The following is a 55693-nucleotide window of genomic DNA, read 5'->3' as shown; positions in this document are numbered from 1 at the left end:
GCCCGCCACGCGCCTGGCCACCGGCACGGTCGATGCGCCGCAGCTGTCCCCCTGGTTCGTGACGCTGGGGCGCGCCGCGCTTGCGGGCATGCTGTCCGTCCTGTTTCTCGCGCTCACCAGGCCGCCCTTGCCCACCCGGGTTCAGTGGAAGCCGCTCGGGATGGCCGTGCTGGGGAACCTGCTGGGATATCCCTTGCTGCTGGCCTATGCCCTGCGCACCGTGACGGCTGGCCATGCGGCAGTGATCACGGCCCTGCTGCCCCTGGTCACCTCGGTGTGTGCCGCCTTGGTGCTGCGCCAGCGCGCGCGCCCGGGGTTCTGGGTTTGTGCCTTGCTGGGCAGTGCGCTGGTGGTGGCGTTCTCGGCGCTGCGGGCGCACAGTGCTGGCGGCCATGGGTTGGGCTTCGAGGTCGCGGATCTGCTCCTGGTCGGGGGCGTCATTGCCGCCTCCGTGGGGTATGTCTACGGGGCGCAGGTGACTCCTGCACTGGGTGCCGAGCGTGTGATCTGCTGGGTGTGCGTGATGGCCCTGCCGGTGACGTTGCCCGCCACTTTCCTGTTGTGGCCCGCGCAATCCGTGTCGGCGACTGCGTGGGCGGGATTCGTCTATGTGGGAGTGTTTTCCATGTGGGCCGGGTTCTTTGCCTGGTACCGCGGCTTGGCGCTGGGGGGTGCGCTGCGCGTGGGCCAGGTACAGCTCTTGCAGCCGTTCTTTGCCATTGCGGCATCCATACCGCTGCTCGGTGAACCGGTGGATGCCACCACGCTCGGGTTTGCGCTGGCGGTGGTGGCGACCGTGGTGGTGGGGCGAAGGTTTGCGTGACACGGTCGCTGCCAGATGCGTCCCGGGCCGCCGGTGCAAGCCGGTCATGTCGTCAGTGTCGCGCCCTGCGGGGTGCGTGCAGATCACGTACCATCCGCCCATGAATTCCTTCTCGAACGCATTCCGGGCCGAAGTCGTGCGCATGGCGCGCAAGGAGCTCAAGCCTGAGTTGCAGAGCATGCGCAAGGCGATCACGAACCACCGCTCGGAGATCGCTGCCCTGAAACGCGAAGTCAAGTCGCTCGCTTCGCAGCTCAAGGCTGCGAAGCGTCAGCCCCCCGTGGCGGAAGAAACCCCGCCTGTTGCCAAGAAGGCCATCGCACAGGGGTCGAAGGCGGAGTTCCACCCCGAGGTCGTCCGGCAGATGCGCGCCGCATTGGGCATCACCCAGGCGCAGATGGCGCAGTTGCTCGGTGCCTCGCAGTTGTCCGTGAGCCGGTGGGAGTCGGGCAAGGCGCGTCCTCGGGCTGCGCAGCTGGCGCGCATTGACGACCTCCGGAGCATGGGGCCGAAAAATGCCCGGCGAAAACTGGGGCACGCCTGAAGTCAGTCGAGAACCTGCCTCAGCGCACGGTCTCCGTCTCCACCACCATGTCCAGCACGTAGGCGTAGGCCGATGCATCGGCCGGCACGTTCTGGCGCTTGAACCGGTTCACGCGCAGCACCGTGCGGGTGCCGCTCTCGTGGGCAAAGCCCTGGATCTCGTCGTAAAACAGGCTCCATGGGCCTTCCGACTGCTTCACGCCGTCAGCGGAATAGCGGATCTCACGCACGCGCAGGCATTGAGCGCCCTTCATCACGCCGTGGCTGCAGGCCGCCCGCTGGGGCGCGACCTCCAGGAACAGTCGTTCGCCTGCGCTGCCGTACAGTGTCTGCGGCGTGGGCGTGCCCGCCAGTTCCCAGCGGCTGCCGTCGCCAAAGTGCAGGACCATGCGCGGCTGTGATGCCCCGCCGGGCAGCAGATCCAGGCGCTGGGCACCCGGCAGCTGGGCCAGCACCTGCTGCTCCAGGGCCATCAGCGCGCTGTCGGGGCAGGCGCGCAGCGTGCTGGTGGGCCGCGCCAGCTGGATGCGATGGCCGTCGAGCTGGTATGCGGCTCCCACGGCATTGCAGAGGTTGCGCACCAGAAGCTGCCCCTTGTCGAACTGCAGCCGGACGGGCGCGCGGCCGTCCAGGCGCCAGTGGGCGGCCGCCCGCCCCTGGCTGTCCACCGCGGACGTCACATCCCACACATGGGACTGCACTGCGCCCGGCAGGCTGGCAGGCGGAAAAGGCTCTGGCATGGGTGCTTTTGGAGGTGGTGCAACCGTGGCACACGCCGACAGCAGCAGGGCTGCAGCGAAGGTGGTCGCAGCCCGAAGGGGTAGCCAGGGGTGATCAAGTTTCGTTGTCATTGCAAAGGGTTGATTTCTGATGGGTGGAGTGCCCGCACACAAGCTGCGGGGCCGTGAACAGGGGCCATGCCAAGGGGGCGGCAAAGTGCTTTCGATGCCCGCGCTTCCAATTGGTTCACGCCGGGGGGTGTCACGGCTTGCATGGCTTTGACCTTGTGGGCATCGGGAACACCTTTCGCGCCGCCCTGGCGCTGCTGCCAGCCGCCCGTCGCTTGACGGTCGGCCACGCCGACTCCTGGGCCCCACAACTTGCGCCAGGTGGCCAAGCCGGTGGGTGCCGCGTTATGCTTACCCATCAATCGCCGAGGTCTGAGATGCGAAGCCTGAGCTCCTGGTCGTCGGAAAATCTGCCTGAATCCATGCGGTTGCGGGGCTGGCGCGATGCGCTGCATGCCGAAGTGCTGGAGATGGACGCCTTGCCGCTGCAGCGAGACGGTTTCTTCGGCAGCATTGAGCGCTGCACGCTTCACTGCATCCTGCCGCACCAAGCACGGGGTGCGCCGCAGAAGGTCCTGCGCTCCGCCGCAGAGATAGCCCGCGGCCCGCGCAATGCCTACTACCTGCTATCGCAGCCCCAGCTTCCATGGCGCGCCGTACACGTGGGCCGCACGAGCATTTTGCAGCCCGGGGATTCCATCCTCATCGACTCTCGCGAACCCTACGAGTTCGACTTTGGCGCTGGCCTGGACGACCTGTCGGTCGAACTGCCCATTGATTGGGTTGAGCGGTGGCTGCCCGAGCCTTCGCGGCTCATTGGACGCCCGCTGCGGGGCGACGCTGGCTGGGGACTGGCGCTGCGTGGCATCAAGGAAGCGTTGGTCCCTCGCGGCCTTGTGGATCGACCCTGCTCCCAGGACGAGTTGATCGAAGACCAGTTGGGAGGACTGCTGTCACTGCTGGACGATGTCGATGGTGCGCAGCGCCCCGCCATGCAGGTGGCCTACGAACGGTCCCTCCAGGTCATGCGCGCCCGTTTCATGCAGCCTGGGCTGACAGCGGCAGAGGTTGCAGCCGATGCCGGCTTGTCGCTGCGCACGCTGCACCGGGCGATGGCCGCGCAAGGCCAGGGATACCTGTCCACGCTCATGACCCTGCGCGTGGAGGCGGCAGCGGGCTTGCTCGCTCAGCCGCGGTTTCGCCGGCTGGGGGTGGGCGAGATTGGCCGGCGCTGCGGCTTCACCGATGCGTCGCATTTCGCTCGCCAGTTCCATCGGCAACGCCAGATGACGCCACAGGCTTTCCGGGCGCATGCATTGCGCTGACAAGGCAAGCCGTCGCTGGCACATGGCGGCCAGAGACCTGGCGTGATACGGCCAGCCGCAGCGCACTTCGTTTCCTAGACTTTCCTCGCTGACGCCCGCAATGCTGCGGCGTTGAAGCGAGTGACCAAAAATTCCCAGGAGACAACATGAACATGAAAAATGCGCTCGACGAAATTCTTGCCGACGGCGTGAAACGAGGTCACGCACCGGGCGTACTGGCTCTCGTAGCCGATCGGGACGGCATCCTGTACGAAGGAAGCGCCGGTGAGCGCCAGTTGGGAGGCGGTGCGGCCATGGGCCCCGACACGGTGTTGTGGATTGCTTCAATGACCAAAGCGATTACTTCGGTAGCCGCCATTCAGTGCGTCGAGCGCGGCCTGCTGGACCTCGATGCGCCAGCTTCCCGTGTGGTACCTGCCATTGGCGCGCTGGGGGTGTTGACCGGTTTTGACGCGCAAGGGCAACCGATCACCCGCCCGCCGAAGCGCCCGATCACGCTGCGGCATCTGCTTTCGCACAATTCCGGCTGCAGCTACGAGATCTGGAACCCCGACATGCAAAAAGTGCAGGCGGCGCTCGGCATCCCCGGAACCATCGACTGCCGCTTGAAGGCGCTGGAACTGCCTCTGGTGGCCGACCCGGGCGAGCGTTGGGAGTACGGCATAGGCATCGACTGGGCCGGCCGCATGGTCGAGGCCGTGACCGGCCTCACGCTGGGTGAGTTCATGCACCAGAACCTCTGGGGGCCGCTGGGCATGACCAGCACGGGCTTCCATATCACGCCCGACATGCGCCAGCGCCTTGCCGGCGTACACCTGCGCGGCGAAGACGGCGCCTTTGCCCCCTTCCCTTTCGAGATCACTCAGGAGCCCGAGTTCCACATGGGAGGTGGCGCGCTCTACAGCACCGCAGGCGACTATGCCCGCTTCATGCGCATGGTGCTCAACCTCGGCCAACTAGACGGCGAGCGTGTACTGAAGCCGGAGACGGTGGTCAGCCACCTGATGCTCAACCAGATCGGCAACGCGCGGGTGAGCCTGCTCAAGGCTGCCATCGCGCTGACCGCCGACGCGGAGTTCTTCCCGGGCCTGCGAAAAACCTGGAGCTTGGCATTCCAGATCAATGAAGAGGAAGCCCCTACGGGCCGCCCCGCAGGCAGCCTCTCGTGGGCCGGCCTGGCCAACAGTTTCTTCTGGATCGATCCGCACACCGGCATCGCCGGACTGCTGGCGACCCAGACCTTCCCTTTCGCGGATGCAAGGGTCATGGATCTGTTGTACGCCTACGAGAAAGGCGTCTACGACGCCCTGCGCCGGACAAGGAAGGGATAACGGACAAGGTCGTACCGCCAGCGCCACTCAACGGTGGCGCTGGCCAAGTAGGCAAACAGCAAACAGGAAATGCATGCCGCCGTTGGGAAGGAGCAAGGAGCAGGCGGTATGCACCAGGCCGAAACTGAAAAATCCACCCCTGCCGACGAGCCGCCGAGGCCAAGTCTTCGGCTGTGTTTTTTTTGGGTCAGCCCTCAATGGCAGCCACCGGGAAAAGCAGCCCGTGGACTGCCGGGCTTTCACGACCGCACCCCACCTGCAGCAGGCCGATCTCACCTTTGCAGGTGTCTTGAGAGCGCTCAGGACTGGCGGTTGACTGCAACGATGCGGTACACGCAACGCGTCGCGCCCGCCAACAGATGTTGCTCACGACTGACTCGGGCATCCGCACCAGCGACTTCCTGGAATAGCTGCAGTTCCGAACGGCAAAAACCCTGGCAGGTGCGCGCGGCGATGCAGATCGGGCAGTGGTCCTCGATCAACAGCCAGCTGCTCCGGTCACGTTCGACACGCGCCATGTAGCCTTCTTCGGTACGAACGGTGGCGAGCTGTTCAAGCCGCTCCTTCAGGGTCCGGCCTTTGCAGACCTGCAAATACGTGGCCCGCGCCTCGGCTTCGCGCTGCGCGATCAGACGGTCCATCCCTTCTTCGCCAAACAACGCGCGCACCGACCCGATCATCTGTACGGCCAGCTGCGCATGCGTGTCCGGGAACCGGCCATTGCCGGCCTCGGTCAGCACCCAGTTCTGGCGCGGGCGCCCCACGCCAGGCAGCGCTTCCTGCCGCCCCTCGATCCATCCTGACGCCACCAGTTTCTGGACTTGCTGCCGGGCCGCCTCCGGCGTCAGGTCCATCGCCGTCGCAAGCATGGCAGTGGATGCGGCGCCCTTGGACTTGATGAAAAAAAGGATGCGATCCGCCGTCGGCAGGTCTGCCTTATTTTCAAAGTTTTTACTTGTATAAAGCATGGCACCCACTTAATATGCAAGGAATGACTTGGATTTTAAGCCATCCCGTTTTCCCCTCTCCGTGAATCCATGAGTTCTCCTGTGTCCCCTTCCCTTTCTCCTGCTGTTTCAACGGCCACCTGGAGTGACTTGTTCACCGGCACGAATGGCTGGCTCGCCCTGGCCCTCACCGGTGGCGTGGCGCTGCATGCGGTCAACGTGCACATCGTGACCACTGTATTGCCGTCGGTGGTCCGGGACATCGGAGGGCTGGACTGGTACGCCTGGAGCACCACTCTCTTTGTGGTGGCCTCCATCCTGGGGGCCGTGCTGTCGGTTCGGCTGCTCGGTGTGGCGGGGCCCCGCGACGCCTGCATGGCGGCGTTGGCGGTGTTCGCGCTCGGCTCGGCCATCTGCGCCGGTGCGCCGTCCATGCCGTGGATGCTGGCCGGGCGCAGCGTGCAGGGCCTGGGAGGCGGCACACTGGCCGCGTTGAGCTATGCGCTGATACGGATCGTTTTCGCGCCTGCGCTGTGGCCGCGCGCGGTGGCCCTGGTGTCCGGCATGTGGGGCGTGGCCACCCTGTGCGGGCCGGCCGTGGGCGGCCTGTTCGCGCAGGCGGGACATTGGCGATGGGCGTTCTGGACCCTGTTACCCGTGGCGCTGCTACAGGCGCTGCTGGCCGCCCTGAAGCTGCGTCCTGCACGCACCCAGGCCGCGGCCGTCCCTGCGCAGGCGGGCATCCCTTTGGCCCAGGTCGTGTTGCTGATGGCATCGGTGATGGTAGTCGCCGTGGGCGGCCTCTCGTCGGCACTGATGGTGCAGGGGGCGGGTGTCGCAGCGGGGCTGGCGTTGGGCGCCGCGGCGATTGCATGGGATCGCCGGGCATCCGTGCGCTTGCTGCCTTCGGGCGCCACGCGGCTGCGCTCACCTTTGGGAGCGGTCTATGCGAGCATCGCCTTGCTGCTGATCGGCACCACCACCGAGATCTTCGTGCCCTACTTTCTGCAGGTGCTGCAGGGCCTGACGCCACTGGCCGCGGGCTACCTCACCGCCGCCATGGCAGCCGGCTGGAGTGTGAGCTCGCTGGTGTCTTCGGGATGTACCGGAGCCCGCGCCGAGCGCCTGCTGCGCGCGGGACCGATGCTGTGCGCGGCTGCCCTGCTGGCCCTGGCGGTGCTGGTGCCTGCCGGCGCCGGTCTGCCGGCGAGCGCAGGAATGGCGCTTTGCGGTGTGGCGTTGGCAGGCGTCGGCGCCGGCGTGGGCATGGGCTGGCCGCACCTGGTCACCCGCCTGCTGACACTCGCTCCGCCCGGTGAAACCGACACGGCGTCGGCCGCCATCACGACGGTACAGCTCTATGGCATGGCGATCGGGGCGGCGATGGCAGGGCTTGTAGCCAATGCAGCGGGGCTCACCCGCCCAGGAGGCGCGGCGGGCGCACAGTCTGCCGCGCTGTGGCTGTTCGCTACCTTCGCGCTGCCGCCCGCAGTGGCCATACTGCTGGCGCGCCGGATCACCCGTCGGCAAGGAATTTCGTGATGGGGGCCGGTATGTCACAGGAGCTGTTCCTGGCGGTCCATGCCTTGGGCCTGGCGATCTGGCTGTCCATCAGCGTCATCAACAACTGCCACGCGCTTGGCGGCTCTACAGCTGCCATCGGCGCAACGATGTCGATGGCGCCGCTGAAGCAGCAGCCCGCGATCGACACGCCACTCCTTTCACGGGCCATCGATTCGCCCGCCGTTCACCGACTCGCGCTGCTGTGGGTGCTGGCGCTGCAGACCGTGGCGGCAGCCGCGTGCTGGGCGGGCTGCTGGCAACTGCTCGCCGTGGGCGACCTGGTCACCGCCCGGCCCTGGCTGAACCTGGCATTGAGCACCTTCGCAGCGTTCTTGTTGTCCATGCATCTCGGGGGGCTGTGGTTCGGCTATTGGATCCGGCAACAGAGCCTGCAACTGACCCACATCGCCCTGCTGGTCTGGGTGGCTGCTGCCTTTGTTGTCTTCAATATGGCGTGGGCATAGGCGGGGCAGTACCACGTGCTCCGCCCATCGGTGCCGGAGAACTGGGAAAGGCTCCCCAACAGAGTACACGTCAGGAGCGGAGGCTGACTGGCGGCCTGAAGGACGTTGAAGCGGTCGGGTGCCGCCGCTGCCTGCAGCAACATTGGTGATGAATTCGCTCAACTGCCCGGCCGTTGTCTGCGCAGTCAACCAGTAAATCAACTCCATTTGCGATAGAAGAGACGGGCGCCCCTCCCTGTAAATGAGTAGCAGATTCGATGTCGACTCTCGTGCAGCAGAGATCGCTGATTTGTAGCCACCAGGCCGCATGTCGGCAGTGACCTGGATGCCCTGCAGAAAGGGCGCATTGGATTAGGAGGCATTCATTTGCTACACCGAAGTTTTCTGCGTTTGATCTCTTTTGCTGAAGATATGGCACGCCAATGGCCGCAATCAAAACAACAATTGATCCGACCGCCTGCATCCAACCCGACCACTCCGCCTTGGTCATGCATGTAGCCCATGAGTCGATCCATAGAAAGCAGTACTCCTGCGGCGGCTTGGCGACTACAGCCGCATCCCGGAGTGCCTTCATCAGTTGACTCGCATCCATCGCATCCCTCCAACTTTTGGAGGCGATGGTACCCGCCTCCCGAGCTCGCACTCAGCGCGTTTTTCAAATTCAGCCCCTATGAAATACGACGATTTTCTGCACTTCAAGGTGACGCTGCCCGCCGAAGAGGGGTTCTCATATGAACCCCACGAGGTAAGCCCGCTACTCAAGCCACACCAGGTGGTCATGGTCTGCTGGTCGTTCCTCGGCGGCCGGCACGCTGTTCGCCGCCTTCGGCCTGGGCGAGAGCGCGATGCAGCTGGAGATCGCGCGCTTCACCCGCACCACGGCTGCGGTATGGGCCTGATCATCATCGTTCTGGGCGTGCGGCAGCAGTTCATTCGCGACGCGGCCATGCTGGGCATGACGGTCACGTTCGTGCGCCGCATTGCACGGATTCTGAGGGCATCTACCTCACCAACTACAAGAGCGTGCTGGACGGCAAGCTAGACCTGCGCGCCTTCGGCGTGTCAGTCTGTTCGACACGCTGGAACTCGAAGCGGCGTGACCGCTTGCTGTCAGGGTTTAAACAGGGATGTGGCCAGCGCAACGATCAATGAAAGCACTGCGATGAACAACGCCCAGAAAGCCACAACAGTCTGGCGCTCGGCGGCGATGGCCTGCCGCTCTGCGATGCCTTCAGGAGTGAGCCTCCTGGCGACGCGGACCTCAAGCTCGGCTTTCTTCAGCACGCGCTTGGCCAAGTATCTGTGTCGCCAGTCAGGGAAGTCGCCCCGCGCAATTGCCTTGCTCAAGTGCTGCGCGAACTCAGCGGGATCGCTGTAGAACCCGTTCATAAAAGCCACATCGTTCTGATCCATCGCCCCTCCAAAGTTCAGCGGCACCACCGCCGCCGAGGCGACCGTAGTTCCCTCTCAAGCCCGCGTCAAGCGGGCTTTTCTATTTTTTAGACATCCGATGCTCTCCCCTCAATTCATCCTGGCGTTGTCCGCCAGGTTGGTCATCGACCTGTTCGCCAGCGGCGGCGGCGCGTCCACAGGCATCGAGCAGGCCCTCGGCCGCCATGTTGATGTCGCGATCAACCACGATGCCGACGCCATCGACATGCACGAGGTCAACCATCCGCAGACCCGGCACTACCGGGAAGACATTCGCAGGGTAGATCCCCTGGCTGTCACACGCGGCGAGCTGGTGGGTCTGCTGCATGCATCCCCAGACTGCACGCACCACAGCCAGGCGCTGGGCGGCCAGCCGCGCTCGCAGGAGATCCGCTCTCTGGCATGGATGGTGCACCGCTGGGCGGGCAAGACCCGCCCCGATGTCATCACGCTGGAAAACGTCGAGCAGATGCTGCAGTGGTCCCCGCTGATTGCCAAGCGCTGCCCCGCCACAGGCCGGGTCATCACGCTGGACAAGACGAAGGACGCGGCCGGCAAGACCACGTACAGGGTGGCCGCCCCCGGCGAGGTGGTGCACCGCAACAACCAGTTCCTGGTACCCGACCCCAGGCGCAAGGGCAAGAACTGGGAGCACTTTGTGGCCGGCCTGCGCGCCATGGGCTACAAGGTCGAGTGGCGGGTGATCTGCAACGCCAAGGTGGGCTGCCGCAGCACGCGCACCCGGCTCTACATGATCGCGCGATGCGATGGCCTGCCTATCGTGGCCCGAGCAGACCCACGCCAAGAAGCCCACGGGCAAGCTCAAGGCCTACCGACAGGCCGCCGAGTGCATCGACTGGAGCATCCCCGGCACCAGCATCTTCGGCCGCAAGAAAGCTGGCCGAGGCCACCATGCGGCGCATCGCCTGCGGCATGAAGAAATTCGTGCTGGAGAGCCCAGACCCGTTCATCGTCGAGGGCGCGGCCCGCACGTTGATCCAGATGGGATATGGCGAACGCAAGGGCCAGGCCCCGCGCGTTCTCGATACCCTGGGGCCGCTGGGCACCATCACCGCGGGCGGCCAGAAATTCGCCACCGCCTCCGTCTATCTGGTGCAGGCCGGCCACGGCGAGGGCCAGGGCGACAGCAAGCGCCGCAGCTACGGCGTGAACGATGTCACCGGGCCCGTGGGCACCGTCACCGCGAGCGGAGGCGGCCAGAGCTTGGCTACAGCCTTCATGGTGCAGGCCAACGGCGGCCACAACACCGTGCACGCCCGCGACCTGCGCGACGGGGTGTCCACAGTCACCACCAGCGGCAGCCAGCAGCAGCTCGCCGTGGCCCACCTCACAACGCTGCGCAAGCACAGCGTCGGCCGCGATGCGCGAGATCCGGTGCCCGTGGTCTCCGCCGGCGGCGAGCACCACGCCCTGGTGCAGTACGAGCTGAGCAAGGAAGACGAGGCAGGCGCCCTGCTGCGCCGCGTTCCTCATGCGCTACCACGCCAGCGGCGGCCAGTGGGCCGACCTGCGCGACCCCATGACCACCATCACGACGCACGACCGTCTGGCGCTGGTGACCGTGTGGTACCGGGGCGAGCCCTGGGTGATCGTGGACATCACGCTGCGCATGCTGGTGCCGCGCGAGCTCTACAACGCCCAGGACTTCCCGCCCGACTACGTGATCGACCGCACATCCAGCGGCAAGAAGCTCACGAAGACAGCCCAGGTGCGGATGGCCGGGAACAGCGTCAGCCCGCTGCCCATGCGGCTGATCGTGAGCCTGAACTACCAGGAAGCAGCCGAGGAAGTAATGAGCAAGGCTGCTTGACAAAGACAGACATCAATCAGGCTTTTTTCCGCAGATTCACGATCCACGCCGTGAAGACGAGCAACGCAGACATGAGCAACAAACCACTTTCAGTGGTTGTCGGGATCGAAGCTGGAGTGCTTATTGCCTGTTCCTCGACCTTCAATGCGTATTCATCAGTATCAAGGGCCCAAGTCGCACCTGAGTTACTCGTTATGTACGCTGTGGTTGGACCCGGGCCCACGGCCCAGCGGTAAATATCTCCCGCTGCTTGCGACTTCGCAACAACCCAAATGGCATTGCCCGCAGTGAAGGATTTGCTACCTTGAAACCGAACATTGGCCATAGTGCTGGTGACCGGATCAATGGCAGTGAATCCGCTGCAGTCTGCAAAGTTGGGGATTGTCCCGCCGGGGCCATCAGAGCAGACCTGTACACCAAAGGTGCTCCCTGATCCTGACTGCAGCGAGATCAGGAGAGTTACTAAATTAACAGTGACATTGGTGGCGGGGTTAGCGATACGGTAGGCCGTCTGTTGCGTGGCGGTGATACCGCTGTACCACCCCGGGCTAGCGGAAGCGAGTGTGTCATGAAGCACCACTGGAGCAGCTTGGACAGAAATTGACGTGCTTGAGAGAAGGAGTGCTCCGATGCACCTCCATTTTTTGATGAGCATTTCAGGTCACATTTGATTGCAAAGCCCGCAATCCTATTCGGGTCTTCCCCCGATGCAACAAAAAAATGCACAGCCTGTGCATTCCTCAAAACCCGCCCCGCTCATGCGGGGTTTTTCATTTCTGGAGTCGTCGATGCAATACATCCTCACCCAAGCCGAATACGACGCGCTGCGCGCCGAGCAAATGGTCAACCTGACTGCTAGCAAAGACGAGCTGCAGAAATTGTGCACCACCGCAGCCAAACACATTCCAGTGAGCCTCCCTTGGGCCCCTCGTAGAGCGCCAGTACCTTGGGGTTGCATCCTCGACCCGGCAACCCAGCCCGTTTACTGCGATGAATGCCCGGCCCAAGCCATCTGTCCGCACGACGGCAAGGAATGGAGCCAGTGAGCCCACCCGACTGGCACGCCGCAGACCGCGCCTACCAGCTCCACCACGCAACCTGCCCCACCTGCCGCGCCGCTGGCACTGCCCCTGGATCAAGGGAGCGGTGCCCGGCGGGTCAAGGGCTGTGGGCCACGTATCAACAGGCGGGAGATCCGCCGCACTTCACCTGGCTGCGGAAGCGGCAGGGAGGAAAGAAACCATGAGCACACACCTGAAGGCCTATGTTGTGCACGAGGACGACGAGGGGAATTGCGCAGTTGTTTTCGCTACCAACGGGGCAACAGCGCGCCGCGATGGTGCCAACGAACTGAACCTGACATTTGAAGAAGTCGAATCCTGCTGCCGAGAACCGGCACTCGATCAGTATGCCCCTGGGCCAGTACCAATGCACGCCACCCTGGCGATCGGCTGGTGGCATGAGTGTGGGAACTGCCATTGCCGTTTCGATCAGGACGAGCGCCACGAATGCGACGACGAGCGCGAGGATGCATTTGAACCAGTACAAAGCGAGACCCGCTCCACCTACTGTAGCCCCGCATGCATGATGGCCGACTGGGCTAAGAGCCGGGCAAGGCAAAACATAGAGCATGCGGCCATTGAGGCGGCTCTGACCCGCTGGCCAGCGGCCACCAGCGCCGTCGGCGGTGAGTGCAACAAAGCATGGCCAAGCCGTGAGCGCGAGATTTATGCACAGTTCACCGTGCCGGGCCTGCGGTTCCCAGTGCGCTGGACGCTTGGCGAGAAAGTGGTGCATGTGTCGCCGTGCGATGCCGAGGCGTTCCAACGCCTCGGAGGCATCACCCCATGAAGATCATCCACATCTCCTATGGCGGCCCCGACCGCAAGATCCGCGACGCCAGCGGCAAGGAATGGAAGTTCGAGATGCACCCACGTTTCGGACCCGCGGCGCTTGACCACCAGGGAGAGCACGCTGACAGCCAGCCGGCGCCTCGCTCACCCTTCTGGTCTGCAGTCACCCTTTGGACCCAGCAGGGCGGCGTCATCGGTCCCGATGGTTTCTGCATCTGGAAGCCCGAACCGGCATTCGAGCTGGCGCACCTCGGCGGACGGAACTATGCAATCGCCGGGTCAGCCCTGGCTGAAAAGTATCGGAGATTCACACCATGACCAGCACCAAAAAGCAGGCAAACAACGACACACGTTTTGTTACAGAACCCGCGCTGGATGGCAGCACAGTCGCGCCCCAACCCGAATGGATTCTGGCCTCCAAGTACCAGGACCTGACGGGCGTCACCCGTGAAACGGTGAAGCAGCGCAAGAAGAGCGGGGTCTGGAAAGAGGGGCAACAGGTTGCTGTTGTCGCCAGGCGCCTTTACGTCAACATCAAAGCAGCCGACCAGTGGATAAACGACCAACTCCCCCAACCCCGCCGGGCGTAAAAATTCGGCCATTCGTGGCCGGTGACCGCCTGCAGATCGCATTCACGCTTGATGGAGTGCAGTGCCGCGAGCTGCTCCCACCCTGCCCCATCAACAAGTCGAGCATCCAGCGCGCAGCGTCATTGCGCGAAGAGATCAGGCGCAAGATCGACGAAGGGGCATTCGTCTATGCCGACTACTTCCCCGACAGTCCACGCGCCGCGGCCCCCAAGAGGGACAGCACACTCATGGAGCGACTGCTGAGAAAGCAGCTCGAAACCTACGAGCGCCAGGTCGCCAACAGCCAGCTCTCCCCCTCCACCTACGGTGGCTACAAAAAGGCCCTCACCGGGGAACGCATGCGCCGCTGGCATGGCCTGCAGGTACGAGATGTCACGCCGAGCATGCTGCGCGAGTGGGTAGCAGAAATGGACTGCACCAGCAAGGCTATCCGGAACACCCTCACCCCCCTGCGCAGCGTTTTCGAGGACGCGCTGAACGATGAGCTGATCGACTTCAACCCGTTCGACCGCGTGGCCCTGACGAAGCTCATCCGCCAGACAGCCAAGGCCAGCGACTACGTGGTCAGCCCGTTCACATCCACGGAGCGGGCAGCATTGCTGGAGGCGTGCCGCCCGGACGAACGACCAATGCTGCAGTTCTGGTTTGGAACAGGCCTGCGCCCCGGAGAGCTGCAAGCGCTGGAATGGCGGCACATCCACTGGGACCGGTGCATTGCCCGCATCGAGCAGAACCAGGTGGCCGGCGTCATCAAGGCGCCCAAGACCACCGCGGGCATCCGCGATGTGGACCTGGACGCCAGCGCGATTGCCGCCCTGAAAGCCCAGCGCCCGCTCTCCGAAGCCAAAGGCCAGCGCATCTGGTTGAATCCCAGGGACGGGAAACCCTGGTCCACCGACGCCCAGGTGCGAAAGACATTCTGGCTGCCGGTGTGCACCCGATCCGGCGTGGAGTACCGCAACCCCTACCAGCTCCGACACACCTACGCCTCCACGCTTTTGACGGCCGGGCAAAACCCCTGGTATGTTGCCGCCCAGCTCGGGCACGAAGACGTGGAGATGGTTTTTCGAACCTACGGGCGATTCATTCTGGAGGACTACCAGAAGCCCAAGCCTGAATTGCGCATTGTGGGAAGTTCCAGATCGGTGTGAATTCGGTGTGATTTCGGTGTGAATTTCAGCACCCCGCCAGACACTTCCGGGCAAAGAAAAACCGCCACAGACTGGGGTTTCCAGTGTGTGGCGGTGTCTTGTATGGGCTGGCGTCTACTGAATGAAAGCTTTAAACCCGCATGAAATCTGGATTTCGCTTTTTTATTTTTTGAATTGTTCCCCCGTTTGTTCCCCCACTGTGTTCACCATAAGCTGCCGCGTGAAAACTGTGGATGGAGACGGGCCCATGACCGATCAATTTGGGCAACCCAAGATGCCATCACCACATCGTCAGCGAGCTCTACATTGCTCCATCGGCTACAGACCATCCACACGCCGCGCTATCCAGTTCCGTACTGCCTTGGCTGACCATGAGGTCGCACGCTGACCGATCTTGATAGAACCCGGAAACTGCCCTCGCGCCATTTGGTCGTAGAGGGCCGAGCGGCACATCCCCGTCAAGCGCAGCACCTCTGGCAACCGCAACAGGCGGTCTTCGTCGCCTCCATCTTCCAAAGGCGGCCTTCGCATCGACTCACCACTATCCAGCAGCGACAACGCCTGCCTCATAAACTGGGCAGCACGGTCGGTTATTTCTCTATCGACAGCCTCCCGTTGGTTCCCGCGATTCTTGCGATTCTGTGCGGCTGGTCTCATATGGCTCCCTTTCCGATCCTGCGACACCTGTCGCCGATTCCGTAGAGTGCCAGGGACATCCGACCCATTCCATCCATACAAGCGCAGCCCAGCGCACCAGGGCAAATACTCCTATGGCTGTTCATCCGGCGGGATTTCTCCGTGATCCCGAAGCGGGGCAACTCCAGCCTCCCACACCCATTCGGATACACAACCTATTGAGACACGACATCCAAGCGCGCTCGGCCCCCTCTTCTACCTCACGGCGGCATCCCACCGAGTGTTCGGGCCGCCTGCTCAAGCCCGCCCAGGATGGCGTCAAGAACACGCGGTGAGAAGTCCTGTGGCAATTCGGCTTGCACCTCGGCGATGGCCGCTGGAGTCCGGGCAAGGATTTCTTCGATGATCGGCTCGGCGGTCGAGGCATAGCCGACCTTCTGCACGGTGCTATTGAAGTGCCTTCGCTGGACACCTTGCATCTCGTAGTGCCGGTTCTTGCCGAGCAAGGCCATCGCCAACTTGATTTCATGTGGCGACCACTGGTTCGGAGCGTTGCCCAACACCGGATAAACCGACATTACGTCGTACAGCGGGGTCGACTGGAAACGCCCGCGTGGCAGAAGCTGGATACTGAAATTCTTGGCATGGCCATCGGGTGCTCGCAGCAACCAGAACAACACCTGAGCCGCCATCAGCGTTTTCATGTCGGCTTCGGCATTCACCGATTGCCGCAGTGTGCCAAACAACGCCTTGAGTCCAGGGCCGCCGTCGTTCTCATATTTGCGCAATGGCGAGCAGCCCTCGACCTGGCAAAAATCTTCCTGCGGCAGACGCATGAACCACTGCCCATTGGGTGCGATGCGCCTATCGAATCGCTCCACTACCAGCACGCGCTGTCCGCCAAAGGTCGCTATGCGGGCATCGGCCACCGGCAAGCCATAGGCCTTCAGCAGCCGCAAACACAGCCATTCGTTGTCGACGGACGTGCTGAAGTCCGCCTGTCGCCCTCCCATCAGGCCGAGCGGGAGCTTGAAGATGTGGCTCGTCGGCGTGGCACCACGCGGCACGAGCCATTGCCCGCCCCACCACAGGAAGGCCGTCTTCTCCTGCGCACCGGCCAGCGAGATGCGGAAATCGGCATCCGGGTCTCGGCCCGCAGCGAAGGCCTGCGGCGAAACGGTTTCGATCAGGTGCCGCTCGATAGCCTCCTCGGACAGGGGATCGCCCTCGACTCTATCGAAACCGGTGGGCACCTCGTCTTCATCCAGGATCTGGACGGCGCCTACGCAATCGCGCCCGATAGCCTTCAACAAATCGAACGGTTCGGTCGAGCCCGTCCGGAATCGCTCGGCCACGCGGCGACGGATCGGGTCACTGTCCGGAAGCAGGTTGTCGAAGTAGTTCGAGACCTTTTCGCCCTTGGCCGGCAGATTCTGCAGATTGAACGGCAGGGACAGGGACAGCGGCCGGCCGATATCAGCACCCATCCAGTCCGGGTCGTACTGCAGTTCCACCTCGCCGCGAGCGGGAATCGTCCACCGGCCCACGCGGACACCGTTGGTCCAGATAGACAAGCTGCGGCTATGCGATCGACGTCCCATCTCACCAATCCGTGGTCGGCGCCGTCGACACCGCAGCGCTACCCCGGGTCCCAACGGCCAGTTCAAGGCCCAGCGCGGCACACCATGCAAGAAGTTGCTCCACACTCAGTTCGTGGGCGTTGAGTTCCAGATGAGAAACCCGTGACTGGCTCAGGCCGATGCGGCTGGCCAGCGCCGACTGGGTCAACCCCTGCGCCTTGCGCGCGGCCTGCAGCATCGACCCCAGTTGGCCGGCAGTGACCAGCGGATGTGATGTCGTCGCCATGGCTGATACCTGAAATTCAGATAAACGGAAAATATCTCAAAAACAGATATTAGTCAAATATCTGACATTCAACTATTTCTTGGCATTGCACAATGCGCTTGGATGATGCAACCTGACGGATGCTCTCACTCGATTGGGCCCAAGCCATGCCTGGTCCATGGACATGATCAGCAAACTAACCCATAGGTCGCACTCTTTCAAATCAGGCGGAGCCACCCGCACGCTCCTCAGGGTGCCAGAGGAGTTCGTCAATCCCAACCACTGAAGCGCAACACAGCGAAGACATCGACGCTGACATCAACGAGAAATCTACACAGAGGAGGCACAAACCGGTGTATGCGATTCGCCCAACCGAGCAGCGGACCCACCAATCTAAAATACTGTTGTTTTTTCCAGTATTATCGAAAAAGTCGAACTGGTGGGACTCACCAGTTCACGATACTTGGCGCTAAAATCTAGCTTATGAAGACCACATCAAAACTTAGCGGAGGGATTCCGGCCCACTTTTCCGGGCATGAAACATTCCCCCTCCGTCAAATGTGGCTCAAAAAGGCCTTTGACGAATCAATCGAAAGAGGTCTCATCCGCAAATCTACGTTCTCTGATGAGAACGCGATCGCCTCCTTCGGGGTCGGCAAGAATATGGTCGCGTCCATCCGACATTGGGCCTTGGCATGCGGTGTAATGCGTGAGCTCCTCTGCCTGATCCGAATCCACACCCGGCGCCCGCATCTCCATCGGCTGCTGCGACTTTAAAATGGCCGGTCCGAGATCCCCCGGCAGAGGTGGCCCCAGCACCGGCGGCGCCGGCTTGCCCAGCCCCGCATAGTCCTTGGGCAATCGCTCCAGATCCTCGGTGCGCGCAATGCGGTCCACATTGAATAGTTCGGTCCCCGCCCCCCGGTCCCTCCGACTCGGACTCAAGGACCACAACGTAGCCCCGAGCACCGCCGCACTGAGCCCACCCACCAGCACCACCAGCGTTCGGCGATTGAGCCGCGTCACCGGCCGCGGCGAAGCCCGCAACGCCATGGCCTCGGGATCGGCCTTGGGCGCTGCCGTGTTCGACGCCTCCGGCATATTGCTCGTACCCATGTCAGTTCCTCCGCACCGAGCTCACGCCATCTGTGCGCTCGATCCGCACCACCTGGGCCTTGTCCCCGCCCAGCCGCAGCTCGGCCGCGCCGAAGAGCCGGTCCACCACGTAGTACGGCGCGCGGAACCGGTAGTTCACCAATTGCCCATCACCCTGCGGCCCGATCACGAACAGCGGCGGCAACTCACCCTGCGCAATACCACCGGGGAACTGGATATAGACCTTCTCCCCGTCGTCAAACGCCCGCAGCGGCTTCCAGGGTGGCGAATCCCCACTCACCGCATACCGGAACCGGATCTGCTCCAGCGTCATACCCGTTTCCACTGGGGCGCCCGCCTGCGCTTCCCGCGCCTGCTTCTGCAGTGCCAACATCCGGTCTTTGGGATAGTCCCAGGACACCGACGCCATCCAGGCCTGCGGCGTCGAAGACAGCTCCAGCAGGTAGGTCCGGCGGTTGGTGGTGATGACCAGGTTGGTCTTGAGGCCCACCCGCGTGGGCTTGACGAGAACATTGACCCGCAGATCTGCTCCTGATCCACTGGCCGTGTCTCCCACGATCCAGCGCACCGTGTCCCCGGCCGAGACCGTCACCAGTTCCTCGCCGGGCTGCAGCGCGATGACCGTGACACGCCCCGGGCTCGCATAGACCTGGTACAGCGCCCCCTCGGCATAGGGCCAGACCTGGATCGCATTGACATAGCCCTCGCGCGACGGCGCGATGCGCGCCTCCTCGTTGGCCTTGGACACCCTGGCCTTCTCGTCAGCAGGCTCGGCAGCCAGCTTCCCTTCGGCCTCGCGCCCCACGGGCTTCAACTGCCCCGGCAATGCCAGCGGCTGCGGCACGGCGACCGCCTCGACAGGCCTTGGCACTTCCGGCAGCAGCTGCGCCGCCCTTTCCTGTCTGGGCTCATCGAGCGAAATCTCTGGCGGCTTACTGGGCGACGCGCAGCCTGTCGCCAGGATGGCCAGCAGAACTGCCGGCAGTACGCAAACACGGCTTTGTGCATTCATGGCTTCTTCACTCCTTCGGAGGTTTCGAGTTCACGGGTCCACGACAGTCCGTTGACGTAGATGCCCAAGGGGTTCTTGCGCAGCCGCTCTTCGGTGCGGGGGGTCTGCAGCACGATGGAAAGCACAGCCGTCCAGCGGTCCAGTCCTGCCGCCTCGCCATTCACATAGCGCCGCTCAGTCCAGCGCACTTGGAACGAGGTGTCGCTGGCCCGCACCACGCTGTTGACCTGCACCGCTACCGACTGCTGCCCGATGCGCGAGAACGGATCGTTGGTGCGCGCGTAGTCGTTCAAGACCGCCGCTCCCTTGTCCGTGGTGTAGTCATAGGCTTCGAGCCAGCTTTGCCGCACCACGATCGGATCGATGGACAGCGAACGCACTCCCGAAATGAAACGCGCCAGGTGAAACGCAATCTGCGCGTCCGCGGGCTGGTACGGCGTGGCGGCTTCGCCCACGGCCCGCACCTGCCCGGCCTGGTCCACTTCGATCACATAGGGCGTCACGATGGACTGCGCCGAGCGCCAGACCAGTCCTCCCGCCATCAGCAGGGCCAAAGACAAGGACCCGAAGGCCATCAGCCGCCAGTTCTTGGCCTGCACGCGCGCACTGCCGATGCGCTCGTCCCAGACCTGCCCTGCGGCCTGGTAGGGGGTGATGGGCTCGGGCGTCTCCGAATACCGCACCCGGGGTCGTTTGAATCGCATGGAGGTTCTCCTCAAGAGTTCGAGTCATCGCGCAAGCTCGGCCCAGAGCCGCTGCCCCCGTGGTCGCCCGAGCGCAGCGCGTGCGCGGCCGTCGTGGCGGCGTTCGTGGCCTGCTGCCTGCGCCGCATGCGCTGAGCCCAGGCGGGTTCGGTGGTGGGAGGGGATGTACTGGCCTCGAATGCGGTGTCAGCAGCCGCAGTGGAAGTGGGTGCCGCAGCCTCGCGGACAAAGCCCGCGACACGGTCCTTGACCGCCTTTGCACCGGTGGCAACGCGCTGGCCCGCAGCAGTTGCTCCGGTCTTGGCAACGTTCCTCACCCCAGCGCCGGCTGCCCGTGCGCCGCTGCCGCCCGAAGCCGCAGCGCCCACCTGGTAGGCTGACTTCGCACCACTGGCCAACGCACTGACAGAACGTGCAGCCGAGGCCCCGCCACCAATTGCCGCCTTGGCCACACCGGGTGCCAAGCGGGCCCCTGCGGCCACGGCCGAGCCAGCACCGGCAACGGCCGCGCCACCAGCGACAGCCAGACCGGTGGCCCCAATGGCCGTGCCCACTGCCGCCCCAGCTCCGAGCTGTGGCGCCCCCGAGACCAGCCCGGTCGCAATTCCCGGCCCAAAGATCCCCAGGCCCAGCATGGCCAGCGCCGCCAGCATGATGACCAGCGCATGGTCGATGGAGGGCTCCGCCCCCGCCGGTGCCCTGAACTCCGCAAACAGCCCCGAGCCAATCCCTACGATGACAGCCAGCACCAACACCTTGATGCCCGACGAGATCACGTTGCCCAGCACCTTCTCCGCCAGGAAGGCCGTTTTGTTCCACAGCGCAAAGGGCACCAGTACAAACCCCGCGAGCGTGGTCAGCTTGAACTCGATCAGCGTCACGAAGAGCTGCACCGCCAGTACGAAGAAGCTCACGATCAGCACCAGCCAGGCCAGGAACAGCACGGTGATCACATCGAGGTTCGCAAACACCTCCGGAAACCCCATCAACTCGCTAATCTGCGCCATGATCGGCCGCCCCGCATCGATGCCCACCTTGGCCAGTTGCCCCGGCCGCAGAAACTGCGTCTGGGTCATACCGGAACCCGACGCGGTCAGCCCCAGCCCCGCAAACGACTGGAACACGATCCCGGCCAGCCGGTTGAAGTTGCCGATGATGAAAGCAAAAGCTCCCACATAGAGCACCTTCTTGATCAGCCGCGCAATCACATCGTCGCCCTGCCCCGAGGCATGGCCCATGGCCCAGAACAACCCGGCGAGCGTCACGTCGATCACGATCAGCGTGGCGCTCAAGAACCGCACCTCGCCACCGAGAAGCCCAAACCCCGAATCGATGTACCGCGAGAACACATCGAGGAAGCGGTCGATGACCGCCACGTCGTTCATGGCGCTCAATCCTTGGCCGCATCGCTGGAGGCCGCGCTCGCGGGCGACGATGCGGGTGGGGGCGCAGCCGGTATGTGCGCTGTCCCGCCACTCATGAAGCGCTGGCGTGTGGCCTCGGCCACCGCGTTGCACTGCGCATCACCCACCTTGGCGTGGTCCGCCTTGCACTGGGCGCGCAGTTCCCGGAGCCGCTCGGGGTTGACCACCAGCGACTCGACGGTCTCGATGGCAGGAGTTTTTTCGCAGCCAGCCACCAGCAGCGCGACGGACATGATCAGGAGGTACTTGGACTTCATGGTCATCTCCTCACTGGCCATAGAAGCTGACAGGCGCCACCGTGTACGGTGTCCCCTCCCCCTGAAACCGCCGACGTACCTCGCGCGCCCGCTCCTGCACCGCCACCTGGCGTGCCTGCTCCAATGCGACTGCCCGGTCCTGGGTGATCTGCAGCTGTTGCGCCTGCATGGACTGGCGCGACTGCAGGGCCAGCAGTTGGTTCGTCGCCTGCATTGCCTGCAGGGCGCCCGCGGCAGACTGGCTGCGGTTCACCAGATCCGTGAGCGTGCGCTCGTCGCTCGCGAAGTTCTGCACCGCCTGGGACTGCACCTGGGTCGCAGTGCGCAGCGCCTCCAGCGAGTTCTGCCAGCGCTGACGCGCATCCAGCGCCATCTGGTTGCCCGAGATCAAGGCGGTGTAGGCCTGCGGGTACAGCCGCCGGAACTCGCCTTCCATCTGCTGCACGTTGAACGCCAGCCCCTGGGCCTGGCGGATCAGCTGGTTGGTCGACTCAAGCGCCGCCCGCAACTCGCCCAGCGCGCTCGAATCCAGCTTGGCCAGGTTCAGCGCATCGTTCTGCAGTTGCCGGATCTGGTTGTTGATCTGCTCCAGCGTGCGCGCCGCCGTCAGGATGTTCTGGGAGAAGTTCGAGGGATCGAACACGATGCGGCCCCCAAACATCTGGGCCTGCGCGGGCACGGTCGCGCCGAGGGCCAGCGCCGCAACGGCAGCCAGTGCCACGCGCCGCAGTTGAAACTTCATCTTGCAGTTCATGAAAACCTCCTTCAGTGGGTTGAGATCGCAGGAAGCGGTGGAAACGAAGGGATGAGGTCCGCAGCCCAGTCCAGGCCGCGATGGCGCAGCCAGGCGGCTGCAAAGTCCTGGGCTGCAGCCGAGGCCACCGCATCGATGTCGCGCTGGTGCTCCTGCGAGGACGCCCCCGCAAACGCCAGTGCCACGGGCCCCAGCCCCAGGTCAAACACCCGGTTGCCCAGCCGGGACTGGTAGTAGTAGTCCCGCTTGGGCGTGGCCTGCGCGACGATGTCGATCTGCCGGCCGTTGAGGCCGAAGCCTTCGTAGATAACCCGGATCTGCGGCTCGGTCGCCTGCGGGTTGGGCAGAAAGATGCGGCTCGCGCAGCTCTCCACGATGGCGGGCGCAATGCTGGAACCTTGGATGTCGGCCAGCGACTGCGTCGCAAAGATCACCGACACGTTCTTCTTGCGCAGCGTCTTGAGCCACTGCCGGATGCGGGTGGCGAACACCGGGTCGTCTAGGAACAGCCAGGCCTCGTCGAGGATCAACAAGGTCGGCGCCCCATCAAAGCGCTCCTCGAAACGCGCGAACAGATAGGACAGCACGGCCAAGGTCGCGGCCTTGCTGTGCATGAGTTCTTCCATCTCGAAGCACTGGACCGATGAGGAACCGAGCCGGTCCACATCCGCATCGAGCAGCTTGCCGTGAGCACCGCCCAACACATAGGGCTGCAGCGCCTGGCGCAGGGCATTCGACTGCAGCAGCACGGACAGGCCCGTTAGGGTCCGCTGCTCCACGGGAGCGCTGGCCAGGCTGTTGAGGGCGGACCAGACCGCATCCTTCTCAGCGGGGCCGACGGATATTCCTTCGTGGACTAACCGACCCTCGACCCACTCCGACGCCCAGGCGCGATAACCTTCCTGTTCGATGCGCGCCAGCGGCTGAAAAGCGATCTCGCCATCCAGCCCCAGGTCATAGTGTTCGCCGCCCAGCCCGAGCACGGTAGCCCGCATCGAGCGTCCCATGTCGAAGGCGAGGATGCGCGAGTTCGGGTAGCGCCGGAACTGCAGCGCCAGGGTGGCCAGCAGCACCGACTTGCCCATGCCCGTGGGGCCGACCACCAGGGTGTGGCCCACGTCTCCGATGTGCGTGACCAGCCGGAACGGCGTGGCACCGTCCGTGCGCGTGACGATCAGGGGCGGCCCGCCCAGGTGCTTGTTGCGCTCCTGGCCGGCCCAGACCGCCGATACCGGCATCATGTGCGCCAGGTTCAGGGTGGAGACGATGGGCTGGCGCACATTGGCATAGGCATTCCCCGGGATTGAGGACAGCCAGGCCTCGACCGCGTTCAGGGTCTCGGGAATGGTGACGAAGCCACGGCCCTGGATGGTCCGCTCCACCGCGCGCAGCTTCTCGTCGGCGGCGGTCGCATCGGCATCCAGCACGGTCACCGTCGCGGTGACATAGCCAAACGCCACCTGGTCGCTGCCAAGGGCCTGTAGCGCCGCGTCAGCGTCGGCCGCCTTGTTGGACGCATCCGAGTCCACCAGCGGGCTCTCCTGCTGGAAGATGGTCTCGCGCAGCAGCGCCACGATGTTCTTGCGCTTGGCGAACCACTGGCGACGCAGGCGGGTCAGCTCCTTCTCTGCTTCGGACTTGTCCAGGCACAGGAAGCGCGTGCTCCAGCGGTAGGCAAAGCCCAGCCGATTCAGGTCGTCCAGCACACCCGGCCAGGTCGACGTCGGAAACCCCCGCACCGACAGCGTGCGCAGATGCATCCCTCCCAGCATCGGCGCCAGTCCACCCACCAGCGGCTCATCCGCCAGCAGCGCATCCAAGTGCATCGGTACCTCCGGCACCGCCACCGGATGCCGGCGCGTGGACACGCAATCGTGCAGATAGGTCAGAGTCTGCGCATCGTCCAGCCAGCCGATCTCCGGCATCACGCCATCCAGCAGGTCCAGGAAGCGCACCGACTCGGACACAAAGGCCTCCAGGCGCTCGCGCCAGTCCACGCCTTCGGTCTTGCCGTTCTCATAGAGCAGCTTGGCGGCGCGCGCCCTGCCCTCTTCGGGAGGCAGGTATACCAGCGTGAGGTGGTAGCGGCTCTCGAAGTGGCTCGCGTGCTCTTCAAAAGCAGAACGCCGCTCTTCGTCGACCAGCCAGGACAACGGTTCAGGAAACACAGACCGCGGGTAGTCACCCGCCTCCCGGCGTTCGGCCTCCACGAACAGCGCCCAGCCCGAGCCCAGACGCCGCAGCGCATTGTTCAGGCGCGCCGAGGTGGCGATCAGCTCGCCCTGCGTCGCACTGTCCAGGTCCGGCCCTCTAAACCGCGCCGTGCGCTGGAACGCACCGTCCTTGTTGAGCACGACACCGGGTGCGACCAGCCCGGCCCAGGGCAGCCAGTCGGACAGTAGCGCGGGGCGCCGGCGGTATTCGGCAAGGTTCAGCATGGTGTGTTCTCCATGGTTGCGCTCACACGTCCACTACACATCCAACAGCACGCGGTGCTTGATGTGCCGCGCGAACACCTGCATGAACTGCGCATCCATGCGCGCCCCCCAGACCGCCAGCGAATGCCCGGCGATCCAGAGCACCAGGCCCGGGATCCACAGCTGCAGGCCCAGGCCTAACGCGGCGGCCAGCGTGCCGTTGGTGATGGCCACCGTGCGCGGCGCACCGCCCATCAGGATGGGTTCGGTGAGAGACCGGTGCAGCGGCACTTCGAAACCGGGCACAGCCCCAGTGACAAGAGCGCCGCTCATGCGAGCACCGCCCCGCCAGCGAACGAGAAGAACGACAGGAAGAAGCTTGATGCAGCGAACGCTATCGACAGCCCAAACACGATCTGCACCAGCTTACGAAAGCCACCCGAGGTATCGCCAAACGCTAACGTGAGCCCCGTGGCAATGATGATGATCACCGCCACGATGCGCGCCACTGGTCCCTGGATGGATTCGAGGATGGACTGCAACGGCGCTTCCCATGGCATGTTGGAGCCCGCGGCGTGCGCGGGAACGGCAATGGCCAGCAGCAGGGCTGCCACGGCGGCAGCCTGCAAAAGAGGTTCTACGGAAACGCGGGAATGCGTCATGGCTGTTCTCCAGGGGTTGAGGAAGGTGATGAAGGGGGAGAGAAGACCCAAGGCAGCGGTCCCAGCGTGGTGTCGAGTTGGTAGCCCTGGCTGTCATATCCAACGACTCGTGCGATCTCACGCACGCGTCGTGCACGCCCCCGCCCGGCGATGAAAACGATCACGTTGACCGCCTCGGCAATCAGCGCCCGCGGCACCGTGACGGAGACCTCCTGCACCAGTTGCTCCAGGCGCGTGAGCGCGCCCAAGGCGGAGCCCGCATGCACGGTGGCGATGCCGCCTGGGTGGCCCGTGCCCCAGGCCTTGAGCAGGTCCAGCGCCTCGGCGCCGCGCACCTCGCCGACCACGATGCGGTCAGGCCGCAGGCGCAGGGTGGCGCGCACCAGGTCGGCCATGGTGGTCACACCGGGCCCAGAGCGCATGCCCACGTGGTCATCCGAGCGGCACTGCAGCTCCACGGTGTCTTCCAGGATCAGTACACGGTCCCGGGTCTGGGCGATCTCGTCGAGCAGCGCGTTCGCCAGCGTGGTCTTGCCGGTGCTGGTGCCGCCCGCCACCACGATGTTCAGGCGCTCGCGCACGGCCGTGCGCAGGAAGGCAGCCTGGGCATCGGACATCACGCCATCCGCCACATAGTCCGCCAGGGTCAGGATGCGCAGTGCCCGCTTGCGGATCGCGAACGACGGCGCGCGCACCACGGGCGGCAGCACACCCAGGAAGCGTTCTCCGGTCTCGGGCAGCTCGGCCGACAGGATGGGGAGCCCTGCATGCACCTCGGCGCGCACATGCGCAGCCACCAGGCGGATGATGCGTTCGGCCACCGGTGCCGGCAAAGAGGCTCCCGTGGGCTCTCGCCCCGAGCCCAATCGGTCCACCCAGAGCGATCCATCCGGGTTGAGCATGACTTCGACGACCTCCGGGTCTTCGAGCGCGGCGGCGATCTCCGGTCCCAATGCCGTGCGCAACATGCGGATCCGCCGCTCCAGCGACACGGCGGCATTGCCGGCACCCTCGCGGCCCGGATCCTGGTCAGGCCTGCGCGCCATCGGCACTCCCGAGTTCAGGTTCTGGAACAAGGTTCTGGCTGGTGCCTGTCGGCTCGATCTCCTCGTGCACCTCCCGCACCAGGCTGCGGCCGCGCTGCAGGTGGCGGGCCAACTGCTCGATGAACTGGGCATAGCGCGCCCGGCCCTGAGCACGTGCAGCATCCTGGTGTCCGTCGGGCACGGGGATCGACACCGTGAGGTAGTGACGCACGTAAAGCGCCACGGTCTCGATCAGGATGGACTGGTCACGCTCCAGGCGGTCAAACTGCCGGGAGAGTCGGTCCAGCCGCTTGGCCATCGCCGCTTCGCGCTGGTCGCCGCCATCGGGCGAGAGGAACGAAGAAAGTGCCGCAGCCACGATCGCTGACTTAGATACACCTTTGTGCACGGCCAGTTGGTCCAGCCGCTTGGCGTGCGCCGGCTCGATGAAGATGTTCAGGCGCGCGCGGCTCATAGCGCAATCCCGTCATCCGGATCCAGCGCCGCCAGCCGTGCGGTGCGCATGAGCTGACGGTTCACGTCCTGGGGACGAAGAGGCATATCGTCTTCGTCGTCCAGCAGCATCAGGTCACCGGTGCCCGGCTCGTCCTCATCTACCGTGCTTATCTCCAGCTCAGGTTTGAGCTGGTGCCCGCCTTCGTCGGATAGCCCCCCTCTCCGTCGACTATCTCCGCTTTGGCCGCCACGGGCGGCGCCAAGCCGCTCCAGTCGTCTGCCCGCACTGCCGGCCGGTCCGCATAGGCGCCTGCGACCAATACCGGCGCCTTCAAGACCCTGCCCGTGAAATTACGGTCCAGGTAGTAGCGCAACTTCCTGGCCTTGATGGGAGGATGGCCTGAGACCATCACCACCTCGTCCTCGGGCGGTAGCTGCATGACCTCGCCAGGCGTGAGCAGCGGCCGTGCCGTCTCCTGCCGCGACACCATCAGGTGGCCCAGCCAAGGAGCGAGCCTGTGACCGGCATAGTTGCGCTGGGCGCGCAGTTCGGTCGCGGTACCCAGCGCCTCAGATATCCGCTTGGCCGTGCGCTCATCGTTGGTCGCGAACGCGATGCGCACATGGCAGTTGTCGAGGATCGAGTGGTTGGGTCCGTAGGCCTTGTCGATCTGGTTCAGGGATTGGGCGATCAGGAAGGCTCGCAGGCCGTAACCGGCCATGAAGGCCAGGGCCGATTCGAAGAAGTCGAGGCGCCCAAGGGCTGGAAACTCGTCGAGCATCAACAGCAGCTTGTGCCGGCGCTCGATTCCGTCCGAGCCATCCAGCGACTCGGTGAGGCGGCGGCCGACCTGGTTGAGGATCAGGCGGATCAGCGGTTTGGTGCGGCTGATGTCGGAGGGAGGCACCACGAGGTACAGCGAGACCGGGTGCTCGGCGGAGATCAGGTCGGCGATGCGCCAGTCGCAGCGCGAGGTGACTTCGGCCACCGTGGGGTCGCGGTACAGGCCCAGGAAGCTCATGGCGGTGGACAGCACGCCCGAGCGCTCGTTCTCGCTCTTGTTCAGGACTTCGCGGGCCGCGGAGGCCACCACAGGATGAACACTCTCCGCCAGATGACGTGTGGTCATCATGCGGTGCAGCGTCACTTCAAAAGGGCAAGCTGGATCAGACAGAAAGTTGGCGACGCCGCGCAGGGTCTTGTCTTCGCCTGCGTACAGCACATGCAGGATGGCGCCGACCAGCAATGCGTGGCTGGTCTTCTCCCAGTGGTTGCGGCGCTCAAGAGCCCCTTCAGGGTCCACCAGGATGTCAGCGATGTTCTGCACGTCGCGGACTTCGTGCATGCCGCGCCGAACTTCAAGCAGCGGGTTGTAGGCTGCCGACCTCCTATCGGTTGGATTGAACAGCAGGCAATGCGAGAACCGCGATCGCCATCCTCCAGTGAGGTTCCAGTTCTCGCCCTTGATGTCGTGGATCACGGCCGAACCAGACCAGGAAAGCAGGGTCGGCACCACTAGCCCAACGCCTTTGCCTGAACGCGTGGGGGCGAAAGCCATCACGTGTTCGGGGCCTTCGTGGCGAAGGTAGGCCCCTGCCCCCTGCTTGCCTACGGCCTTGCCGAGGAACACGCCGACAGGGTTTGTGAGGCCAGCCTTGGCGATCTCCTCTTGATCAGCCCAGCGAGCGGAGCCGTAGGTGGTGACCTGCTTGGCCATGCGGGCGCGCCAAACCGCCATGGCGATAGCGGCGCCCGTAGCGAGCATGCCGCTGGATGCCGCGATGAGACCGCCGCGCTCGAAGACTTGCGGCGCATAGGCGTCGAAAAAGTACCACCACTCAAAAAGCTTCCAAGGCTCGTAGATGGGCAAACCGGATACTTCGAACCAGACGGGGCCGAGCCGAGGCTGGTAGCCAAGAGCATGGGCCGTCCACTGAGTGGCCATCCACACGCCACCCACTGCCGCGCCAGACACCACGGTGATCTGTCCGAACAGAATGCCAGTGTGTGCAGACAATGCCCCCCGCTCGCGTAACGTCCCGTCTTGAGAATTCATGTCTGTCTGCTCCCTACAGAGACACGTCGGCCGTGCCCCTCATGCGCCAGCGCGCCACCGAGGCACGGACGGCACAAGTCTGAACTGGAAGCGCTGCCAAACACACCCATCAGGGCGTGGCCTGGAGTACGCAGGCACCCATGAAAATCAAATGGCGATCAAACCAAGCTGTCGGAAATGAATGTCAGAAGTGGGACATGCTGCCGGCGCCCCTCCTCTGACAGCAAAAGTACGTGCATGCGGCCTGTGTTGCGCTCGAGCATGAAGGCAAGCGACCCTAACGTCCATGGCCGATAGAGTGGCACCCGCTCGACACGGACGTCGATGCCGTAACGAACCGTATGAGGCTCAGCACGAAGATCCGCTTAGGTTTTTGGCGTGAGAGATGAAACGCTGCGCGGCATCGGGCGTTCCATCGCGCCGCTTTTTGTGCACCACACACGTGAAGATTTGCTCGCGTTCTCTCAGCGGAATCGCAACTACATCTGTGCGGTATAGCGTAGTAGCGTGGCCAGCATCTGCCAGCCCCACACCCATCCCTGCCGCGATTCGAGTAACGAAGCCTGGCAACCCACCGGCTTCGCCGGCTATCTTTGGCGCAGGGTTGTAACGCTGCACGATGGCCAACATCTGTTGCAACAGACCCGGTTGTCGGTCAGCCCTGCACGAGATCAGTGGAAAAGCCAACAAGTCAGACAATGCGACATTGTCAAGCGATGCCAACTCGTGCCCAACTGGTAACACTGCCATCAACGGATAGCTCCATGCAGAGACTTGCATGATTGCATCGTCATCGGGCAGGCCGAAGGAAATTCCCGCGTCGATCTCTTCACGCTGCAGCGCTGCCGCCATTTCTTCGGCGGTCATCTCCGACAGCTCAAGTGGCGTATCTGGCGCTAACGCTTGCCAGCTGGAGAGGCAACTTGATAGCCGTGGTTGGGCAATGCCATCCCCTATGCCAATACGCAACGGGATACGGTAGCGAGCATCGGTCGCGCGCACGACGCGCCGCATGCGTTCCATCCGGATGAGGAGATTGTTGGCTTCCCTGAGCAAGCGCGCGCCGGCAGGTGTAAGACGCAGTTTGCGCGGCATACGCAAGAAAAGCGTCACACCCAGTCGATCCTCCAGATCCCGAATGGACCGCGAAAGTGGAGTGGGGTCGATGTGGACGCGCTCGGCCGCACGTCGGAAACTCAACTCCTCAGCGACCGCAATGAAGTATCGAAGATGGCGCAGCTCCATTACTCGAGCTTCCTGCAAAACAATGCTGGCAACTGAGCGCCTCCCAAATACGACTCGACAATGGCGTTCCGCAACTCACTAAACAGCACGTTTTGCGCTCCTGCGAACGAGAAACTCACTTGGGAATCAAGAGACCATTTGCCGCTTGGTTCCTGCTAGTACATCTCGATCGGCAACGCATTTACGCTCTCAGCACCCTCCACGATGCTGTCGCGAATGCCTGGGGCGCGAGTGAGGATGTGATCGGCGTAGAAGAGTGCGGTGGTGATCTTGGCCTTCATGAAGCCCGTATCCACGCCTTTAGCCAGTTCGTCCTCTGCGACGATTAGCGCGCGAGCCATTTGCCAGCCCGCCACGAGATTTCCCGCCAGCAAGAGGTAGGGTACGCTGCCTGCAAAGGCAGCATTGGGGTTATTCTTCGTGTTCGCGACGATGAAATCGACCACGTCGACAAAGGCCTCACGTGCAGCCTTCAGCCGCAAGCGTACCGCCTTCGCATCCGCAGTGCTGCGCCTGGCCAACTCGACCTCGGTTTTTTCGATCTGCGCGGCGATTGCCATCGCACCAGCGCCGCCGTCGCGCGCGGTCTTTCGGCCAACGAGATCGTTTGCCTGAATAGCGGTCGTTCCTTCGTAGATGGTCAGGATTTTGGCATCTCGGTAGTGCTGAGCCGCACCAGTCTCCTCGATAAAGCCCATGCCGCCGTGCACCTGTACCCCCAGGTTTGTCACTTCCAGGCTCATCTCGGTGCTATAGCCCTTGACCAAGGGCACAAGAAATTCGTAAAGGGCCGTGTTCTGCCTTCGCACATCCGCGTCCGGATGGTTGTGCGCAGCGTCGTAAGCCGCTGCGGCCACGCTAGCCATAGCTCGGCATCCCTCGGTGAAGGCACGCATTGTCATAAGCATGCGCTTCACATCGGGGTGGTGGATGATCGGCGCAGCAGCGCTCATCGATCCGTCGACCGGTCGGCTCTGCACACGGTCTTTCGCATAGACAACGGCCTTTTGGTAGGCGCGCTCGGCAATCGCGATGCCCTGCACGCCGACCGCATAGCGCGCGGCGTTCATCATTACGAACATGTACTCGAGCCCACGGTTTTCCTGGCCTACCAGGTAACCGACAGCACCGCAATGGTCTCCGAATTGCAACACCGCGGTGGGACTGGCCTTGATGCCCATCTTGTGCTCGATGCTTACGCAGTACACGTCGTTGCGCGCACCCAGGCCTCCGTCCTGGTCAACCAGGAACTTCGGCACTACGAACAGGCTAATGCCCTTTACACCCTCGGGAGCACCAGAGATGCGCGCGAGCACCAGGTGCACGATGTTCTCGGCCATGTCATGCTCGCCGTAGGTGATGAAGATCTTGGTGCCGAACACCTTGTAGCTGCCGTCGGGTTGCGGCTCGGCGCGGCTGCGCACCGTCGCGAGGTCGGAGCCGGCCTGAGGTTCGGTGAGGTTCATCGTGCCGGTCCACTTGCCAGTCACCAGCTTTTCGAGATAAGTAGCTTTCAGATCATCGCTCCCTGCCGTCAGCAAGGCTTCAATAGCACCATCGGTCAGCAGCGGGCATAGAGCGAAGCTCATGTTGGCACTATTGAGCATTTCCCCGCAGGCGGCGCCTATGGTCTTGGGCAAGCCCTGTCCACCGAAGTCCACGGGGTGCTGCAGGCCCTGCCAGCCGCCCTCGGCGAACTGCCTGAACGCATCCTTGAAACCGGGCGTAGTGGTGACAACACCATCCTTGAAGGACGAAGGATTCTTGTCGCCTTCGAAGTTCAAGGGAGCGATTACTTCCTCGTTCAACTTGGCGCATTCTTCGAGCACGGCTCGCGCGGTTTCCAGTCCCGCGTCCTCGAAGCCTGGCATTAGCGCGACCTGGTCGATGCGCGCGAGGTGCTCCATATCGAACAACATGTCCTTGAGGGGGGCGACGTAATTCATCCAAATTTGCTTCTAGAGCAACTCCAAAATAGTGAGGGAAACGCTGCTCGGCATCTCAGCACAACCCTCCGGCTTGAAAGTGAGGTCTAGACGTGACGTCAGAATTTCAGGCGGAAGGAAGGCTGCTTAGCGCAGCTTTTCTTGTTTTTCATGTGCGTCTACCAGCTGGGCTAGCAGCCTCATAAACACGACGCGATCTTCAGGAGATAGCGGTTCGACGAGCAGTTCCTGAGAGCGATGTATGCTCTCTTGCAGGTCATTTATCAGGTTAAGCCCTTCTTTTGTGATGACTGAAAGTCTTGATCGACGATCATCAGGATTTACTCTGGTTTCGACCAACCCTTTGTCGACCAGCCGCTTGAGCACTTCAGCCGTGGTCGTCCGATCCAACGAAAGCTCTCGGCCAATAGCCTTCTGATCGAGCCAAGGGTTCATCGAAAGCGCTGTCAGCATTCCGACCTGTAGAGGGGTGATGCTCTCAGACTTGCACAGATCGAAAAAAATGGCTTGACCTATCTGGGTCAAACGACGGATCAGAAATCCGGGGCGACGCCACATGACCTGGCGCAATGGGCTGAAGATCTCAGAACCTTGGGGCTTCGTCGCAACTGCGGAGTCAACTGTCTTCTTCTGAACGGGTGCACGCTTTTTTATCATCTCGATATCGCCAATAGTGTCAGTTGGCGAGTTTATCGACTCCCCTTGGAAGCTGGAGAATCAAGCAGCATTCAACGATCAGCTACAGAAGATCGACTTTCAGGTACTCACCCAATAGTTGATAAAAGTCATCCTCGTCGTCCCAGGGGATCATGTGCCCCGCAGCTGAGGCGGTGCATCGCCGCAGGTGAGGCGCGAGCGCTTCGATCTCGGCTAAGTCTTCCGGAAGCACGACACCACCTTTGCCCGCAGTCATAAGCAATCCAGGCGTCCACAGCTTGGATAAATCAGCGTGTATGTCGTCTTCGTGAAAGCCCGAATGTGCTTGTGCGATAGCCTCTTCACTACACGTGTGAAGCCATTCCGCACGTAGTTGGAGATGCTCATTTTTCCAGGTCGGAGCAAAAAGACGAAGCTCCTCTGCCGTGACTCCCTTGATAGCCAACTGAATCGATTCCGTGTACCAAGACAGCGGCACGGGGTAAGGCCTCCGGCCTGGACCCGACATGGGAGGATCGATTAGCAACAGCCTATCCATGCGTTGTGGATCATGAGCCGCAGCACGAATTGCAACGCGAGCACCCATGGAGTGCCCTAGCACTATCACGGACGACCATCCTAGAACGTTCATCAAATCAAGCACGTCGGCCGCCATCGTGTCGAGACTTGCGTCCATTCCTGGTGCGCTGAATGACAGACCACGTCCACGAAAGTCAAGCACATGTACGTCAAAGTGACGTGCCAACCTCTCCGCAACGAAACCCCAGGTGACTGCAGGGCTTGTGATCCCAGGCAAAAGCAGAAAACGGGGACCCTTCCCGCCATAGCGCAAGAGGTGCAGACGCACACCGTTGGCGCGTACGTGATACCCATGAAGAAAAAAACTCATCAAAACTCCGAGGTAATCCGCTCGCACGGATCTTTTGATTTCAGGCGATCATTTGGAAAAGTGCCAAAAAGCGTTGGACTTCCGCACCAAGGATTCATCCAACATATGGCGCCCACGACGTCAGACTCGTTAAGACTTCCGAAACCAGCCACGGATGCGATCCCAGACTACGCTCCACATCATTTCCGCGACTGATACTGTAGGTTGCGGCTCAATAGAAGTAACGGCGTCTCCGCCCAGCCTACGAGTGATCTGCTTGCCAAAGTCCGCCACCATACGACGCACAAAGTCCTTCACGAGTCCAGAACGGGAGAACTGGGCCAGCGGCCCTTGCAATGCATAAACCATGTCTACGTGGACCCGAGTGCTGTCAGCCGACAGAGCCTCCAGTCGATAGGTGATGTCGCCCTGGGTGCGCGACTTACTCAGACTGTCTTGGCCCGCGCCACGAAGGACTGCGCGTTTGACGGTGTCGTCGCGCTCCAGGCGGGCGGCACCAACAAAAGCCGCCGACATCGGTCCAAACTTAATGGAAATGCTGCCCCGGACTTTCTCCCCCTCGTGCGAATCGACAATTGCACCTGGCAGACAAGACGCGACCGCAGGCAAGTCGCCCATAAATGCCCAGACTCGATCCATGGGATAAGGCACGTCGAAATGAACTTCTATTGCGTTGCCTTTGGCTTTGGCCTTGGCCATCGCCACCGGATCGACTTCTGCCAAGTCAGGCAAAGTGGCGCCACTCACCGCAGACGTCTTACCAGGAGCGTGCGCAAGCACGTCTTTTGGCAAAGCAGCGGAGACTGGCTTCATCGCAACAGTTCGCGGCGCACTCAAAACCTGACGTAGCTGTTCGATTTGCACGTTTGGTGCGTCACGCTGCTGCTGCAACACGTCCAAAATCGCATCCACGATGCCTTGGTATCCAGTGCAACGGCACAGGTTCCCGGACAGTTCTAAGCGCACTTGCGCTTCGTCGGCGTTGGGCAAGCGGAGCACGATGTCGCGGGCAGTGGTCAGCATCCCAGGGGTGCAGAAGCCGCACTGCAACGCATGGTGACGGGTGAACGCCGGCCTGAGCAGTCGCATGACAGCATCGTCGTCATAGCCCTCGATCGTGGTGACCTCTCTGCCTTCGCATGCGACAGCGAAAGTGATACACGACCGCGTGGGCTGGCCGTCGACTAGCACTGTGCACGCGCCGCAGACGCCGTGCTCGCAACCAAGGTGGGTACCGGTCAACCGCAATTCGTCGCGCAGGAAGTCGCCCAAGTGCATCCTTGGCTCGGCATCCCGACGGAAACTGCGGCCGTTTACTTGAATGGAAATCGGTTCCAAGTCTCTTACTCCGCTTGTTTGAGATCGGCAAAGATGCCGCACTGATCGAGAGCTCGCGCCACACAGGCCGTGAAAAGCTTCAGATCAAGGGCATCGCGTTCGGGCAGAGCTGTCCGGACAGCGGCCCGCAGTTGCTCACGCCCCGCGGCCCCGGTCCCCTTGGCCGCGATGTCGGCCGCTAGTTCTTCCATCAGAAGAGGAGGACCGTCTGCAGCTCCCAACACGATCCGCGCGCGCGAGTGCGTTGCATCGAAATAGACCGCCGCACTTGCTTCGGCAAATTCGCCTGGCTTGCGACAGACTTTGTGATAGCCCCAATACGACGTAGGTGTCTCAGACGGCACGACTACAGAGACGATCAGCTCATCGCTCTCCAGCACTGTCGTGTACGCTCCGAGCATCAGCGCATCGGCCTCGATCGTGCGCTCACCGCGCGGCGACTTGGCTACGATGCGTGCCCCGAGTGCCGCAAGCGTGACCACCCAGTCCGCGGCGGGATCGGCGTGCGCCAGACTTCCGCCCACAGTGCCACGTGTGCGGATCGCGCGATAGGCGATGCCGCGAGCGACCTCCCGCATGGGGTGGGCTATCAGCGGCTCGTACACTCCGTCTTCTATCTCAGCGTGCGTAATGGCAGCGCCGATCTCCACCCAGCCCTCCTTGCGGCGGACGGTGCGCAGACCGGGAATGCCAGAAACGTCGACCACGTGCGCTGGGCGAGCCAACCTAAGATTAAGCATGGGCCCTAACGACTGACTTCCGCTCATAGCTTTGGCGGCGCCACCGCCCGCAGCCAGCACCGCCAAGGCGTCGCCCACTTCAAGAACGCGCGTGTATGCAAAACGAGGGGCTTTCATTGAGCGCGCTCCTGTCCAAGCGTCGATTTTTCAAGCGCCTTTAGCAAGCGTCGTGGTGTCAAGGGCGTCATCAGGACCTCGTCAGCACCGGTGCCACGCAATGCGTCGTTCACAGCATTGAAGATCACGGCAGGTGGCGCGATAGCTCCCCCCTCACCGACACCCTTTGCACCGAAATCCGTGTGGGGCGAAGGAGTCTCGAAGTGTTCGATACGAATGCGTGGGACTTCTGTAGCGCCCGGCAAGATGTAGTCGGCCAGTGTTGAAGCCAAGGGCTGTCCTTGCTCATCGTATGGGCTCTCCTCGTACATTGCCGTTCCGATACCCTGGGCGATGCCACCAATGGTTTGCCCCTCAACAATCATCGGGTTGACCATGGTCCCGCAGTCCTCGACCACGACGTAGTCCAGGATTTCCACCTCGCCTGTCTCAGGGTCGACTGCAACCACTACGGCGTGAGTCGCGTACGTGAAAGTACCCGTATCGACTTTCGGCTTGTAGGCACGGGAAACTTCCAATCCACCCAGATGTACGTCAGCAGGCAGGTCTTGGGGTGTCAGGTACCAAACACTCCCTACCTCAGAAAGAGGAATCGATTTCTCGCCTGCGACTGCTCGCCCTTCGATCAATGCGACCGCCTTTGGGTCTACGCCCATGAGGTAAGCGGCTATTGATTGAATGCGAGGCAACAGTTCTTTGCATGCCGTTGAGATGGCTCCGCCGGACATGACCGTCGCACGAGAGGCATAGGTTCCCGATGAGAATGGCGTCAGCGCAGTATCCCCATGCACCACCCGGATGCGGGCGACAGGAATGCCGAGCACGTCATGGGCAATCTGCGCGAAGCTGGTCTCCATGCCTTGCCCATGCGAATGCACGCCGACGCGCACTTCAAGCCCCCCATCCGCGGTCATCCTGACCATCGCCTGGTCAAAACCAGGCACCACAGGCAGCCCCCAATTGGCGAAAACCGTGGTGCCGTGGGCAGACTGCTCGGTGTACGTTGCGGTGCCAAAACCGATGCGGCGTCCGTCGGGCTCGCCACGCGCCTGGCGCTCGCGGACAGCCTCCAAACCGATCATCTCCACTGCGCGTCGGAGGCTCGCAGGAAAATCGCCACTGTCAAAGTGCTTGTTGGCTACGTTGACGTAGGGCATGGCCGCGGCAGGGACCAGATTCTCCATCCGGACTTCCCATGGCTCGCGACCAACTTCACGTGCCACTGCATCCATGAGCAGTTCAATCGCGAAACAGACACCGGTGCGCGCCACGCCGCGATAGGCCATGAACCCTGGCTTGTTGGTCGCCACACACAGGGTTTCGCAACGGTAACCACGAAACGAATACGGCCCCGGCAGATTTCCGATTGCCTGCCCGGGCTCCAAGCCCACAAAGAAGGGATAGTAGGAATACGCCCCGCCGTCGATGGTGATGATGGCATCCAGCGCCAAAAGCTTTCCCGTCCGGTCCGCGTAAGCCGTGAGCTGATAGTGATGCTGCCGGGTGTTAGCTCCAACTATCAGATGCTCACGACGATCTTCGAGATAACGAAACGGCGTGCGATACGTCTTGGCCAGCCACGCCACGCAAAGATCCTCGGGATAGAGTTGTCCCTTGTAGCCGAAGGCGCCTCCAACGTCAGGCGAAATTACTCGCACCGCCTCCTCATGCATTGCGAGGTGCTGGGCGATGCCCACGCGCAGCAAATGCGGCACTTGAGTCGCACTGACGACCACCAGCTGCTCAGCTTGGAAGTCCCAGTAAGCCAGCACCGACTTGCCTTCCAACGGAACGATGCACTGGCGCGACAGCTCAACTGTACGGCTGACCTTTACCTCAGCTGTCGCCGCCAATTCTTCGAAGTCACGGTTGGCACGCAGCGTGAGAAACCGGTTGTCCTTCCACCCAGGGTGCATGAACTCTCCAGTGGCTCCAAGTGCCGACTCCACATCGTAATAGACCGGCAGTTCCTCATACGAAACCTGCACATCCTCAAGCAGGTCCTCCGCCACTGCACGGGTCGGGGCCACAGCCATCGCGATGGCCTCGCCGACGTGGCGAACTCTGCCTGACGCCAGCGGAGGCAACGCTGAGTACTGGTAGGTAGGTATCGAAGATGGGGAGCCAATGTCCGCTGCGTCCGACATCATCTCGCGCAGGAACACCTTCCCAGCGAGCTCTTCCGGGATCTCGACGCCAGTGATGGAGGCGTGAGCCAAAGAGCTGCGTAGGAATGCCACCTCTTGCATGCCAGGCAACACGAAGTCCCCAACGAAGTTGCCCTTGCCCACCAAATGACGCGCATCTTCTTTGCGAGGTACTCGGGCACCAATGCCCTCCCGCTTCAACAGCCTCGCCGGTATGTCTGCTTGGTCCATACGTTTCCTTTTCCTTCACCAATGTCGTTGCGCCGAACGAGCGCCCATGAGCTCATCTTGATGGGCATCTCCAACTCGACATCAAAACGTCTTCTAGAGGATTCAGGCCACAAAAGCGAAGCTGATTCGCCCCTAGAGCCACCCCTCCACTCAATCGAGTTTTTGCACTAGAAAACTCAACTTATGTAAGTTCACTTGCACAAGTATATGCCTAACCAAACGACATGAGAAGCGGGTAAACGCTGATGAAAGATCAGCACCTAAGATGGTCCTCTTTTTGGTGCATTTTCCCTATGAAAAGTGCAATTTCCGCACCACAAAGGAGAACTTCAAAAGTCAAAATGGTGCACTGCAGCACAGTACAAACCCGCACTTGAAAAGGTCGAAAAATCTCTTTAATATGACAGTTCACTGAGTATTTTTTCGGTGCTAAAAATTTCGGGAAAAGAGCCATGGATTGGATAAAGGTCGCTTCGGCGCAGGAACTCAGCAACGACGAAGCGAAGACTGTCAGTGTGGCCGGTCACGGCGTTGCGCTGTACAGGATTGACGATGAGTTCTTCGCGACGGATAGCATGTGCACGCATGCCACAGCATTGTTGTCAGAGGGATACGTGGAAGACGGTTGTGTGGAATGCCCTCTGCACCAAGCTCGCTTTGATATCCGCACCGGTAGGGCCATGTGCGCACCGGCTACTGTGGATCTTCGCGTCCACGCAGTTAAGCGAGAAGGCGACGACATCTACGTCTTGTCGCCCGCAAGCAAATGACGTCGCCTGGCGTTGTCATCGTTGGCGCGGGTCAATCTGCGGCCATCGCTGCGCAGACCCTTCGCGAGCGGGGCTACCGCGGCAGTATCACCATGATCGGTCGCGAACGCCATCGACCGTACGAGCGGCCGCCCTTATCAAAGGCTGTTCTGACTGCCGCTGAAGAGCCTAGGCTCGAGGTGCTCTCGGAGGATGCCTGGACGAACAGCGACATCGAACTGCTGAGCAACAGTGAAGCGGTTGCCCTGGATCTGCAGCGTCGGCAGGTCCGACTGACAAATGGCCGGGTGATCGACTATGAAAAGTGTCTGATCGCCACCGGTGGTGATGCACGAAAACTTCCCTTGCCTCCTGCTGCCGATCACCGCGTGCACTACATCCGCACGCTGGATGACGCCAGGCGACTGCGTGCATCTCTGCAGCTCAAGCCCCAGATCGCCATTCTGGGTGGCGGCTTCCTCGGACTGGAGATCGCAAACTCCGCACTCTCAGCAGGTGCATCGGTTACGGTTCTTGAACGCGCGCCCACTCTGCTAGATCGCTTTTTGCCGAGCGAGGCGTCAGCTTGGCTGGAAGCCTGGATGAGGAACGCAGGTACGAAGCTATTGCTCGCAGCCTCCCTCAATGACGTCCATGTGTCGTCGAGCGGCCGCATGCGCCTCTCGACAAACGCTGGCGATCTCGAGTTGGACGAACTGATCGTAGCGATTGGTCTCTCGCCCAATGACTCGCTGGCAAGCGGAGCTGGACTAGAGATCGCAGGAGGAGGCGGGATTCTCGTTGACTCATCTTGTCGTACTAGTAACGAACACGTATTCGCGTGTGGCGACTGCACCAGCCAGCAACGCCCAGGCGACACGGCGCCAACGCGACTGGAGTCCTGGCAAAACGCGAATGAACAGGCGCGTACTGCTGCGGCAGCCCTGCTTGGCGTCCCTCTTCCTACGCCAGCAGTTCCCTGGTTCTGGACCGACCAAGGGCAACACAACATCCAGGTTCTCGGTCTGCCCGCTGCCGATCTCGAATACGTCCGCCGGGGCGACCCGAGCAGCGACAGAGTGATGTGGATCGGCCATCGGTGCGGTGTTCCACTGCACGGCGTGGCCATCAATGCCGGCTCAGACCTTCGAGCCATCCGCCCTCTTTTCGAGCGCGGCCAGCCTGTTCAGTGGGAGGACTTTCCATTGGACAAAACCAACCTACGCGCATGGGTCAAGCAAATGCATGCCCAAGCCAGCGCGACCGTTTAAACCCCACTCATCGCAAAGGAGCTTCCATGTATCAATCGCAGGCGGTCATCGGCATTACCAATGCCCGAAAGAACCCGCCATTGGATCAGTGTGTCTGGCCTGCAGACGCTATGAACAACATTCCCGACTGGGTCTACACCAGCCAAGCCATATATGACCAGGAGATCGAACGCATCTTTCGCGGTGACACATGGAACTTCGTAGCTCTGGAAGCGGAGATTCCCAACCCAGGCGACTACAAGCGCGGCTACGTCGGCGCCACGCCTGTCGTCATTGCACGGGCGGAGGACAACACGATATCTGTCTTTGAAAACCGCTGCGCTCATCGCGGTGCTGAGTTCTGCCGTTCAAGCCAAGGGAATACGAAGGAGTTTGTCTGTCCATATCACCAGTGGTCGTATGACCTGAAGGGCAACCTTCAAGGCGTTCCCTTTAAACGCGGCATCAACAAGGTGGGTGGGATGCCTGCGGACTTCAAGAATGCTGAGCATGGCACCCGCCAGTTGCGCGTGACAACACGTAACGGTGTGGTATTTGCTACCTACTCCGACAAGACCCCTCCGTTGGAGGAGTACATGACCAAAGAGATCGTTGATGAATTCGATGTCACGTTCTCGGGCAAGAAACTCAAGATCCTCGGATATTGCCGCAACGAACTTCCGTGCAATTGGAAGATGTACCACGAGAACCTGAAGGACCCTTACCACGCGACGCTACTTCATTCGTTTCTCGTTGTGTTCGGCCTGCTGGTTCCAGGTATCAAGTCGACCGTGGTTGCTGACAAGGTTCACGGTCGCCACGGTTTCATGGCCTCTTCCAAACCGGACCAGGTCTATGCCACAGTGGCGGCAGAAGACAAGGCGGAAATGCGGTCTTTCAGCGACGACCTTCGGTTGCGCGACGAACGTTTTCTGGACTATGTGCGGGAGTTCAATTCGCCCTGGTCAGCCAACATGATGACTCTGTGGCCGAGCATGATCGTGCAGCGTCAGATGAACACTCTGGGTGTGCGCCAGATCATCCCGAACGGTCCCAACAGCATGGTGATGCAGTGGACCATGTTCGGCTACGAAGATGACACACCGGAGATGACACGGCACCGCCTGCGTCAGGGCAACTTAATGGGTCCCTCCGGCTTCCTTGGTCTCGAGGACAACGAAGCATTGAAGTTCGTGCAAGAGGGCCTGCGCAACTCGTCCACAAACAACAACGTCGTCAAACTCGATGCCGGTCACGAAGGCTCAGCACGCAACCTGATCTCGGAGTCCTGCATCAGGTCCTTGTACCAGTACTACCGGGAAGTGATGGACATCCGTGTCGCGGAGAAGGCAGCATGAAAGAGCAACTCGCCTACGCCAAGACCATGATGTCACCCCAACGCGCTGCCGAGTTGCGCGCTGAAATCGACTCATTCCATGTCGAGTACTGTGCCGCCCTCGACGCGAACGATGTCGAACGCTGGCCTGGCTTCTTCTGCAAGGATGCCAACTACCGCATCACCTCGCGCCACAACGCGCTGCTGAACATGCCCGTAGGCCTCATGTACTGCGAGGGCTTGGACATGATCATCGACCGAGCCATGGCGATAGCGCACTCCCAGATGTTCGCGCCGCGACACATGCTGCATGTGCTTGGAATCACGCGCGTACTGCAGGAAGCTGACAACACGGTGATTTCCCAGACACCCTTCATCTTAATGCAGACCCTCGTCGAAGGCCCATCCACGGTGCATCTGGCGGGTATTTACCACGATCGTTTCATGCGCGAAGGCGACCAACTGCTCATCGCTAGTCGCCAAGTGGTGCATGACACGGAAATTCTTGATACCGCCCTGGCTTATCCAGTTTGAGGCTACCTATGACGAATACGAACAAGATCCCAAAGATCGCACTGGAAGAGCACTTCTCCGCCCCAAGGTTCGACGAGTACTCTGCGAAATACACCCGAGCGCTACCGGCAGATTTCGTCGCCAAGCTCGATGCCAAACTGACCGATTTCGATGATCAGCGCCTTCAAGAAATGGACGCAGGGAACATCGAATACGTCGTTCTTTCGCAAACGATGCCCGGTGTACAGGCCGAAACAGATCGCGACATCGCTGTGCGCCGGGCGCGCGAGAACAACGAGTTCCTGGTGGAGCGCGTGGCACGGCATCCGCAACGCTTCGGAGCCTTCGCTCATGTAGCGATGCAGGATCCTGCCGCCGCAGCCACTGAATTGGAGCGCACTGTCGTCGAGTACGGCTTTAAGGGTGCAATGATCAACGGGCACACCTTAGGACGCTACTACGAAGCAGCAGAGTTTGATGTGTTTTGGGAGCGCGCGCAGGCGCTCGGCGTGCCCATCTACTTGCATCCCAACGCATTCAGCCAGCCGCCAGCGCTGCTAGAAGGCATGCCAGTGCTTCAGGGCGCCGCGTGGGGTTGGGGCGTAGAAACGGCAGGCCATGCATTGCGCCTGCTGTTCGGAGGAGTGTTTGACCGCTTCCCTCGCCTGAATCTCATTCTGGGTCACATGGGGGAGGCCTTGCCTTTCCAGCGTTGGCGCATTGACAGCCGGTTTTCGGCCTATCCATCGGGCATCAAGCTGGCACGTAAGCCTAGCGAGTACATCGGCAGCAACATTCTCATAACCACCTCTGGCGTGTGCTCTGCACCCGCCTTGCTGGGCGCAGTCGGCGAGCTCGGTGCCGAAGCAGTGCTCTTCTCAGTCGACTACCCGTATGAGTCGACCGCCGAGGCCTGCACCTTCATCGAAGAAGCGCCACTCACTGACAGTGTGCGTGCAATGGTCTGCCACGGCAATGCGCGCAGGCTCTTCAAGATGGGCAGCACGGAGGAGCTCCAGCTCCTGCAGATCTAACCAACCAAAACAAAGGACCAAAAAATGCCAGTTAGCGACTATCAATTGATCAACGCATGGAACGAAGTTCTTAAGCTCAGCAAGGTGGAGCGCGGACAAAAAGTATCGATCCTGTGTGGTCCCCATACCCATCCACAAACGCTGCAGACGGCGACCATCGCAGCGCAGGCAGCAGGCGCGATCGTCACCAAAATCGAGCTGCAGCCCATCAACGCGGAGAAAGCAACCAGCCGCGACCGCATGAACTATTTGGGTGAAACACCCCTAACGAATAATCCAGTCGCACTCGCGGCAATGAAAAATAGCGATCTTGTTCTTGACTTGATGGTGCTGTTGTTCTCTCCCGAACAACTGGAAATTCTGGAGTCTGGAACAAAGATACTTTTGGTCGCGGAGCCACCCGAAGTACTGGTGCGGGCGATTCCGACCGAGGACGATCGCAAACGCGTTTTGAATGCATCGAAGCTCCTCAAAAAGGCGAAAAAGATGCACGTCACGTCTCCAGCCGGCACGAACGTGACTTTCAAACTCGGTGAATTCCCAACCATTTGCGAATATGGGTTTTGCGAGGAACCTGGACGTTGGGATCACTGGCCAAGCGGATTCCTTTTTACCTTCGCCAATGAAGGCGGCAGCGACGGCACTATCGTGGTCGATCGCGGGGACATCCTTCTGCCGCAGAGAAACTATGTCTCTGACAAGATCACATTGAATTTGCGCGACGGCTTCGTCCGCAGCATTGAAGGTGATGTCGATGCCGCCATGCTGCGCGAGTTCATGGAGGCCTACAAGGATCCAGAGGCCTATGCTATCGCGCACATCGGATGGGGAATGCAGCCACGGTGCTACTGGCACACACTGTCGCTCATGGACCGGGAGGCGACAACAGGTCAGGATGCACGCGCTTTTGAAGGCAACTTCCTGTTCTCATTAGGTCCAAACAACGAGGCAGGTGGACCTCGCACAACACCTTGTCACCTCGACATTCCCTTGCGCAACTGCACAGTGAAGCTCGACGAAATCGTCGTGGTTCAAGATGGCAAAGTGATTGACGAGGCTTTTCAATGAGCTCCGATCAGGACATCTACCAAAAGCAAGGGTTCGGCAATGAGCTCGCGCCCAAAGCACCGTTCGGCCTGTTGATAGTCGATTTCGTCAATGGATTTGCTGATCCGCGCACGTTCGGCGGCGGCAACATAGGCCCGGCTATCGAATGCACCCGCGGCCTCTTATCGGCAGCACGAAACCGCAACTGGCCGGTCGTTCATACGCGAGTTGTGTACCAAGATGATGGGACGGACGCAACCATCATGGCGCTCAAAGTCCCGTCCCTGCTCACCCTGCGCGAGCAAGCGCCAGAAAGTCAAATCGTCTCGCAACTTACACCTATCGACGGCGAGTATGTCCTGCGCAAGACAAATCCTTCAGCATTCTTTGGTACGCCGCTAGCGGCTTGGCTTTCTCAACGCGGCGTACAGACCTTGCTGATTGCAGGCTGCACAACCAGCGGATGCGTTCGTGCCAGCGTCGTTGATGCCATGTGCCACGGCTTCCGCCCTCTTGTGGTCACCGACTGCGTCGGAGATCGTTCGTTGCATGCGCACGATGCCAATCTCTTCGACATGAATCAGAAATATGCAACCTTGATGCCCCGCGATAAAGCCCTGGAAGCAACCGCCGCGAAAGCTCCGACCGCACTCCCCTGACCCAACGTCGCCAACTCAAATTTCACGTCAGTCTGCCCCTGCGCAAGCCCCGCCAGTCCCCCACCACCTGGAGAAAAAAATGATCTTCAAATTCGCCGCCGCACTAGCCGTATCACTTGCAACGATTGCAACCCCAGTCCTCGCCGACGTTATCAAAGTAGGCATTATTGCGCCCATGTCAGGACCGTTCTCTGCGGTAGGTCAAACTTGGGAAGGATCGATCAAGGCCTATCAAAAGCTGAACGGCACGACATCTGGTGGCCACACCATCCAAGTCATCTTCCGCGACCTCCCAGAAATCAACCCTGCCCAGGCCAAAGCACTTGCACAGGAACTGATCATCAAAGAAGGCGCCCAGTACATCGGCGGTCTCTACTTCACGCCCGACACCCTTGCAGTCGCTGCACTCGCACAGGAGGCTAAGGTGCCCGTCGTTATCTTCAACGCGTCAACCTCTTCGCTCCTCGAAAAGTCAGACTATCTACTGCGTACTTCGTACACGTTGCCGCAGATGGCCGTCCCGGTCGCAAAGTACGCCAAGGAAAAGAACGTTAAGAATGTCGTTACGCTGGTCAGTGATTTCGGTCCTGGCCTAGATGCAGAGAAGGGTTTCACCACTGAGTTCGTTGGTAGTGGAGGAAAACTGCTTGAAGCGATTCGCGCACCGCTGAAGACGACTGACTTCGGACCGCTGATGCAACGCGTGAAGGCGCTAAAGCCAGATGCGCTGTATGTATTTGGCCCAGGTGGTCCCGCGACCTACGCCATGATCAAGGCGTACAACGAGGCAGGATTGCGTGCAGCGGGCATTCGCTTTCTGGGCACAGGCGAAACGGATGAAGATCAGCTGCGCGCAATCGGACCGGATCTTTTGGGTATCGAGACCGGCATGTTCTATTCGGCGTCACACGACTCGCCTTTGAACAAATCCGTCACGAAAACCCTGAGTGAAGTAGCACCTAAAGCCATCCCAACCGTCCAGTTGGCGAACGCTTTTGACGGTCTGCATGTTATCTATCACATGGTCAAAGCAACTGACGGCAAGCGTGATGGCCCCAAGGCCATGGCGGCGGCCAAGGGCTTTTCATGGGAAAGCCCACGTGGCCCTGTGAAGATCGACCCCGTCTCGCGCGAATTTGTGCAAAACGTCTACATGCGCATCGTCGAGAAGGATGCGTCCGGCCGTTATGTGAACAGAGAATTCCGGACTTTCGAGATGCAACCCGACTACGGACGCATCCAGAACACGGCCAAGTGATCCAGGACTTCAACATGTCTGTTGCTCTTCTTAGCAGCATTCTGATCGATGGGATCACCTACGCGATGATCCTGTTCATGATCACCGTGGGGCTGTCCATGACCATGGGTCTCATGCGGGTCGTGAATCTCGCCCATGGTGCGTTCGCAATGCTGGGCGGCTTTCTCGCCGCCAGCCTGCCTCAGCGCCTTGGCATCCCGATCGGCGCCGGCTTCGTGCTTGCGATCCTTCTGGTAGGACTCATCGCGTTGGTGTTTGAGCGCATTCTTCTGCGTCGCTTCTACCGGCGTGACGATCTCGATCAGATGCTGGTGACAATTGGTCTGATGTTCGTAGCAACGGCCGCAGTGAATCTGTTGTTCGGATCTTCGGTGACATCAGTCGCGCTACCCGAAGCATTCACAGGGTCAGTCAATCTGGGATTTCGTTCGATCCCCAGACATCGACTCATCGTCGTTGCCTGCGGTTTGCTCGTCGTGATTGTTCTCTGGCTGACTGTGGATCGCTCGTCTTTCGGCATTCGCGTGCGTGCGGCCGTCGACAACGCACCTATCGCACGGTCCATTGGCATCGACACGACGAAGATCTATGCAGCCACCTTTGCCATCGGCGCAATGCTCGCGGCGTTGGGAGGTATCGCTGGTGCGGAGTTGTTGCCGATGGAACCTACCTACGCTTCCAAGTACCTGGTGGTCCTGTTGGCGGTTGTTGCCGTTGGTGGCAATGGAAATCTTTTTGGCTCATTCTTTGCAGCGCTGCTGCTTGGCATTGTGGAGACATCCATGAAATATATGGTTCCGCAGCTCGCATCGGCTGCGTTCTTTCTGACGATGATCATCGTCTTGTTGGTGCGGCCGCAGGGGCTTTTCGGGAGGCAGACATGAGCGCGGTAATTCCCTCACTGGCGGTGGTCGATTCGCGCTCAAGCAGTCCTTGGAGGCAATTGCGTGTCGAGATCGTACTGACGTTGGTGGGATTGCTGGCCTTCGTACTTTTCCCGCAAGATCTCGGGTTGCTGACCAACATGGCAACTATGTCTATTTTTGCGCTGTCGTTGAGTCTAGTGCTTGGCCAAGCAGGCATTGCAACTCTAGGTCAGGCCGCGCTTTATGGCAGCGGTGCATACGTAGCTGGCTGGACTGCTTTGTATCTGACGACGGATCCGCTTGTTGGACTTTTGCTAGGTGCGCTGGGTGGTGGGTTGATTGCATTGATGAGCGGTGCCGTGATGCTGCGGACGACAAAACTCACGCTAGTCATGCTGACCATTGCAGTGGCTCAATTGTTGTTAGAACTGGCCAACTGGGCTAGATGGCTCACCGGAGGCGACGACGGGCTAGCAGGCTTCAACATTGGCCCTCTGTTCGGCATATGGGAGTTCAATTTCATAGGCCAAACCGGGTATTTCTATGCGCTTGGAGCTTTGGTTCTTGTGTACTTCCTGGTTCGCAATCTGGTGGATTCACCTTTTGGTTTGACAGCCAAGGCGATCCGCCAGGACCCTGGCCGAGTACAGGCCTTAGGGGGCCGTGTCTACTTGCACCTGCTGGCCATCTACACCGTCGGCGGAATTGTCGCTGGGCTTGCCGGTGCATTGACTGCTCAAACTAGCAAGGTAGCAAACCTTTTTATGCTGGACTTTTCGACATCGGCAGGTGTCGTGGTCATGATCGTGCTGGGTGGTACCCGTCGCCTGTCGGGCGCTGTGCTTGGGACGATCGCATACATGACCATTCACCACATCGCCTCAACCTTGAATCCGTATCACTGGCTGTTTTTCATTGGGTCGATGTTAATCGTCGTACTCATCGTACTTCCTGAAGGACTGATCGGTCTTCTAGATCGAGCTATGGCTTATGCCGAGCGGTTGGGCACGGGCAGGGAAGCCAAATGACTTATCGACTACAAACCCAGAATCTCAGCCACTCCTTTGGTGGTCTGGCCGTCACACAGAATGTCTCGCTCGCGCTCCCCAAAGGGGCGCGCACAGCATTGATCGGACCGAATGGCGCCGGCAAGACGACCTTGGTGAACTTGCTGAGTGGAGCGCTGCGCCCGAAATCAGGTGACATCCTGCTTGACGGTCGCTCCATCGTGCAACTGCCGCAGTATGCACGTGTCCGCAACGGCATCGTACGTACATTCCAGATCAGCCGCCTCTTCAAAGATCTCACGGTTGAGGAGAACGTCAAGGTCGCCGTGCTGCAACGGCATCGCGCATCGATGCAGTGGTGGCCATCGAGCGCGCGCTCCGCCCAAGTTCGTGAGGAGGTCTTCGAAACACTAGGCATGCTTGGTCTACAGCCTTTCGCGCGCCGGGTTGTAGGGCAGCTGGCTCTGGGCGAGCAGCGGTTAGCAGAGATCGCTCTGGCTCTCGCAATGAAACCCGAAGTGCTGCTCTTGGACGAACCAGGTGCAGGCGTTCCGCAAGGCGAAGGCGGCCGCATCATGGACGCTGTCGAAAGTCTTCCGAAGGACCTGTCTGTTCTGCTTATCGAGCACGACATGGACTTGGTCTTCAGGTTTGCTTCGCACATTATCGTTCTGGTTGCAGGTGCAGTATTGGTGGAGGGCTCTCCAAAGGAAGTTGCCGCCAATGAGCAAGTCAAACAAATTTACTTCGGACGGGACGGTCATGCCTAAGCCAACTATTGAACTTCGGTTCGACAACGTTACGACAGGCTATGGCAGCATTCCGGTCGTCGAGAATCTCAGCTTCAAAGTCCGCGAAGGCGAACGTCTTGGGCTGATTGGGCGCAATGGTGCAGGTAAGACAACGACGCTCGCAACGGCGATGGGTCTTGCCGATCTGATGAAGGGACGCGTCGAGTTCGGAGGGCGCGACATCAGCAGCGCTAGCACGTATGCGCGCGCGCGCGCTGGACTTGGCTATGTGCCGCAGAGTCGCGATATCTTTCCATCGCTGACGGTGGAGGAAAACCTACTATCGGGTCTACAGGGCCGATCGGCAAGCGTTGCATTGCCACCGATCTATGCCCTTTTCCCTCGACTTAAGGAGCGACGTCGCAATGGGGGCACTCAGCTTTCTGGCGGCGAGCAGCAGATGTTGTCCGTGGCCAGAGCACTCGTTGGACAGCCACGCATTCTTCTGCTCGATGAACCCCTCGAGGGGCTGGCACCGATGGTGCGGGAGGAGTTGATGGACGCGATTGTTCGGATGAGCGATCAGTTGGGCGTGGGCTGTATCCTCGTTGAGCAACACGTGGACGTGGTTCTCGAGTTTTCTACTAACGTCATTGTCCTGGAGCGTGGCATCGCTGCCTACTCTGGTTCAGCAGCGGCGCTGCGCGACGAAGAGGAGCTCCTCAACCGCACCATCGGAATCCAAAAGTGCTAAGAACTATGCCTGTGCAAACTGCGAAAAAGAACTGAACGGAGACTCTGTGTGACAAGCGACGAAGAACTGTCAGAAGCGAAGTCGGCGCAAAGGGAGGGCACGCGCTATCGCTTTTCAGGTCACGACCGAATCCTGCATCGAACGTCCATACACACGGGCGTGCCAGAGCTGCTGGACTGGTTTGGATATCAGCGCGCATTCATTGTCTGCTCCCGCACGCTCAATGAGCGCACTGACACAATTCGCCAACTTGTTGCGTCATTGGGTAAGCGTTGTGTCGGTGTCACCGATGCGGTTGGCGAGCATTCGCCGCTGTCGAACGTGCTTTCCGGCGCTCGTCAGGTGGATGCTTGCGAGGCCGACGTCATTGTGTCTGTGGGCGGCGGTTCGGTTATGGACATGTGCAAGGTCATCCAGTTGTGCGTCACCGAACGGACTTTCGACCGCGATGCCCTGCTGAAACTTCAAATGAGGATGTCTGCGGACGGAACGGAGATGATCGCCACGTCATCTCAGCCGCCGCGGATCAGGCAAATAGCGGTACCGACAACCCTTTCCACCTCGGAGTGGACCCCAGCTGGCACGCCCATCGATGACCAGACCCATCTGAAGGCACGCTTCCTGGTCACTGATGGAGCTCCGCGCGGAATTGTCTATGACCCGGATCTTTTGGCTCGCACGCCTCTTTCGCTGCTACTGGCTACGGGCATTCGCGGGTTGGACCACGCCATCAACACGGCATGCTCGACCCAGCCTCATCCCTTTACCAGTTTGATGGCGGAAAAAGCGATCCAGCTCTACGTCGAGAACTTACCGCGCCTGAGATATCGTACAGACTCTGAGGCATTCTCGAACTGCCAATTGGCCACTTGGTATACAGGCATGGGGCAGATGTCTGTGCCGCACGGCTTCAGCCACTGGATGGTACACATCGTCGGGCCTCTCGCATCCGTTCCTCACAGCGAGGCGGCTTGCGTCCTGATGCTGGCCCAGGCGCGGTGGTTGGAAGGCCACGCAGTTCCTCAACACGACAATGTGCGACGTCTATTAGGGCGTACCGGTCCCTTCTCCGAAGTGCTTTTCAACTTGCTGACTGAGCTCAACATGCCTCGAAGTCTGCAAGATTTGGGTCTGAATTTTGATCAGGTGGAGTCTTTCATCCAACCTGCACTTGAACACCCGCAAGTCACGCGGAACAACCTTCGTCCAATTTCGACAGCTGCAGACGTGCGTGAAGTCCTTAGTCTTGTACGGACTTGAAATGCTTCATCAGCGTCTTTTCTTGTCGTTCTTTCACCAAATCCATATCAACACCGCGGACTCATGCATGAGCGGAGCCCGCCTAGCCTTCAGGTCGAATCAATGCAAGGCCTCCGTACACTTCTGGGCGCACTAAGGGTGTTCGATGCCGTCTGTCGTGCCAAGGGCGTTTCGCGCGCCGCTGAGGTGCTTCATGTGACTCCAGGCGCCGTTAGTCAACAGATCAAGCATTTGGAAGCGGGGCTGGGCACCCAGCTTTTCCAAAAGTCTGGGCGTGAAATCCAGCTGACCTCCGTTGGCGAACGACTCGCTTACCGCGTATCGGATGCGTTTGATCGCCTGAACGACGCGTTGGATGAGGTGGCCGACGAAAAGGCGGAGAAACTGCTGCGCCTGAAAGTAACACCCACTCTGGCGATTCGATGGCTCGTCCCTCGCCTGCACGGCTTCTACGCACAACATCCCGACATGGATCTGGAGATTGCCACGATTGCGATAGCTGACGACATCCGCCTTGAAGGGGCTGATTGTGCAATTCGGCATGGTATGGGCGAGTGGACCGATGTCGAACTGGATCACCTGTTTGATGATGAGTTTCTACCTGTTTGTGCGCCCAGCCTAGCTATGCAGGTTCGTGCACCTCAGGATCTGCTGCAGGCCAACCTCCTGCACTCCATGCTGCGACCGCAAGCCTGGCCGCTCTGGTTTAAATCAATCGGCTTCGAGAATCCGCCGCAGCAGCGAGGCCTCACGCTGGCGAATGCCGCTTTGTGCTATCAAGCTGCGGCCGACGGTCTTGGGATAGCAATGGCCCAACGAGCCTACGTAGAGGAAGACTTGCGCGTTGGGCGTCTGGTCGCCGCTGCGGAACATGTTGCCAAAACGGAACTCGGCTACTACCTTGTCTGCGACCCTATAAAGGCAAAAACACCAGCAGTCAGGTTGTTTCGAGACTGGATACGAACCGTCCGTTAGACAGATTGTCCAACGGCTGAGCATCCAGACCAAGGACGCGGACTCAGCAGGCCATTCTTAGCCTTCGACAGCAGCGAGGAATCGATCAAAGGAGGCATCTACTGCAGCCCTTCCCCCGCCGATGATATTCAAGCCCCAGGTAAATCCGAAAACGTCAGCAAAATCATAGCCAACTAACCGCTCGCGTATCGCTCTAATGTCACTGGTTTTCATCGGCACAAAATTCGGGTAGCTGTACATAAACGAGACGTGCCGCCGGTCGTACACAACCTGCAATGCGTCACCCGGGAAAAGTGCACCGCCCGCGCGTGGCCCTTGCTTCCAATGAAGCACAGAGCTTCCTGGGAAATGGCCACCAACGCGAAGGAGTGTCATCTGATCGGAGAGTCTGTGAACATCCCCATCCCAGAACTCGATCTGGGGAGCATGTCGCTGAATCCAAGCTTTGTCTGCCGCATTCAGCAGGATAGGTACACCGCCCAGAGCTTCGCTCCACTCGATCATAGATGTGTAGAAATGAGGATGTGAAATAACGATCCTTCTGACACCCCCGCGCGACTTGATTTCAGCAACTGCTGCGTCTGTAACCATGCTCACGCATTCCCAAAGAACATTGCCGTCGTCCGTCGGCAAGAGAAGCGCCCGCTGTGGAATAGCAAACCCACTCGGCATACCAATACCCAGCAACCCACAGTCGTCCTCGATTCGAAGTTTGTACTTCTCCACCAGGGCATCGTGCGTGGTCCAATTCTGACCTCCCCACCCGACGTACTGACGATCATCCTCACATATGGGGCAGTGGAGTGGCGGTTTTTCAGATTCCGCGTATTGCGTTCCGCAGGTCGTGCAAATGTATTTCTGCATGGTATTTTTCCTAAACACACGTGGTGAAACAATGACTTCCTCGTACGGAAGCGCGCGAAAAATTGTGTGAAATTTCGAAGCGAAATCGACGCATTTATCCCGTTGTTGAAGATGGCCGATCTTCCGAAGACTCAATGTCCACCCCAAAACTTCGAAGGAAATAACACACGCATTTGTAGAGTCCTACGGTTAAGACAAGGTCAGAAACCTGCCCCGTCCCAAAAGTTTGCAAAGCACGCTCGCGCCCTGCTGAAGACAATCCATCGTTCTTCAGAATGTCATCGGTCAAGGCAATGACTGTGCGATCAATCGACCGAATCGAGGCGATACCTTCGTTAGATCTTGCTGCTTCGATCGTCGCTCCGGACAAGCCGACCGCTCTGCCATAGTGCTCATGCCTTGAAGTTTCATAGGTTGCTTCGCACGCGTAGCCCACGCGCAGAATTGCCAGCTCCATCAAGTCCGCAGGCAATGAGTTTTCCCTTTTGACGGCCTCCGCAAACGTCAGGAGACCGGGTGCTATCCCAGGTGAATGCATCAACATTCGGAAGACATTTGACTTCTTCTTCCGGAGAACTTCCTGAAGCGCAGGCGGGAGGGAATCAACTGGGGGATAGTCAATATGGGCCATATTTGTGTGTGGACTATTCAAATATGAAACAACGCACTGGACGCGGCGTCCCAAGGGCAGTGACCGTTCGCCCTCAGTGGGCGACATGTCGGACATTTAAGAGTGTTTAGTCCGCCTTGAATCCCGATGCCTTGACTACCGGCTCCCAGAAGCTGCGCATGTCTTTGAATCTGGCTCGCGCTTCATCTGGCGAGCTCCCTGCGTTCACAAAACCGAGCGTGCGAATCTTGCTCGCGAACTGTTCTGTCGCAGCGGCCTTGCGAACGGCATCGCTCCATTCAGCTATGACGGGCGCAGGTGTGCCGGGGGCCAGGCATATGGCCAATATTCCCACTGCGGTGAGATCCTTTCGCCCAAGTTCGCTGAAGGTTGGTACATCAGGCAGAAGTGGTGAACGCTGCGCAGAAGTGACTGCAAGAACACGCAGTTTTCCGGCATTGTGGTGCTGGGCAAAGTCTCCAACAGTAGAGGTTCCCGCAGCAACAATGCCCCCCATTAGGTTCGAGATCATGGGGGCGGCCCCTTGGAACGGCACGTCTTGTAGCGGAACACCAATAACCTTGGCAATCTGCAATCCTAGGAAATGCGTCGGCCCCCCAGATGCGGCATGACCGAAGTTGGCTTTCTCCGGGTGGCCCTTCACCCAATCAGCGTACTCTGCAAAACTCTTAGAAGCTGAGGAAGCAGGAACCGCCAGCGCCATCGCAAACTCGACCACCGTTGATACCGGCAATATGTCCCTTTGTGGGTCGTAGTTGAGTTTGTTGAAGACGAACGGATAAATGGATCCAAGGAAGTCCGGACACAACATCGCAACGCTTCCATCAGCTGGTGCTGCCCGCAACGTATCGATCGCAATCTTCCCCCCGGCGCCTGGCTTGTTCTCTACCACGACCGCACGATTCAGCGGGGTACTTAGCTGATCCGCAAGTGCTCGAGTCACCACGTCCAGCGTCCCGCCGGGCGAGAACCCTACCAAGATTTTCGCCGGCGGCCTGCTGCTCGGTTGCGCAACAGCTTGAGACGCGCCGATGAAGGATGCCAGGATAACGAAGAGGTTAATTAACCAGATGGGACGATTGATGTTCACAGGCTGCTCCATGTTGAATGCAGAACGCTCAAAGTAAGTTGAATTGGGGAGGAGGAGACGATTCCGTGGGAAATGCTGTCGATACCGCGGCAATCCCCCCGCGAAACACTCAGCGGCCGAGGAATGTCGGAGGGCGCTTCTCAGCGAAAGCCCGGCGTCCTTCCAGTCGGTCCTCACTGTCCCTCAGCACGCCGAAGGCTTGGCGTTCCAATTCCAGCCCGCCTGCTAGCGGCAACTCCCTCCCTGTCATCGCCAATCGCTTTGCGGCCGTCATCGCCAACGGTGCGTTGGAGGCCATGGTGTGTGCCAGGCGCAGGGCCGTCGCCTGCAACTCTGGCAGCGGCACCACTTTGCTTACCAGCCCGATCCTCAAGGCTTCGTTAGCATCGATGCGCTCACCTGTCAGCAGCATCAGCATCGCGTCCGATTGACCCACAGCGCGGATCAGGCGCTGTGTTCCGCCAGCACCCGGTATGCTGCCTACCCTCACTTCCGGCAGGCCGAATTGGGCGTTTTCAGAGCAGATGCGTATGTCTGCAAGCAGCGCCAGTTCAAGCCCCCCACCCAGGGCATACCCGTTGATTGCCGCGATGACGGGCTTGTCCGTGCGTAGCGTCCCAAAGTTGAAGTGTTGGGTTCCAGCTCGAAAAACTTGCCGTGCCGCACTGTCGGCCGGTGGCATTGTTTTCTTGAGGTCCGCCCCTGTGCAGAACGCGCGATCGCCAGCGCCTGTGAGAACGAGTACTCGTAGCGCCTCGTTGTTCGATACCGCATGCCAAACCTCGAGTAGCTTCTTGTTGGACTCCGGATCAATCGAATTCATCGCCTCCGGTCGATTCAAGGTCACGATGGCAACGCCATCCTGTATTTCTATTTCGATTGCCATGAAGATATTTAATTTGAATAGGAATGGCTTGCGACCGGCGACTGAATGTCGTCAGATAGCAAGCCCAGTTCGACAACCACATCACGGACCAATGCTGTCCGAGCGAACGCTCTCCAGGATCTGCATCAGTTCATGTATCAACCTCTGCGCCGGTCGCCGGCGAACCGGCTGCTGGAGGTCAGGCGCAGTACTACTTTTTTCGATAGACCGCCAGCAAAGAGATCCCCTCTCCATGTCTCCAGGAAGAGAGCTGTCACGTAACATTGGGTAGGTCAGATCGGCCATCCCCTGGGCGAAGTTGATGACATTCAGTCCGCTCAATGCACTGTTCAGCATGCTCACCTCCCGTTGGGTGCGCGCGGGTGAGCAGGACCGCTAAACCGAAGGACTGCTGAGGCTGCGTCCACCGCAGACATACAGAAGTTGTCCAGTGACGTAGCTCGAGCCAGGTTCCGCAAAGAACCGGAC

The 55693-nt window shown here is 60.8% G+C and carries 56 protein-coding genes and 3 pseudogenes (1 of these 59 cut by a window edge); 28 read left to right on the top strand and 31 right to left on the bottom strand.

Features of this window, described 5'->3' with window-relative positions:
- Both AC1RVY_RS25965 and AC1RVY_RS25960 read left to right on the top strand, forming a co-directional pair.
- Positions 1–823 carry the 3' portion of a DMT family transporter gene (locus AC1RVY_RS25965; protein ID WP_492809009.1) on the top strand. The gene continues 89 nt to the left of window position 1, outside the view, so the window shows 823 of its 912 coding nt (coding positions 90–912); its start codon lies off the left edge, out of view; the stop codon is at positions 821–823.
- Positions 824–923: 100 nt separating this feature from the next.
- A complete protein-coding gene (locus AC1RVY_RS25960) occupies positions 924–1367 on the top strand; it encodes a helix-turn-helix domain-containing protein (RefSeq protein WP_218295259.1) in 444 nt (147 codons plus the stop codon).
- A gap of 19 nt (positions 1368–1386) precedes the next feature.
- Here AC1RVY_RS25960 and AC1RVY_RS25955 read toward each other — a convergent pair whose 3' ends face one another.
- Positions 1387–2106, bottom strand: a complete 720-nt coding sequence (locus AC1RVY_RS25955; RefSeq protein WP_255590827.1) for an META and DUF4377 domain-containing protein — start codon at positions 2104–2106, stop codon at positions 1387–1389.
- Positions 2107–2531: 425 nt separating this feature from the next.
- Here AC1RVY_RS25955 and AC1RVY_RS25950 point away from each other — a divergent pair, with 425 nt between their 5' ends.
- Together AC1RVY_RS25950 and AC1RVY_RS25945 are read left to right on the top strand one after the other, a co-directional pair.
- Entirely contained in the window at positions 2532–3479 is a 948-nt protein-coding gene (locus AC1RVY_RS25950) for a helix-turn-helix domain-containing protein (protein ID WP_492809006.1), read from the top strand.
- Positions 3480–3625: 146 nt separating this feature from the next.
- Complete coding sequence (locus AC1RVY_RS25945) at positions 3626–4810, top strand: serine hydrolase domain-containing protein (RefSeq protein WP_369644018.1); 1185 nt, start codon at positions 3626–3628, stop codon at positions 4808–4810.
- 299 nt (positions 4811–5109) lie between these two features.
- On the opposite strand, the gene AC1RVY_RS25940 is transcribed toward AC1RVY_RS25945, so the two are convergent.
- Positions 5110–5778, bottom strand: a complete 669-nt coding sequence (locus AC1RVY_RS25940; protein ID WP_492809003.1) for a helix-turn-helix transcriptional regulator — start codon at positions 5776–5778, stop codon at positions 5110–5112.
- 69 nt (positions 5779–5847) lie between these two features.
- On the opposite strand from AC1RVY_RS25940, the gene AC1RVY_RS25935 reads away from it, so the two are divergent.
- The 3 genes from AC1RVY_RS25935 (at position 5848) to AC1RVY_RS25925 (ending at position 8826) form a co-directional block, all read left to right on the top strand.
- The gene (locus AC1RVY_RS25935) at positions 5848–7299 is read left to right on the top strand and encodes an MFS transporter (RefSeq protein ID WP_492809001.1); all 1452 of its coding nucleotides are present in this window, start codon (positions 5848–5850) and stop codon (positions 7297–7299) included.
- Complete coding sequence (locus tag AC1RVY_RS25930) at positions 7299–7784, top strand: DUF2165 family protein (RefSeq protein ID WP_492246371.1); 486 nt, start codon at positions 7299–7301, stop codon at positions 7782–7784. Before AC1RVY_RS25935 ends, AC1RVY_RS25930 begins: the two co-directional genes overlap by 1 nt.
- Before the next feature lie 670 nt (positions 7785–8454).
- Positions 8455–8826 (top strand): hypothetical protein, encoded by a 372-nt coding sequence (locus AC1RVY_RS25925; RefSeq protein ID WP_492808999.1) that lies wholly within the window; start codon positions 8455–8457, stop codon positions 8824–8826.
- A gap of 68 nt (positions 8827–8894) precedes the next feature.
- Here AC1RVY_RS25925 and AC1RVY_RS25920 read toward each other — a convergent pair whose 3' ends face one another.
- Positions 8895–9197 (bottom strand): hypothetical protein, encoded by a 303-nt coding sequence (locus tag AC1RVY_RS25920; protein WP_492808997.1) that lies wholly within the window; start codon positions 9195–9197, stop codon positions 8895–8897.
- Between the two features lie 97 nt (positions 9198–9294).
- Here AC1RVY_RS25920 and AC1RVY_RS25915 point away from each other — a divergent pair.
- A pseudogene (locus tag AC1RVY_RS25915) lies at positions 9295–11046 on the top strand (DNA cytosine methyltransferase).
- A 16-nt stretch (positions 11047–11062) separates the two neighbouring features.
- On the opposite strand, the gene AC1RVY_RS25910 reads toward AC1RVY_RS25915, so the two are convergent.
- Positions 11063–11701, bottom strand: coding sequence for a hypothetical protein (locus AC1RVY_RS25910; RefSeq protein ID WP_369643965.1), 639 nt, complete (start codon positions 11699–11701; stop codon positions 11063–11065).
- A gap of 133 nt (positions 11702–11834) precedes the next feature.
- Here AC1RVY_RS25910 and AC1RVY_RS25905 point away from each other — a divergent pair, with 133 nt between their 5' ends.
- The 5 genes from AC1RVY_RS25905 to AC1RVY_RS25885 all read left to right on the top strand — a co-directional run bounded on the left by AC1RVY_RS25905 (position 11835) and on the right by AC1RVY_RS25885 (position 14640).
- Positions 11835–12092, top strand: coding sequence for a hypothetical protein (locus AC1RVY_RS25905; RefSeq protein ID WP_369643966.1), 258 nt, complete (start codon positions 11835–11837; stop codon positions 12090–12092).
- A gap of 196 nt (positions 12093–12288) precedes the next feature.
- Positions 12289–12897, top strand: a complete 609-nt coding sequence (locus AC1RVY_RS25900; protein ID WP_369643967.1) for a hypothetical protein — start codon at positions 12289–12291, stop codon at positions 12895–12897.
- Positions 12894–13217 carry a hypothetical protein gene (locus AC1RVY_RS25895; protein ID WP_369643968.1) on the top strand — a complete coding sequence of 108 codons (324 nt, stop codon included), beginning with the start codon at positions 12894–12896 and terminating at the stop codon, positions 13215–13217. Before AC1RVY_RS25900 ends, AC1RVY_RS25895 begins: the two co-directional genes overlap by 4 nt.
- Positions 13214–13489, top strand: a complete 276-nt coding sequence (xisR, locus tag AC1RVY_RS25890) for an excisionase family protein (protein WP_369643969.1) — start codon at positions 13214–13216, stop codon at positions 13487–13489. Before AC1RVY_RS25895 ends, xisR begins: the two co-directional genes overlap by 4 nt.
- 14 nt (positions 13490–13503) lie before the next feature.
- The gene (locus AC1RVY_RS25885) at positions 13504–14640 is read left to right on the top strand and encodes an Arm DNA-binding domain-containing protein (protein WP_492808993.1); all 1137 of its coding nucleotides are present in this window, start codon (positions 13504–13506) and stop codon (positions 14638–14640) included.
- 318 nt (positions 14641–14958) lie between these two features.
- On the opposite strand, the gene AC1RVY_RS25880 is transcribed toward AC1RVY_RS25885, so the two are convergent.
- The 3 genes from AC1RVY_RS25880 to AC1RVY_RS25870 all read right to left on the bottom strand — a co-directional run bounded on the left by AC1RVY_RS25880 (position 14959) and on the right by AC1RVY_RS25870 (position 17142).
- Positions 14959–15171, bottom strand: coding sequence for a helix-turn-helix transcriptional regulator (locus AC1RVY_RS25880; protein WP_492809069.1), 213 nt, complete (start codon positions 15169–15171; stop codon positions 14959–14961).
- Between the two features lie 365 nt (positions 15172–15536).
- Positions 15537–16877 (bottom strand): type II toxin-antitoxin system HipA family toxin, encoded by a 1341-nt coding sequence (locus AC1RVY_RS25875; RefSeq protein WP_492808991.1) that lies wholly within the window; start codon positions 16875–16877, stop codon positions 15537–15539.
- Position 16878: 1 nt separating this feature from the next.
- On the bottom strand, positions 16879–17142 hold the full coding sequence (locus tag AC1RVY_RS25870; RefSeq protein WP_108625314.1) for a helix-turn-helix domain-containing protein: 264 nt from the start codon (positions 17140–17142) through the stop codon (positions 16879–16881).
- 462 nt (positions 17143–17604) lie between these two features.
- Here AC1RVY_RS25870 and AC1RVY_RS25865 point away from each other — a divergent pair, with 462 nt between their 5' ends.
- Positions 17605–17898, top strand: a complete 294-nt coding sequence (locus tag AC1RVY_RS25865) for a DUF4007 family protein (RefSeq protein ID WP_492808988.1) — start codon at positions 17605–17607, stop codon at positions 17896–17898.
- Between the two features lie 340 nt (positions 17899–18238).
- On the opposite strand, the gene trbG is transcribed toward AC1RVY_RS25865, so the two are convergent.
- The 18 genes and pseudogenes from trbG to AC1RVY_RS25775 form a co-directional block, all read right to left on the bottom strand.
- Positions 18239–19249 carry a P-type conjugative transfer protein TrbG gene (gene trbG, locus AC1RVY_RS25860; protein ID WP_492808986.1) on the bottom strand — a complete coding sequence of 337 codons (1011 nt, stop codon included), beginning with the start codon at positions 19247–19249 and terminating at the stop codon, positions 18239–18241.
- Positions 19246–19953, bottom strand: coding sequence for a conjugal transfer protein TrbF (trbF, locus tag AC1RVY_RS25855; RefSeq protein WP_218299946.1), 708 nt, complete (start codon positions 19951–19953; stop codon positions 19246–19248). The genes trbG and trbF overlap by 4 nt, the downstream gene beginning before the upstream one ends.
- Positions 19954–19964: 11 nt before the next feature.
- A complete protein-coding gene (gene trbL / locus AC1RVY_RS25850; RefSeq protein WP_492808984.1) occupies positions 19965–21338 on the bottom strand; it encodes a P-type conjugative transfer protein TrbL in 1374 nt (457 codons plus the stop codon).
- Between the two features lie 5 nt (positions 21339–21343).
- Positions 21344–21634, bottom strand: a complete 291-nt coding sequence (locus AC1RVY_RS25845) for an EexN family lipoprotein (protein ID WP_492808982.1) — start codon at positions 21632–21634, stop codon at positions 21344–21346.
- Between the two features lie 10 nt (positions 21635–21644).
- A complete protein-coding gene (gene trbJ, locus AC1RVY_RS25840) occupies positions 21645–22376 on the bottom strand; it encodes a P-type conjugative transfer protein TrbJ (protein WP_409857002.1) in 732 nt (243 codons plus the stop codon).
- A gap of 23 nt (positions 22377–22399) precedes the next feature.
- Positions 22400–24826, bottom strand: a complete 2427-nt coding sequence (gene trbE / locus AC1RVY_RS25835; protein ID WP_492808980.1) for a conjugal transfer protein TrbE — start codon at positions 24824–24826, stop codon at positions 22400–22402.
- 33 nt (positions 24827–24859) lie between these two features.
- Entirely contained in the window at positions 24860–25138 is a 279-nt protein-coding gene (locus AC1RVY_RS25830) for a VirB3 family type IV secretion system protein (protein ID WP_192424142.1), read from the bottom strand.
- Complete coding sequence (locus tag AC1RVY_RS25825; RefSeq protein WP_492808977.1) at positions 25135–25467, bottom strand: TrbC/VirB2 family type IV secretion system protein; 333 nt, start codon at positions 25465–25467, stop codon at positions 25135–25137. Before AC1RVY_RS25825 ends, AC1RVY_RS25830 begins: the two co-directional genes overlap by 4 nt.
- Positions 25464–26513, bottom strand: coding sequence for a P-type conjugative transfer ATPase TrbB (gene trbB, locus AC1RVY_RS25820; RefSeq protein ID WP_492808975.1), 1050 nt, complete (start codon positions 26511–26513; stop codon positions 25464–25466). Before trbB ends, AC1RVY_RS25825 begins: the two co-directional genes overlap by 4 nt.
- Entirely contained in the window at positions 26497–26967 is a 471-nt protein-coding gene (locus tag AC1RVY_RS25815; RefSeq protein ID WP_492808973.1) for a CopG family transcriptional regulator, read from the bottom strand. Before AC1RVY_RS25815 ends, trbB begins: the two co-directional genes overlap by 17 nt.
- Positions 26964–29005, bottom strand: a pseudogene (locus AC1RVY_RS25810) (conjugal transfer protein TraG). The gene AC1RVY_RS25815 and the pseudogene AC1RVY_RS25810 overlap by 4 nt, the downstream one beginning before the upstream one ends.
- 348 nt (positions 29006–29353) lie before the next feature.
- Positions 29354–30250 carry a LysR family transcriptional regulator gene (locus tag AC1RVY_RS25805; RefSeq protein WP_492808971.1) on the bottom strand — a complete coding sequence of 299 codons (897 nt, stop codon included), beginning with the start codon at positions 30248–30250 and terminating at the stop codon, positions 29354–29356.
- A 155-nt stretch (positions 30251–30405) separates the two neighbouring features.
- Positions 30406–32196 (bottom strand): acyl-CoA dehydrogenase, encoded by a 1791-nt coding sequence (locus AC1RVY_RS25800; RefSeq protein WP_492808969.1) that lies wholly within the window; start codon positions 32194–32196, stop codon positions 30406–30408.
- A 126-nt stretch (positions 32197–32322) separates the two neighbouring features.
- Positions 32323–32853: a MarR family winged helix-turn-helix transcriptional regulator gene (locus tag AC1RVY_RS25795; protein WP_110958417.1), complete on the bottom strand. Its 531-nt coding sequence runs from the start codon at positions 32851–32853 to the stop codon at positions 32323–32325.
- A gap of 82 nt (positions 32854–32935) precedes the next feature.
- A complete protein-coding gene (locus tag AC1RVY_RS25790) occupies positions 32936–33742 on the bottom strand; it encodes an alpha/beta fold hydrolase (RefSeq protein WP_492808967.1) in 807 nt (268 codons plus the stop codon).
- A 129-nt stretch (positions 33743–33871) separates the two neighbouring features.
- Entirely contained in the window at positions 33872–35080 is a 1209-nt protein-coding gene (locus AC1RVY_RS25785; protein WP_492808965.1) for a xanthine dehydrogenase family Fe-S subunit, read from the bottom strand.
- 5 nt (positions 35081–35085) lie between these two features.
- Positions 35086–35937 carry an FAD binding domain-containing protein gene (locus AC1RVY_RS25780; RefSeq protein ID WP_492808963.1) on the bottom strand — a complete coding sequence of 284 codons (852 nt, stop codon included), beginning with the start codon at positions 35935–35937 and terminating at the stop codon, positions 35086–35088.
- On the bottom strand, positions 35934–38315 hold the full coding sequence (locus AC1RVY_RS25775; protein ID WP_492808961.1) for a xanthine dehydrogenase family protein molybdopterin-binding subunit: 2382 nt from the start codon (positions 38313–38315) through the stop codon (positions 35934–35936). The genes AC1RVY_RS25780 and AC1RVY_RS25775 overlap by 4 nt, the downstream gene beginning before the upstream one ends.
- A gap of 452 nt (positions 38316–38767) precedes the next feature.
- Here AC1RVY_RS25775 and AC1RVY_RS25770 point away from each other — a divergent pair, with 452 nt between their 5' ends.
- The 14 genes from AC1RVY_RS25770 (at position 38768) to AC1RVY_RS25705 (ending at position 51754) form a co-directional block, all read left to right on the top strand.
- A complete protein-coding gene (locus AC1RVY_RS25770) occupies positions 38768–39085 on the top strand; it encodes a non-heme iron oxygenase ferredoxin subunit (RefSeq protein ID WP_110958412.1) in 318 nt (105 codons plus the stop codon).
- Positions 39082–40335, top strand: coding sequence for an NAD(P)/FAD-dependent oxidoreductase (locus tag AC1RVY_RS25765; RefSeq protein ID WP_492808959.1), 1254 nt, complete (start codon positions 39082–39084; stop codon positions 40333–40335). Before AC1RVY_RS25770 ends, AC1RVY_RS25765 begins: the two co-directional genes overlap by 4 nt.
- Positions 40336–40361: 26 nt before the next feature.
- The gene (locus AC1RVY_RS25760) at positions 40362–41672 is read left to right on the top strand and encodes an aromatic ring-hydroxylating oxygenase subunit alpha (RefSeq protein ID WP_492808957.1); all 1311 of its coding nucleotides are present in this window, start codon (positions 40362–40364) and stop codon (positions 41670–41672) included.
- Positions 41669–42184 (top strand): aromatic-ring-hydroxylating dioxygenase subunit beta, encoded by a 516-nt coding sequence (locus AC1RVY_RS25755; protein ID WP_492808955.1) that lies wholly within the window; start codon positions 41669–41671, stop codon positions 42182–42184. The genes AC1RVY_RS25760 and AC1RVY_RS25755 overlap by 4 nt, the downstream gene beginning before the upstream one ends.
- An 8-nt stretch (positions 42185–42192) precedes the next feature.
- The gene (locus AC1RVY_RS25750) at positions 42193–43197 is read left to right on the top strand and encodes an amidohydrolase family protein (protein WP_492808953.1); all 1005 of its coding nucleotides are present in this window, start codon (positions 42193–42195) and stop codon (positions 43195–43197) included.
- A 24-nt stretch (positions 43198–43221) separates the two neighbouring features.
- The gene (locus tag AC1RVY_RS25745) at positions 43222–44265 is read left to right on the top strand and encodes a 2,5-dihydroxypyridine 5,6-dioxygenase NicX family protein (RefSeq protein WP_492808951.1); all 1044 of its coding nucleotides are present in this window, start codon (positions 43222–43224) and stop codon (positions 44263–44265) included.
- The gene (locus tag AC1RVY_RS25740) at positions 44262–44903 is read left to right on the top strand and encodes an isochorismatase family protein (RefSeq protein WP_492808949.1); all 642 of its coding nucleotides are present in this window, start codon (positions 44262–44264) and stop codon (positions 44901–44903) included. Before AC1RVY_RS25745 ends, AC1RVY_RS25740 begins: the two co-directional genes overlap by 4 nt.
- 79 nt (positions 44904–44982) lie before the next feature.
- The gene (locus tag AC1RVY_RS25735; protein WP_492808947.1) at positions 44983–46161 is read left to right on the top strand and encodes an ABC transporter substrate-binding protein; all 1179 of its coding nucleotides are present in this window, start codon (positions 44983–44985) and stop codon (positions 46159–46161) included.
- 14 nt (positions 46162–46175) lie between these two features.
- A complete protein-coding gene (locus tag AC1RVY_RS25730) occupies positions 46176–47045 on the top strand; it encodes a branched-chain amino acid ABC transporter permease (protein ID WP_492808945.1) in 870 nt (289 codons plus the stop codon).
- The gene (locus tag AC1RVY_RS25725; protein ID WP_492808943.1) at positions 47042–48055 is read left to right on the top strand and encodes a branched-chain amino acid ABC transporter permease; all 1014 of its coding nucleotides are present in this window, start codon (positions 47042–47044) and stop codon (positions 48053–48055) included. The genes AC1RVY_RS25730 and AC1RVY_RS25725 overlap by 4 nt, the downstream gene beginning before the upstream one ends.
- Positions 48052–48804, top strand: a complete 753-nt coding sequence (locus AC1RVY_RS25720; protein WP_492808941.1) for an ABC transporter ATP-binding protein — start codon at positions 48052–48054, stop codon at positions 48802–48804. Before AC1RVY_RS25725 ends, AC1RVY_RS25720 begins: the two co-directional genes overlap by 4 nt.
- Complete coding sequence (locus tag AC1RVY_RS25715) at positions 48797–49519, top strand: ABC transporter ATP-binding protein (protein WP_110959116.1); 723 nt, start codon at positions 48797–48799, stop codon at positions 49517–49519. The genes AC1RVY_RS25720 and AC1RVY_RS25715 overlap by 8 nt, the downstream gene beginning before the upstream one ends.
- 48 nt (positions 49520–49567) lie before the next feature.
- Complete coding sequence (locus AC1RVY_RS25710) at positions 49568–50779, top strand: iron-containing alcohol dehydrogenase (protein WP_492808939.1); 1212 nt, start codon at positions 49568–49570, stop codon at positions 50777–50779.
- Between the two features lie 102 nt (positions 50780–50881).
- Entirely contained in the window at positions 50882–51754 is an 873-nt protein-coding gene (locus tag AC1RVY_RS25705) for a LysR substrate-binding domain-containing protein (RefSeq protein ID WP_492808937.1), read from the top strand.
- 57 nt (positions 51755–51811) lie between these two features.
- Here the strand turns inward: AC1RVY_RS25705 and AC1RVY_RS25700 are convergent, their stop codons facing one another.
- The 6 genes and pseudogenes from AC1RVY_RS25700 to AC1RVY_RS25675 all read right to left on the bottom strand — a co-directional run.
- Entirely contained in the window at positions 51812–52618 is an 807-nt protein-coding gene (locus tag AC1RVY_RS25700) for an MBL fold metallo-hydrolase (protein WP_492808935.1), read from the bottom strand.
- A 94-nt stretch (positions 52619–52712) separates the two neighbouring features.
- Positions 52713–53162, bottom strand: coding sequence for a carboxymuconolactone decarboxylase family protein (locus tag AC1RVY_RS25695; protein WP_492808933.1), 450 nt, complete (start codon positions 53160–53162; stop codon positions 52713–52715).
- Positions 53163–53355: 193 nt separating this feature from the next.
- On the bottom strand, positions 53356–54339 hold the full coding sequence (locus tag AC1RVY_RS25690) for a Bug family tripartite tricarboxylate transporter substrate binding protein (protein ID WP_492808931.1): 984 nt from the start codon (positions 54337–54339) through the stop codon (positions 53356–53358).
- Positions 54340–54448: 109 nt separating this feature from the next.
- Complete coding sequence (locus AC1RVY_RS25685; RefSeq protein ID WP_492808929.1) at positions 54449–55225, bottom strand: enoyl-CoA hydratase/isomerase family protein; 777 nt, start codon at positions 55223–55225, stop codon at positions 54449–54451.
- 81 nt (positions 55226–55306) lie between these two features.
- Entirely contained in the window at positions 55307–55561 is a 255-nt protein-coding gene (locus tag AC1RVY_RS25680; RefSeq protein WP_492808927.1) for a hypothetical protein, read from the bottom strand.
- Positions 55562–55600: 39 nt separating this feature from the next.
- Positions 55601–55693: pseudogene (locus AC1RVY_RS25675) on the bottom strand (beta-ketoacyl-ACP reductase); the annotation flags it as partial.

Source organism: Acidovorax sp. GW821-FHT11A03 (assembly GCF_058809075.1).
This window is presented reverse-complemented; position numbering and strand designations above follow the sequence as displayed.

Coding starts and splice junctions, on each gene's coding strand:
- AC1RVY_RS25960 (WP_218295259.1), top strand. CDS start 924: ATGAATTCCTTCTCGAACGCATTCCGGGCCGAAGTCGTGCGCATGGCG.
- AC1RVY_RS25955 (WP_255590827.1), bottom strand. CDS start 2,106: ATGCCAGAGCCTTTTCCGCCTGCCAGCCTGCCGGGCGCAGTGCAGTCC.
- AC1RVY_RS25950 (WP_492809006.1), top strand. CDS start 2,532: ATGCGAAGCCTGAGCTCCTGGTCGTCGGAAAATCTGCCTGAATCCATG.
- AC1RVY_RS25945 (WP_369644018.1), top strand. CDS start 3,626: ATGAACATGAAAAATGCGCTCGACGAAATTCTTGCCGACGGCGTGAAA.
- AC1RVY_RS25940 (WP_492809003.1), bottom strand. CDS start 5,778: ATGCTTTATACAAGTAAAAACTTTGAAAATAAGGCAGACCTGCCGACG.
- AC1RVY_RS25935 (WP_492809001.1), top strand. CDS start 5,848: ATGAGTTCTCCTGTGTCCCCTTCCCTTTCTCCTGCTGTTTCAACGGCC.
- AC1RVY_RS25930 (WP_492246371.1), top strand. CDS start 7,299: ATGGGGGCCGGTATGTCACAGGAGCTGTTCCTGGCGGTCCATGCCTTG.
- AC1RVY_RS25925 (WP_492808999.1), top strand. CDS start 8,455: ATGAAATACGACGATTTTCTGCACTTCAAGGTGACGCTGCCCGCCGAA.
- AC1RVY_RS25920 (WP_492808997.1), bottom strand. CDS start 9,197: ATGGATCAGAACGATGTGGCTTTTATGAACGGGTTCTACAGCGATCCC.
- AC1RVY_RS25910 (WP_369643965.1), bottom strand. CDS start 11,701: ATGCTCATCAAAAAATGGAGGTGCATCGGAGCACTCCTTCTCTCAAGC.
- AC1RVY_RS25905 (WP_369643966.1), top strand. CDS start 11,835: ATGCAATACATCCTCACCCAAGCCGAATACGACGCGCTGCGCGCCGAG.
- AC1RVY_RS25900 (WP_369643967.1), top strand. CDS start 12,289: ATGAGCACACACCTGAAGGCCTATGTTGTGCACGAGGACGACGAGGGG.
- AC1RVY_RS25895 (WP_369643968.1), top strand. CDS start 12,894: ATGAAGATCATCCACATCTCCTATGGCGGCCCCGACCGCAAGATCCGC.
- xisR (WP_369643969.1), top strand. CDS start 13,214: ATGACCAGCACCAAAAAGCAGGCAAACAACGACACACGTTTTGTTACA.
- AC1RVY_RS25880 (WP_492809069.1), bottom strand. CDS start 15,171: ATGCGAAGGCCGCCTTTGGAAGATGGAGGCGACGAAGACCGCCTGTTG.
- AC1RVY_RS25875 (WP_492808991.1), bottom strand. CDS start 16,877: ATGGGACGTCGATCGCATAGCCGCAGCTTGTCTATCTGGACCAACGGT.
- AC1RVY_RS25870 (WP_108625314.1), bottom strand. CDS start 17,142: ATGGCGACGACATCACATCCGCTGGTCACTGCCGGCCAACTGGGGTCG.
- AC1RVY_RS25865 (WP_492808988.1), top strand. CDS start 17,605: ATGAAGACCACATCAAAACTTAGCGGAGGGATTCCGGCCCACTTTTCC.
- trbG (WP_492808986.1), bottom strand. CDS start 19,249: ATGAATGCACAAAGCCGTGTTTGCGTACTGCCGGCAGTTCTGCTGGCC.
- trbF (WP_218299946.1), bottom strand. CDS start 19,953: ATGCGATTCAAACGACCCCGGGTGCGGTATTCGGAGACGCCCGAGCCC.
- trbL (WP_492808984.1), bottom strand. CDS start 21,338: ATGAACGACGTGGCGGTCATCGACCGCTTCCTCGATGTGTTCTCGCGG.
- AC1RVY_RS25845 (WP_492808982.1), bottom strand. CDS start 21,634: ATGAAGTCCAAGTACCTCCTGATCATGTCCGTCGCGCTGCTGGTGGCT.
- trbJ (WP_409857002.1), bottom strand. CDS start 22,376: ATGAAGTTTCAACTGCGGCGCGTGGCACTGGCTGCCGTTGCGGCGCTG.
- trbE (WP_492808980.1), bottom strand. CDS start 24,826: ATGCTGAACCTTGCCGAATACCGCCGGCGCCCCGCGCTACTGTCCGAC.
- AC1RVY_RS25830 (WP_192424142.1), bottom strand. CDS start 25,138: ATGAGCGGCGCTCTTGTCACTGGGGCTGTGCCCGGTTTCGAAGTGCCG.
- AC1RVY_RS25825 (WP_492808977.1), bottom strand. CDS start 25,467: ATGACGCATTCCCGCGTTTCCGTAGAACCTCTTTTGCAGGCTGCCGCC.
- trbB (WP_492808975.1), bottom strand. CDS start 26,513: ATGGCGCGCAGGCCTGACCAGGATCCGGGCCGCGAGGGTGCCGGCAAT.
- AC1RVY_RS25815 (WP_492808973.1), bottom strand. CDS start 26,967: ATGAGCCGCGCGCGCCTGAACATCTTCATCGAGCCGGCGCACGCCAAG.
- AC1RVY_RS25805 (WP_492808971.1), bottom strand. CDS start 30,250: ATGGAGCTGCGCCATCTTCGATACTTCATTGCGGTCGCTGAGGAGTTG.
- AC1RVY_RS25800 (WP_492808969.1), bottom strand. CDS start 32,196: ATGAATTACGTCGCCCCCCTCAAGGACATGTTGTTCGATATGGAGCAC.
- AC1RVY_RS25795 (WP_110958417.1), bottom strand. CDS start 32,853: ATGATAAAAAAGCGTGCACCCGTTCAGAAGAAGACAGTTGACTCCGCA.
- AC1RVY_RS25790 (WP_492808967.1), bottom strand. CDS start 33,742: ATGAGTTTTTTTCTTCATGGGTATCACGTACGCGCCAACGGTGTGCGT.
- AC1RVY_RS25780 (WP_492808963.1), bottom strand. CDS start 35,937: ATGAAAGCCCCTCGTTTTGCATACACGCGCGTTCTTGAAGTGGGCGAC.
- AC1RVY_RS25775 (WP_492808961.1), bottom strand. CDS start 38,315: ATGGACCAAGCAGACATACCGGCGAGGCTGTTGAAGCGGGAGGGCATT.
- AC1RVY_RS25770 (WP_110958412.1), top strand. CDS start 38,768: ATGGATTGGATAAAGGTCGCTTCGGCGCAGGAACTCAGCAACGACGAA.
- AC1RVY_RS25765 (WP_492808959.1), top strand. CDS start 39,082: ATGACGTCGCCTGGCGTTGTCATCGTTGGCGCGGGTCAATCTGCGGCC.
- AC1RVY_RS25760 (WP_492808957.1), top strand. CDS start 40,362: ATGTATCAATCGCAGGCGGTCATCGGCATTACCAATGCCCGAAAGAAC.
- AC1RVY_RS25755 (WP_492808955.1), top strand. CDS start 41,669: ATGAAAGAGCAACTCGCCTACGCCAAGACCATGATGTCACCCCAACGC.
- AC1RVY_RS25750 (WP_492808953.1), top strand. CDS start 42,193: ATGACGAATACGAACAAGATCCCAAAGATCGCACTGGAAGAGCACTTC.
- AC1RVY_RS25745 (WP_492808951.1), top strand. CDS start 43,222: ATGCCAGTTAGCGACTATCAATTGATCAACGCATGGAACGAAGTTCTT.
- AC1RVY_RS25740 (WP_492808949.1), top strand. CDS start 44,262: ATGAGCTCCGATCAGGACATCTACCAAAAGCAAGGGTTCGGCAATGAG.
- AC1RVY_RS25735 (WP_492808947.1), top strand. CDS start 44,983: ATGATCTTCAAATTCGCCGCCGCACTAGCCGTATCACTTGCAACGATT.
- AC1RVY_RS25730 (WP_492808945.1), top strand. CDS start 46,176: ATGTCTGTTGCTCTTCTTAGCAGCATTCTGATCGATGGGATCACCTAC.
- AC1RVY_RS25725 (WP_492808943.1), top strand. CDS start 47,042: ATGAGCGCGGTAATTCCCTCACTGGCGGTGGTCGATTCGCGCTCAAGC.
- AC1RVY_RS25720 (WP_492808941.1), top strand. CDS start 48,052: ATGACTTATCGACTACAAACCCAGAATCTCAGCCACTCCTTTGGTGGT.
- AC1RVY_RS25715 (WP_110959116.1), top strand. CDS start 48,797: ATGCCTAAGCCAACTATTGAACTTCGGTTCGACAACGTTACGACAGGC.
- AC1RVY_RS25705 (WP_492808937.1), top strand. CDS start 50,882: ATGCAAGGCCTCCGTACACTTCTGGGCGCACTAAGGGTGTTCGATGCC.
- AC1RVY_RS25700 (WP_492808935.1), bottom strand. CDS start 52,618: ATGCAGAAATACATTTGCACGACCTGCGGAACGCAATACGCGGAATCT.
- AC1RVY_RS25695 (WP_492808933.1), bottom strand. CDS start 53,162: ATGTTGATGCATTCACCTGGGATAGCACCCGGTCTCCTGACGTTTGCG.
- AC1RVY_RS25685 (WP_492808929.1), bottom strand. CDS start 55,225: ATGGCAATCGAAATAGAAATACAGGATGGCGTTGCCATCGTGACCTTG.
- AC1RVY_RS25680 (WP_492808927.1), bottom strand. CDS start 55,561: ATGCTGAACAGTGCATTGAGCGGACTGAATGTCATCAACTTCGCCCAG.